General features: G+C 71.1%; 28 protein-coding genes (1 of these 28 running past the window's edge). 10 read left to right on the forward strand and 18 right to left on the reverse strand.

Features of this window, described 5'->3' with window-relative positions; genetic code table 11:
• Positions 1-127 precede the first annotated feature (127 nt).
• Genes ON26_RS23630 through ON26_RS23640 form a run of 3 tightly spaced genes read left to right on the forward strand, consistent with a single transcriptional unit; the run spans position 128 to position 3438 of the window.
• A complete protein-coding gene (locus tag ON26_RS23630) occupies positions 128-628 on the forward strand; it encodes a MaoC family dehydratase (protein WP_040798696.1) in 501 nt (166 codons plus the stop codon).
• On the forward strand, positions 629-1456 hold the full coding sequence (locus ON26_RS23635; RefSeq protein WP_040798698.1) for an HpcH/HpaI aldolase/citrate lyase family protein: 828 nt from the start codon (positions 629-631) through the stop codon (positions 1454-1456).
• Between the two features lie 26 nt (positions 1457-1482).
• Entirely contained in the window at positions 1483-3438 is a 1956-nt protein-coding gene (locus ON26_RS23640; protein WP_040798699.1) for an acetoacetate--CoA ligase, read from the forward strand.
• A 302-nt stretch (positions 3439-3740) separates the two neighbouring features.
• Here the strand turns inward: ON26_RS23640 and ON26_RS23645 are convergent, their stop codons facing one another.
• The gene (locus ON26_RS23645) at positions 3741-4475 is read right to left on the reverse strand and encodes a DJ-1/PfpI family protein (protein ID WP_040798700.1); all 735 of its coding nucleotides are present in this window, start codon (positions 4473-4475) and stop codon (positions 3741-3743) included.
• 125 nt (positions 4476-4600) lie between these two features.
• On the opposite strand from ON26_RS23645, the gene ON26_RS23650 reads away from it, so the two are divergent.
• From ON26_RS23650 to ON26_RS23665, 4 genes are all read left to right on the forward strand, one after another.
• Complete coding sequence (locus ON26_RS23650; protein ID WP_051027471.1) at positions 4601-5884, forward strand: TetR/AcrR family transcriptional regulator; 1284 nt, start codon at positions 4601-4603, stop codon at positions 5882-5884.
• A 142-nt stretch (positions 5885-6026) separates the two neighbouring features.
• Complete coding sequence (locus ON26_RS23655) at positions 6027-7277, forward strand: TetR/AcrR family transcriptional regulator (protein WP_040798701.1); 1251 nt, start codon at positions 6027-6029, stop codon at positions 7275-7277.
• Positions 7278-7425: 148 nt separating this feature from the next.
• A complete protein-coding gene (locus ON26_RS23660; RefSeq protein WP_040798703.1) occupies positions 7426-7833 on the forward strand; it encodes a YciI family protein in 408 nt (135 codons plus the stop codon).
• Positions 7834-7847: 14 nt separating this feature from the next.
• Positions 7848-9041: an RNA polymerase sigma factor gene (locus ON26_RS23665; protein WP_040798916.1), complete on the forward strand. Its 1194-nt coding sequence runs from the start codon at positions 7848-7850 to the stop codon at positions 9039-9041.
• Positions 9042-9080: 39 nt separating this feature from the next.
• Here ON26_RS23665 and ON26_RS23670 read toward each other — a convergent pair whose 3' ends face one another.
• The 11 genes from ON26_RS23670 to ON26_RS23720 all read right to left on the reverse strand — a co-directional run bounded on the left by ON26_RS23670 (position 9081) and on the right by ON26_RS23720 (position 19178).
• Positions 9081-9773, reverse strand: a complete 693-nt coding sequence (locus ON26_RS23670) for a hypothetical protein (protein ID WP_083884315.1) — start codon at positions 9771-9773, stop codon at positions 9081-9083.
• 18 nt (positions 9774-9791) lie between these two features.
• Positions 9792-10967 carry an MCE family protein gene (locus tag ON26_RS23675; protein ID WP_040798704.1) on the reverse strand — a complete coding sequence of 392 codons (1176 nt, stop codon included), beginning with the start codon at positions 10965-10967 and terminating at the stop codon, positions 9792-9794.
• Positions 10964-12079, reverse strand: a complete 1116-nt coding sequence (locus ON26_RS23680) for an MCE family protein (protein ID WP_040798705.1) — start codon at positions 12077-12079, stop codon at positions 10964-10966. The genes ON26_RS23675 and ON26_RS23680 overlap by 4 nt, the downstream gene beginning before the upstream one ends.
• Positions 12076-13194, reverse strand: coding sequence for an MCE family protein (locus ON26_RS23685; protein ID WP_051027444.1), 1119 nt, complete (start codon positions 13192-13194; stop codon positions 12076-12078). The genes ON26_RS23680 and ON26_RS23685 overlap by 4 nt, the downstream gene beginning before the upstream one ends.
• The gene (locus ON26_RS23690; protein ID WP_040798925.1) at positions 13194-14201 is read right to left on the reverse strand and encodes an MCE family protein; all 1008 of its coding nucleotides are present in this window, start codon (positions 14199-14201) and stop codon (positions 13194-13196) included. Before ON26_RS23690 ends, ON26_RS23685 begins: the two co-directional genes overlap by 1 nt.
• Positions 14201-15223: an MCE family protein gene (locus ON26_RS23695; RefSeq protein WP_040798927.1), complete on the reverse strand. Its 1023-nt coding sequence runs from the start codon at positions 15221-15223 to the stop codon at positions 14201-14203. Before ON26_RS23695 ends, ON26_RS23690 begins: the two co-directional genes overlap by 1 nt.
• A 2-nt stretch (positions 15224-15225) precedes the next feature.
• Positions 15226-16728 (reverse strand): MCE family protein, encoded by a 1503-nt coding sequence (locus ON26_RS23700; RefSeq protein ID WP_040798707.1) that lies wholly within the window; start codon positions 16726-16728, stop codon positions 15226-15228.
• Between the two features lie 8 nt (positions 16729-16736).
• Positions 16737-17600, reverse strand: a complete 864-nt coding sequence (locus ON26_RS23705) for an ABC transporter permease (protein WP_040798708.1) — start codon at positions 17598-17600, stop codon at positions 16737-16739.
• 1 nt (position 17601) lies between these two features.
• A complete protein-coding gene (locus ON26_RS23710; protein WP_040798710.1) occupies positions 17602-18456 on the reverse strand; it encodes an MlaE family ABC transporter permease in 855 nt (284 codons plus the stop codon).
• Positions 18457-18768: 312 nt separating this feature from the next.
• A complete protein-coding gene (locus tag ON26_RS23715; RefSeq protein ID WP_040798712.1) occupies positions 18769-18957 on the reverse strand; it encodes a hypothetical protein in 189 nt (62 codons plus the stop codon).
• On the reverse strand, positions 18954-19178 hold the full coding sequence (locus ON26_RS23720; protein ID WP_040798714.1) for a hypothetical protein: 225 nt from the start codon (positions 19176-19178) through the stop codon (positions 18954-18956). The genes ON26_RS23715 and ON26_RS23720 overlap by 4 nt, the downstream gene beginning before the upstream one ends.
• A 324-nt stretch (positions 19179-19502) precedes the next feature.
• On the opposite strand from ON26_RS23720, the gene ON26_RS23725 reads away from it, so the two are divergent.
• Together ON26_RS23725 and ON26_RS23730 are read left to right on the forward strand one after the other, a co-directional pair.
• Positions 19503-20411 (forward strand): oxygenase MpaB family protein, encoded by a 909-nt coding sequence (locus tag ON26_RS23725; protein ID WP_040798716.1) that lies wholly within the window; start codon positions 19503-19505, stop codon positions 20409-20411.
• Positions 20412-20416: 5 nt separating this feature from the next.
• Positions 20417-20866, forward strand: a complete 450-nt coding sequence (locus ON26_RS23730; protein WP_040798930.1) for an SRPBCC family protein — start codon at positions 20417-20419, stop codon at positions 20864-20866.
• Positions 20867-20933: 67 nt separating this feature from the next.
• Here the strand turns inward: ON26_RS23730 and ON26_RS23735 are convergent, their stop codons facing one another.
• Positions 20934-22094 carry a lytic transglycosylase domain-containing protein gene (locus tag ON26_RS23735; RefSeq protein ID WP_245546012.1) on the reverse strand — a complete coding sequence of 387 codons (1161 nt, stop codon included), beginning with the start codon at positions 22092-22094 and terminating at the stop codon, positions 20934-20936.
• A 503-nt stretch (positions 22095-22597) separates the two neighbouring features.
• Between ON26_RS23735 and ON26_RS23740 the strand changes: the two genes are divergently transcribed.
• Entirely contained in the window at positions 22598-23521 is a 924-nt protein-coding gene (locus ON26_RS23740; RefSeq protein WP_083884316.1) for a phosphoribosylanthranilate isomerase, read from the forward strand.
• Positions 23522-23574: 53 nt separating this feature from the next.
• Here ON26_RS23740 and ON26_RS23745 read toward each other — a convergent pair whose 3' ends face one another.
• From ON26_RS23745 to ON26_RS23760, 5 genes are all read right to left on the reverse strand, one after another.
• On the reverse strand, positions 23575-23832 hold the full coding sequence (locus ON26_RS23745; RefSeq protein ID WP_040798718.1) for a hypothetical protein: 258 nt from the start codon (positions 23830-23832) through the stop codon (positions 23575-23577).
• On the reverse strand, positions 23829-23951 hold the full coding sequence (locus ON26_RS34950; protein ID WP_281032411.1) for a hypothetical protein: 123 nt from the start codon (positions 23949-23951) through the stop codon (positions 23829-23831). Before ON26_RS34950 ends, ON26_RS23745 begins: the two co-directional genes overlap by 4 nt.
• Before the next feature lie 77 nt (positions 23952-24028).
• Positions 24029-24241 carry an MbtH family protein gene (locus ON26_RS23750; RefSeq protein ID WP_040798719.1) on the reverse strand — a complete coding sequence of 71 codons (213 nt, stop codon included), beginning with the start codon at positions 24239-24241 and terminating at the stop codon, positions 24029-24031.
• A gap of 17 nt (positions 24242-24258) precedes the next feature.
• Positions 24259-50154 (reverse strand): non-ribosomal peptide synthetase, encoded by a 25896-nt coding sequence (locus ON26_RS34740; protein ID WP_040798720.1) that lies wholly within the window; start codon positions 50152-50154, stop codon positions 24259-24261.
• Positions 50154-57671, reverse strand: partial view of a non-ribosomal peptide synthase/polyketide synthase gene (locus ON26_RS23760; protein ID WP_245546014.1) — the final stretch only. It continues 10791 nt past the right edge of the window; 7518 of the gene's 18309 nt are visible here — the last part of the coding sequence; its start codon lies beyond the right edge, outside the window; it ends in the stop codon at positions 50154-50156. Before ON26_RS23760 ends, ON26_RS34740 begins: the two co-directional genes overlap by 1 nt.

Genomic DNA, 57671 nt, shown 5'->3' on the forward strand with positions numbered 1-57671 from the left:
AGGGCCCCCGTCACAGGACCGGAAGACACAACCTGTGAGCGGTCAGGGCCCGGAGGAGGCAGCGCAGCATCACCACGCAGGGCCCCCGTCACAGGAGCGGAAGACACAACCTCGACCCGAGCCTTCGGTGCCGTCGGAACTGCGGCGGGTCGTCCAGCGGGGCCTGTGGTTCGAGGAGTTCGAGACCGATGTGATCTACGAGCACCGGCCCGGCCGCACCATCACCGAGGCCGACAACGTCCTGTTCACCACGCTCACCATGAACACCCAGGCACTGCACTTGGACGCCGCGTTCAGTGATGCGCTGCCGCCGTTCAACAAGCGCCTGGTGAACTCCATGTTCACCCTCTCGACGATGGTCGGCCTTTCGGTCGCCCAGCTGACCCAGGGAACCATCGTGGGCAATCTCGGGTTCTCCGAAATCGCCTTTCCCAAGCCGCTTTTCCACGGCGACACCATGTACGCCGAAACCGTGGTCATCGGCAAGCGCGCGTCCGAGTCGCGACCGGGCGAGGGTGTGGTCACCTTCGCGCACACCGCGCGCAATCAACACGGCGAGGTGGTCGCGACGGCCACCCGTAAGACCATGGTCCGGTTCCGCCCGGACCGGTCGGGAACGGAGCAGTAGATGTCGGGTACGGGTAGCCCATGGGAGATGCCGGGGCCGGCGTGGCTGTTCTGCCCCGCCGATCGTCCGGAACGGTTCGCGAAGGCGGCCGCCGCGGCCGATGTGGTGATCCTCGACCTCGAAGACGGGGTGGCGCCCGCCGACAAGGCCGCCGCCCGTGCGGCCCTCGTTTCCACGCCGCTCGATCCCGAGCGCACCGTGATCCGGGTGAACGCGGCGGGCACCGAGGACCACGCTCTCGATCTGCTCGCCCTGGCCGACACCCGTTATCGCAGGCTCATGCTGCCCAAGGCGGAATCCGCCGAGCAGATCACCGACCTCGCCGATTTCGAGGTCATCGCGCTGGTCGAGTCGCCGTCGGGGGCACTCGCGGTGAACCGGGCGGTGCGGGCCCGCAACGCCATCGGCGTCATGTGGGGCGCGGAGGATCTCGTCGCCGGGCTCGGCGGCACGAGCAGCAGGCACCCGGACGGCACCTATCGCGATGTGGCCAGGCACGTCCGCTCCACCACCCTGCTTGCCGCCAAGGCTTACGGCAAGCTGGCGCTGGACTCGGTCTACCTGAACATCCGCGATCTCGACGGACTGCGCGCCGAGTCCGAGGACGCGGTGGCCTCCGGCTTCGACATCAAGGTCGCCATCCACCCGAGCCAGGTCGAGGTGATCCGGTCCGCCTACGCGCCCTCGGAGGAGGAGATCTCCTGGGCGAAGCGGGTTCTCGCCGAAGTGCCGAATCATCGCGGCGTGTTCGCCTTCGAGGGCCGGATGGTCGACGGCCCGGTCCTGCTGCACGCCGAACAACTGCTGCGCCGCGCCGGCCGCGACTGATCATCCAGGCACAGAGGAGTACCGCCATGCAACCCCAGTGGACGCCGGCCGAGAGCGATATCGCCGAGGCCAGAATCACCGATTTCGCCCGGTTCGCCGCCGAGAACGGCAGTTTCGAGGCGCCGGAAGGTCCCGAGGCGGCCGGTTATCACCGGCTGTGGGAATGGTCGGTGAGCGATCTGCCCGGATTCTGGCGCGCGGTCTGGGAGTACTTCGATCTCGGGGAGATCGCGGGCGAGGTGCTGGCCGACGACCGGATGCCCGGGGCGGACTGGTTCCCCGGCACCCGCCTGAACTACGTCGACCAGGTGCTGCGCCAGGCCCGCACCGACCGTCCGGCGATCCTGGCGGTCTCCGAGGACGAGCCGCCCCGCGAGATCTCCTGGGCAGAACTGCTCGGGCAGACCGCCGCGATGGCGCACACGCTGCGGGAACTCGGCGTCCAGCCGGGCGACCGTGTCATCGGCTACCTGCCCAACATCCCCGAAGCCGTGATCGCCTTTCTCGCGACGGCGAGCATCGGCGCCGTGTGGAGCGCCTGTGGCCAGGACTACTCGCCCAAGGCGGCCCTCGACCGGCTGGGCCAACTCGAGCCCACGGTCCTGATCACCGCCGACGGCTATCGCTTCGGCGGCAAGGCCCACGACAAGAGCGCCGATATCGCCGCCTTGCGTGCGGGCCTGCCGAGCCTGCGCTCGACCATCGTGGTGCACCGGCTCGGCGCGTCCGTGCCGGAGACGACCGCATGGACGGAGGCAGTCGCCGACTCCGGGCGCACGCCGGATCTGCAGACCGAGCAGGTCGCCTTCGACCATCCGCTGTGGATCGTGTTCTCCTCCGGCACCACCGGCCTGCCCAAGGGCATCGTCCACGGTCACGGCGGCGTCCTCCTCGAACACCTCAAAGCTGTTGCCCTGCAATCGGATATCGGTCCCGAGGACACCTTCTTCTGGTACACGAGCCCGAGCTGGATGATGTGGAACTTCCAGGTCGCCGGGCTGCTGACCGGCTCGACCATCGTCTGTTACGACGGCAGCCCCACCTATCCCGCCCCGGACGGCCTGTGGCGGCTGGCCGCCGAGACCGGTGCCACCGTGCTGGGCACCAGCCCCGGTTATGTCCTGGCCTGCATCAAGGCGGGCGCGCGCCCGGCCGCCGAGCACGACCTGTCGGCGCTGCGCCTGGTCGGCATCACCGGTTCGGCACTGCCGCCCTCCTCGGCCCTGTGGCTGAGCGACAATGTCGGTGTGCCGGTCGCCTCCATCAGCGGAGGTACCGACGTGGTGTCGGCCTTCCTGGGCTGGGCCCGCACCGTCCCGGTCTGGCCGGGCGAGTTGTCGGTGCCCTATCTGGGCGTCGCCCTGGACGCCTACGACGCGTCGGGTAACTCGGTGCGCGGTGAGGTCGGCGAACTGGTCGTCACCGCGCCCATGCCGTCCATGCCGGTCTCGTTCTGGCGCGACGAGGACGGAAAGCGTTACCACGACGCATATTTCGACATGTTCCCCGGCGTCTGGCGGCACGGCGACTGGATCACGCGCACCGCGCACGGCAGCATCGTGGTGCACGGCCGCTCGGATTCCACGCTCAACCGCCACGGCATCCGGATGGGCAGCGCCGACATCTACCAGGCGGTGGAGAGTCTGCCCGAGATCGCCGAGGCACTGGTGATCGGCGTGGAACAGCCCGACGGCGGTTACTGGATGCCGCTGTTCGTCCTGCTCGCCCCCGGCGCGGAACTGACCGCGGAACTCGTCGACCGTATCGGGCAGACCATCCGCACCGAAGTCTCGCCCCGGCACGTCCCCGACGAGATCCTGCTAGCCCCCGGCATCCCACACACCCGAACCGGCAAGAAGCTGGAGGTACCGATCAAGAAGCTGCTCCAGGGCGCGGACGCCACCCGCGTCGTCGAACGCAGCGCCGTCGACGCCCCCGACCTGCTGGACTGGTACGCGGCCGTTCGCCCAGCCGGCACGTAGCGCCGGCCTCGACGCGTCCTTGCAGTCCGCGGCCCAGCGCGCAGACGAGCGGACGGACCGAGCGCCACGGGAACGGCCCGACCGACCCTGCCCAGCGTCCTCCATCGAGCCGAGACGGCTGGAGCCCGCCCGGACAGGCACGATGCCGATCGGCCGCGCGATCAGCCGCCGGCGCGGGACAGCGCGCCGTCCGGAGCGTGCAGCGCATCGCCGACTGGCTCAGGCGTGACGGCGGGGATCCAGCGCGTACCGATCTACCGCGGGTACCGCGCCGGACGATCAGCGGGAGCGGCGCACCACGGTCAGCGACGGGCGCGGCGCAGCACGTTGCGCCAGATCGCGCGCTGGGCTCCGGTGACGGTGCGAACCAGCTCACTCGCGGTGAACGAACGCATCAGCAGCGCTTGATCGCCCAGCGCGGCCCGGCGCACCGCCCCGTCCGCCTTGCTCGGGTGGCCGGTGTCGAACGGCGGGTGCGGGTCGTACTCGATGCCGAGCTGGATGGCCTGCGCCCGTGCCGGGCCGTGGATCTCCCCGACCAGCCACAGCGCCATGTCGAGTCCCGCCGAGACGCCTGCCGCTGTGACGATCCTGGTGTCCGAACGTACGACGCGCTGCTCGCGCTGCGGCCGCGCGCCCATCGCGCCGAGCGCGGATTGCGCGACCCAGTGCGTGGTCGCGGGCTTGTCGTCGAGCAGCCCCGCGCCCGCGAGGATCAGCGATCCGGTGCACACCGATGTGGTCCATTCGGCCCGGCTGTGCGCGGCCCGCAGCCAGTCCAGCACTCGCCGGTCGCCGGCGAGGGCGGTCGCGGCGGGACCGCCGGGTACCACGATGATGTGCGGCGCGGGTGTCTCCTCGAAGGTGTGCGTCACACCGAGCGCCAGCACGCCGCTGTCGGTGAGCACCGGCCCGACCGCGTGGCCGACGAGCCGCACCTGTACGTCGGGCAGGAAACGCAACACCTCGTAGGGACCGATCGCGTCCAATGCGGTCATCCCTGGATACAGCACGATCGCCACCTGTCGAGCGCTCATCGGCACAACTCCTTTGTCGGACCATCCATTCGAACGGTAGCAACGGCGACCGGCGGGAGGACCCGAGTGCCGCGGCATCGACCTGGGCAAATCCCGGTCGGGACGGCATCGTTACGATGTTCTTCATGAGTGTCGACAACCGCCGCACGGCGCGACCAGCGGTCGACGGCGACTCGGCACCACGTCCGATCCGGCGCAGGCCGAAGAACCGCCGGGCGCAGATCGCCGCCGCGTCGGCCGCAGCCTTCGGCGCGCTGGGCTATCACGGCGTGAGCATGGAGGACATCGCGTCGGGTCTCGGTATCAGCTCGGCCGCGCTGTACCGACATTTCCCCAGCAAGTACGCCCTGTTCCGGGAGGAACTACTGCGGGTCGGCGCGGCGATGACCGACTCGATCCGGCTGCCGGACGAGGCGCGGGACTGGTCTGCCGAGCGCAGGCTGCGCCATGTCGTGCGGGCGGTGGCCCGGGCGGTCATCGACAACCGCGCGACAGTCACCCTGGTGCGCTGGGAAGTTCGCTACCTCGAAGAGCCCGACCAGCAGATCCTGAACGAGCAGCAGTCCACCGTGCTCGACGCCCTGGGCACCGAATTGCGTTCGCTGCGGCCGGATCTCGTCGAAGACGATGTGCGCGTCCTGCGGGCCGCCATGCTCAGCGTGCTCACCAGCATCGCCGACCACCACGCGACACTGCCCGCGAAAGCGCTGATCCAGCTGCTCGATTCGGTCTGCTGGACGCTGGCGCAGGCCGATCTGCCCGCCGCCGCGCCGGACCCGGAACCCCCTGCGGCCGTGGATATCCCGGATTCCTTCAAGCACGAGTTGCTGCTGCGCAAGGCCGTGGAACTGTTCCACGAGCGCGGTTACCCGAATGTCAGCGTCGAGGAGATCGCCACTGCCGCAGGTCTTTCCGCCGCGTCAGCGGTCTACCGCTTCTATCGCGGCAAGTCCGATCTGCTCGCGGCCGCCTTCCGGCGCGCCGCCGATCGAGTCTCGGCGGCGATCGGCCCGGCGGTCGCGTCGGCCCCGAGCCCGGAAGCCGCCATGAGCGTGCTGATCGAGCGTTTCGTCTCCGGCTCGTTCGCCGAGCGCGCGCTGACGTTCGTCTACTACACCGAATTCCAGCACGTGCCCGCAGAGGAACGCGCCGTGCTGCGCAATATCCAGCGACTGAACGTCGACGAGTGGAGCAAGCTCGTGCGCGACGTGCGCCCGGACCTCTCTGCCGCCGAAACCCGATTCCTCGTGCATGCCGCTTTCGCGCTCGTGGTCGACCTGGGCCGCTCCTTCGGCGAGGACCCGATCGCCTCCCAGCTACGGGTGCGTCTGCTGATGGAACTCACGCTGTTCGGCCGTCCGGTCAGCGCCGGGCAACCCGCTCCGCGAGCGGCGCGGCAAACGCCGTAATGTTAACGGATATTCCGATCCTGATATTTGAAATCGCGCAGAGGAGCAGCATTGTTACGGATCCTTTGTGACCTTTGATTCAGTTTGATTCAGGTAGCGCGAGAGAGCACGACCAAGCATCCGTTTGGGATAACATCGCCGAATGGACGCGCACAAGCGCCGCACTTCCGGCGGCACGGCAAGTCGCGGTCAGGCTGCCGAGCGTGTGGTCCGCAAACGTCCCCGAGACCGTCGCGCGCAGATCGCCGCCGCCTCCGCCGAGGCCTTCGGACTGCTCGGCTATCACGGTGTGAGCATGGAGGACATCGCCTCACGCCTCGACATCAGCTCCACCGCCCTCTACCGGCACTACCCGAGCAAGTACGCGCTGTTCCGGGAAGAGGCCTTGCGGCTGAGCGCGCTGTGCGAGGAAGCCGTCACACTGCCCCCGGCGCTGCGCGCCGCACCCGCCCGTGACCGCATCGAGCACGTCATCGGCGCCCTGATCGACCGTGCGATCGCCAACCGCAGGGGTTCCGCGCTGCTGCGCTGGCAGAGCCGTTACCTCGAGCCCGAGGACTATCACGCGATGATGAAGCAACTGGCCGACGGCCAGGACGTGTTGTGCGATCTGCTCGCGCAGCACCGTCCCGAACTCGACCAGGACGATCGCATCGTCCTGTCCGCCTCGGCGCTCAGCGCGATCGGCTCCATCTCCGATCACCAGGTCTCCATCCCGGTGCGGGCACTGACCGGACTGTTGCGCGTGTCCGCCTACGCCGTACTCGACAGCGAACTGCCGCCCGCCGGGAGCGCCGCCGAGACCGCCCGGCCCGCGGAGATCCCGCTCACCTTCAAACACGAACTGCTGCTCAAGAAGTCGGTGGAGCTGTTCCACCAGCGCGGCTATCCCAATGTCAGCGTCGAGGACATCGCCAATGCGGCGGGCCTGCCCGCGTCGTCGGCCGTCTACCGCTTCTATCGCAGCAAGGGAGATATTCTCGCCGCCGCCTTCCGGCGCGCCGCCGACCGCGTCTCCGCGGCCATCGGGCCGGCCATCGCCTCCACCGACGGCCCGCGCGAAGCCCTCACCAGACTCGTGGAACTCTATGTGGACGGCTCCTTCGCCGAGCGTGAGCTGACCTTCGTCTACTACGCCGAGATCAGCAATGTCCCCCGGGAGGACCGCACCCTCCTGCGCAATATCCAGCGCCTGAACGTCGAGGAATGGGCCAAACTGCTCGTCCGGACCCGCCCCGAGCTCTCCCCGGCCGAGGCGCGCGTTCTCGTGCACGCCGCCCTCGCCCAGGTCGTGGACCTGGGCCAATGGCTCGGACCGGACAATCAGATCTGCGACCGGGCCCGGGTCATCCACCTCATGCACGCCATCCTCTTCGGCCCCGCCGCCCCGTGACCGGCGATCGCCGGCTCCGCACCGCTCCGCAATCGGCCCTGGAAAAATAATCGGAGAAAACTGGGCGGGAATGTCGAGACCGGCGTGCCCGCTCCGTCCCAGGGGTGAGCGACCGACCGGGGTCGCCGGAACCGAAGGGAAGATTGTCATGGCGAAGTACCTGCTGCTCAAGCACTACCGGGGGGCGCCCGCGGCGGTCAACAACGTTCCGATGGATCGGTGGACGCCGGAGGAGATCCAGGCACACATGCAGTACATGCACGACTTCGCGGCGAAACTGGAGGCCAGTGGCGAATTCGTCGACGGCCAGGCGCTGGCGCCGGAAGGCGCGTGGGTGCGCTCCGACGGTGCCGGCAAGCCGCCGGTGACCGACGGTCCGTTCGCCGAGACCAAGGATCTGATCGCCGGATGGATGATCATCGACGTGGATTCCTACGACCGTGCCGTCGAACTCGCCGGCGAGCTCTCGGCGGCGCCCGGTGCGGGCGGCGAGCCGATCCACGAGTGGCTCGAGGTCCGGCCGTTCCTGACCGCCCCTCCCACCGTCACCGAGTGACCACCGTCGGCGCGGTGGACGAGACCCGGCTGCGGGAGCTGATTCCCGGCGTCCTGGCGGCGCTCGTCCACCGCGGCGCGGATTTCGCCTCCGCCGAGGATGCCGTGCAGGAGGCCCTGATCCGCGCCGTCGAAACCTGGCCGGGGCAGCCGCCCTCGGATCCGAAGGGCTGGCTGATCACGACGGCATGGCGCCGCTTCGTCGACCTCAGCCGTTCCGAGGCCGCCCGGCGCCGTCGGGAGATCCTGCTGACCGAAGAGCCCGTACCCGGTCCGGCCGCGGATGTGGACGAGACGCTGCAGCTCTATTTCCTCTGCGCGCACCCGAGCCTGCGCCCGGCCTCCGCGGTCGCCCTCACGCTTCGCGCCGTCGGCGGGCTCACCACCAGCCAGATCGCACAGGCCTACCTGGTGCCCGAAGCGACCATGGCCCAGCGGATCAGCCGCGCCAAGCGCACGGTGAGCGAGGTCCGCCTGGACCGCCCCGGCGACCTGCGCACGGTTCTTCGAACGCTGTATCTGGTCTTCAACGAGGGCTACAGCGGTGATGTCGACCTCGCGGCCGAGGCCATCCGGCTGGCCAGGCAATTACACACGGGCACAGGAGATCCGGAAGTCGCCGGCCTGCTCGCCCTCTTCCTGCTCCACCACGCCCGACGCCCGGCCCGCACCCGCGCCGACGGCAGCCTCGTGCCCCTGGCCGAACAGGACCGCGGCCGGTGGCGACACGACCTGATCGCCGAGGGCGTCGCGATACTCCAGACCGCGCTGGCCCGCGACCGGCTCGGCGAATACCAGGCGCAGGCGGCGATCGCCGCGCTGCACGCCGATGCCCCGACCGCCGAGGAGACCGACTGGGTGCAGATCGTCGAGTGGTACGACGAACTCGTCGCGCTCACCGACAGCCCGGTGGTTCGGCTCAACCGGGCTGTCGCCGTGGGAGAGGCGGACGGCCCGCGTGCCGGGCTGGCCGCGCTCGCCGAACTCGACCCGACGCTCCCCCGCTACTCCGCCGCGGCCGCGTACCTGCACGAACGCTCGGGTGACCGCCGCGCAGCCGCCCGGCTCTACGTGGAGGCCGCCGCCCAGGCGCACAACCTCGCCGAACGCAACCACCTCACACTCCGGGCCGCGACCCTCCACCAGCGGCTCGCCGAAGGGCTCCGGGAAGCGGACCAGCGTTCGGAGAGCGGCGGTCGCCGGTCATGACCAGCCCGTCGGCCGGGTCCGGTTCCGTACGCGGAACGGCTACTGCTGCGGCGCGGGCAGGGGGGAGTCCACCTGGTTGACCAGCCAGCGGCCGTCGGTCTTCTCCATGCGCAGGATCATCGACAGCTGGCCCGGCGAGGCCTGGCCCTGGGTACCGACGCTGGTGATGGTCTGGCCGATCATGATGACGGCCTCGGCGGAGGTCTCGTCACCGGTCTTGATGGCGCATTCCACGTGCTGCACCTTGGAGACCACCTGGCCCTCGGTGAGAACTTCCCTCAGTTCGCGGCTGGTGTCGTCGAACTGTTCGTGCCAGTCGCCGGTGGCGCCGTCGAGAACGCCGGCGAAGTAGGCATCGAGATTCTTCGCGTCGTAGTCGGCCAGGCGCGGAGCGTAGTCGCAGGCGGCCTGGCGGGCTTCCTCGTGCGCGGCCAGCAGCGCTTCGTTCTGGCTGTTCTGGACGAAGAAGTAGCCGGCGGCGCCGACGGCGGCGCCGAGCGCGATCGCGCCTATGGAGCCCGCGGCAACGAGCTTGCCGCGGCTCGCGGCCGGTCGCGGCTCCGCGCCGTCCGCCGCTGCCGCGACGGCGCTCGCCGCAGTGGTCTTCGCGGCCTTTGTCCTACCCGCGTCATCCGCCGTTTCGGCGGGCTTCTTCTCGATCCGCACGGTTTCGGCCGCCTTCTCGGACGAATTTTCGTTGTCCGAGCCCGGATCGACGTCGTTGTCACTCATGGCGTGGGAATTCCTTGTCTACCGAGGTACAGGTTGGGACAGCTCGTCGCCGGTCACGCCGGGCGGCGGGCCGGAGCCGTTGTCGGGCACGTTCGGCCGCGGGGCGTTGGCGGAGCCGCGGATCTGCAGGGCCGGATCCTCGGTCACGCAGTAGTTGTAGAGGCGGATCCTGGTGTCGGTGGTCTCGACGACCGGAATCTTCGGAACCGTGGGGTAATCGCAGGTCGGGCGAGGCCACGGGTCCACGAGGGTATGGTATGCGCCGTCGTGGGCGGGCAGACCGATCGCGGCCGAGCCCACGCGCAGGGCGGGGAACAGGGCTTCGATGGCGGGCTGGCGCAGTTTCGCGGCCCGGGTGATGGCCACGAAGTTGGTGGTGAGGTTGGTGATCGGGTCTTCGGTGTCGGTGATGAAACCGCCGAGGGTGGCCAGCTGATCGGGCGCCAGATCCAAGAAGCGGCGCAGTTCCTGGTCGGCGGCGGTGAGCTGTTCGAACAGCGCGCCCGCGCCGGTGGTGAGGGTGGTCAGGTCCGGCTGGGCGTGCGAGGTCGTGTCGGCGATGATCTGCAGGTTCTCGATCAGCTGCCTGGTCTGCGGGAGCAGGCTGTCGAGGCCGGCCATGGCCCGGCTGATACCGGAGATCATGTTGCGCAACCGGTCCGGGCCGCCGGCCAGCGCCTTGTCCAGCTCGTTGATGATCACATTGAGGCGATCGGGATTCATGCCGCCGATCAGGTCGCTCATATTGTTCAGCACCGAGGGCACGGTCACCGGGGTGCGGGTGTGCTCGCGGTCGATCCGATCGCCGTCCTTCAGATACGGGCCACCCTCGGCGTCCGGACGGAAGTCCAGGTACTGCTCGCCCGCGGCGGACAGCCTGCCCACGGCGACGATGCCGCCGACAGGAACCTTGGTGCCGGAGTCGATCTCGGCCTCGGCGAGCACGCCGACCTCACCGGCACGCACATCCTTCACGATGCCGATGCGGCTGCCACGGAAGGTCACGTCGTTGCCCGCCTGCAGACCGCCGGAGTTGTCGAGTTCGACGGTCACCACATAGGAGCGGGCGAACGGGTTGACCCGCAGCACGGCCGCGCCGAGATAGACCGACCCGGCGACGAGCACCAGGATCAGGCCGATATTGGCCACCGCCACCCGGCGGCGCACCAAGTAGTTCCACAGCGGGATGTTCATCGGCCGCCCTCCTGCTGCCGCGGCGGGCTGTTGAGCCTGCCGATGACCTTCTCGAGCACCTGCGCCAGACTGCCGATGAACAACGGCACGTCGTTCAGCTCGGGTGGACGGCTGCCCGACGGGTCGGTCAGCGCGCCGATGCTCAGATACGACACGGTGGCCGCGACGGCCAGCGCCTCACCGCGGAACGAGGCCGCGACCGAGGGGTAGACCTCCTCGTAGCGCTGCAGGAGCTGACCGAGGTCGTCGCCCATCTGGGTGAATCCGCCCATCAGCGCCTTGATGCTGTCGAACAGGCCGACGAAGTCGGGGCCGGTGGTCTCGGTGAAGTCGCCGAGCGCGGCCATGGTCACCGAGACCTTGCCCATCAACGCCGAGATGTCCCGGTTGTTCTCAGCGAGCAGGCCGAGCAGCGCCGGGAAGGTGTCGGCGGCGCGGCCGAGTTGTTCCTTGCGGGAGGCCAATTCGCCGGTCAGGACATTGACGCCGTGCAGGACGCTGTCGATGTCGGCGGTGCGCTGGTTGAGCGCGCCGATGGCGGCGCCGAGTTCGTTGAGCAGATGCGCCAGTTGCGGTGCGCGACCGGCGAACATCGAATTCATCTCGGAGGTGATCTTGGCGGCCTGGTTGAGACCGCCGCCGTTGAGCAACATCGAGATGGAAACCATCAGCTGCTCCACCGAGGCGCCCGCCGAGGTGTGCTCGACGCCGATGGTGTCGCCGGGGCGCAGCAGTTCGGCGTTCGGGTCGGCCTCGGGCAGGGTCATCGCGATGAAGATGTCGCCGAGCGGGGTGGCCTGGCGCAGTTCGGCGGTGGTGCCGCGAGGCAGGTCGATGCCCTCACGGATCTCGAGTTCCACTTCGGCGAGGAAGTTGGTGGTGCTGATCGCCGAGACCACGCCGATATCGGTGCCGCCGATGCGCACGTGGGCGCGTTCGGGCAGGTTCAGCGCGTCGGTGAAGACCGCGTTGATCTTGTAGCCGGGACCGCCGATGCCGGGCTTGGGCAGCGGCACGTTGTCCACGGTGACCGCGCAGCCGGTCGCGCCGGTGAACACGGCCAGGCTCAGCGCGACGGCGGCGAGGCGGGAGGTGAAGGCGCGGGCGCTCATGAGGTCAGTCCGAGCAGTGCGGCGGTGAGGCCGAAATCGGGCCCCATGTCCTGGATCTTGCCGGTGCGGCAGCCGTCGGCGCGCATCTGCACCCGCTCGCAGAAGGTCGACAGCCATTCGCCGTCGAAGACCGACTTGTCGAGCAGGCCGTGCAGGCGGATCGCGCGATGCTCCACGCTGGTCGCATTGGCCAGGTTCTCGAAGAACAGCGGCGTCACGTCGATCATCTCGGTGAGGCCGCGGGCGTTGGCGCGCATCTGCTCGGTGATGGTCACGAACCGGGTGAGCGCGCCGGCCAACTGGTCCTGGTTCTGCCCGACCACCGCGGAGGTGTTGGCGACGAAGTCGTTGAGCTGGGTGAGCACCGCGTGCAGACCGGGCGACTGAGCGCCGAGCAGATCCACCAGCTCGGTGAGCTTGCCGCTGAACTCCCGCACCGTCGCGTCGTTGGACGCGATGACGTGGGTGATCTCGTTGAGCTTGATGATGGTGTTGGAGATCTGGTCCTTGTTGGCGAAACTCACCTCGAAGGCGCCGGCCAGCTCGTCGAGCGTCTGGCGCAGCCGGTCGCCGTTGCCGTCGAGCAGCGGGAAGAGCACACGGCTGGCCATCGGCCCGTTCTCGGCGTCACCCTTCAGCGCCGCGCCGAGCTGGTCGAAGTTCTCCAGAATCCGGTCGAGTTCGACCGGGACGCGGGTGCGCTGCAGCGGGATGTGGTCGCCGTCCTGGAGCACGGGACCCTCGCCGGTGTAGGCGGGGGCCAGCTCGACGTGGCGATTGGTGATCAGCTGCGGGGAGATCAGTGCCGCCATGGCGTCGGCGGGGACCTTCACGTCCCGGTCGATCGACATGGTGACCTGGACGTAGCTGCCCTTGGGGGTCACCGTGTCGACGCGGCCGACGGGGACGCCGAGCACGGCGACCTCGTTGCCCTCGTACATGCCCGCGACGTTCTCGAAATCGGCGCTGATGCGCAGCTGTTCACCGAGATACTGCTGCGGCAGCCCGGCGAGGGAATCGGGGAGCAGTGAGCACCCCGAGGCCACCCCGGCCGCCAGGCACAGCACGGCCGTCTTCACCGCTGCCGTGACACCGAACCTGTTGCAAATCTTCATTATTGGCACCCCGGAATCGCCTGGACCGCGCACAGCCAGTTGTCGGGCAGGATCCACGGCGCGAGCACGTCGCCGTAGGGACCGTTGCCGAGCACATTGTTGAACTGGCGCATGGCCACGGGCATGGTCTCGTAGAGCCGGTCGAGGTTTTCCTTGTTCTTCTCGAGGCCCTCGGTCATGGTGTTGAGATCGTGGATCAGCGGCCCGAGCTGCCCGTTGTTCTCGATGCCCATCTCCTGCAGCAGGGCGGAGAGAGCGGCGACATTGTCGAGCAGCTGGGCGAGCATCTGCTGGCGCACCGCCACGGCATTGCCGATCGCCTCGCCGCGGGTGAGCAACAGCAGCACCGCGTTCTGGTTGTCGGCGACCAGGGTCGACACGGTGTCCATGCTCTTCAGCAGCTGATCGACCTCGTCGCGACGATCGTTGATCACTTTCGCCAGCGAGCCGATGCTGTCGAGCGCGGCCACCGTCAGCTGCGGCGAATCGCCCATCTGCTGGTCGAGGGCATCGAGGGCCTGGCGCAGCTTGTCCGGGTCGATGCGCTCGATGCGCTCGAAAGACGAGCCGTACTGGGTGTCCTGGATGACCTTGCCCAGGTTGTAGGGGACGGTGGTGTTCTCCAGCGGGATGGTGTCGCCGGGCAGGCCGCTGCCGTCGCCGGGAACCAGCTCGATGTGCAGGCGGCCGAGAATGGTCGACATCTTGATCGAAGCCCTGGCGTCGGGGCCCAGCTTCAGATCGCCGCGCACCCGCATGTCGATGACGACCTTGTCACCGGCCAGCTTCACCGAACGCACGGTGCCGACCTCGATGCCGGAGACGTCGACGGTCGCGCCCTGCCGCATGCCCGCGGCCTGGGCGAACTCCGCGTGGATCGTCTTGTCGGACACCCCGATCTGCTTGACCAGGCTGGAGCCCACCAGCAGGAGCACCACGAACATCGCGGCCGCGACTCCCTGCCAGAGAAAACGGTTGCCCGCCAGAAGCTTACGAATCCGCGCCATCAGCGGCACACCTCCGAATGCGAGTTGCCGCCGACCTGCGAGAACAGGCCGGGGGGCAGCAGCACGCCCCAGAGCGAGACATCCAGGCTGCAGAAGTAGGCGTTGCCGTAGCTGCCGTAACTGGAGAACCGGGCCAGCGAGTTGAGCAGGCCGGGCAGCTGGATCGCCGCGCGGTCCAGCGCGGCGCCGTTGAGCAGCAGCAGCGCCACACCGGTGGTCGCCTCGTCCTGCGCGGCGGCCATGTCCGGCTTGACCTGGGCGAGCAGACCCACCAGGGAGTCGGTGGAGGTCGCCACCTGGTCGACCGAGGATTTCAACAGCTCGCCCTCGGCGTAGAGGGCGTCCACCAGGGCGGTGGACTGGGTGATCAGCGATTCCAGTTCACCGCTGCGGTTGGCCAGGCCGGCCAGCACCGAGCTGAGGTTGGCGATGACCTGCCCGAGGATCTCGTCGCGCTGACCGAAGGTTGCCGCCAGGTCGGCGGCCTGGACGATCAACGTGGACAGCGAGACGTTGTCGCCCTGCAAGGCCTGGATCAGCGTCTCCGACAGGGAATTGATCTGATCCGGCTGCAGCACCGAGAACAGCGGCTCGAAACCCGACAGCAGCGCCGAGACGTCGAAGGACGGTTCGGTGCGATCCACCGGGATGTTCTCGCCGGGGGCGAGGGGATCGCCCTCGCCCTCGCCCGGCACCAGGGCGATGTAGCGCTGACCGATCAGGTTCTGATACCGCACAAGCGCTTTCGTGCTGGTGGTCAGGCGCTGCTTGTCCTGGATGCTGAAGTCCACCCGCGCCAGGTACCCCTCGTCGAAGTCGATCTTGTCGACCCGGCCCACGCGGACTCCGGCCATGCGGACGTCGTCACCGATCCGCACACCCATCACATCGGTGAAGGTGGCCGAGTAGGAATGGGTGGTTCCCGGCACCGACCGTTGCAGGGTCGACCAGATGGTGTAGGTCAGCAGGATCGCCACGATGGCGAAGAAGCTGAACCCCGCCAATGCTTTTCCGGATTTCACGTTCACGCACCCCCGTCCGTGTCGACCGTCTCGTACATGGTCACCGAGCCGCCGGCCAGCACCGGCGTGAGCAGCAGCAGCTGCGCCGCCGTCGGCCTGCCGCCGACCACCGCCGCGACCGCCGCGTAGCCGCGGCCCGAGGCGATCGGGCGCATGGTGGACGCGGGCGTGGTGGCCGTCGGGTCCTGGGCCGGATCCTCGGCGTCGGCGGCGGGCGCGGTCAGGCCGGGAATCGTCGGCAGGCCCGGAATCGCGGGCAGACCGGGAATGCTCGGCACGCCGGGGGTGGCGGAGAGCCCGGGAATACCGGGCAGCCCCGGAATCGTCGCGCCCTCGTCGGATCCCGGCAGGCCGGGCACGACCACGGTCGGCGCGGGACCGGCGGCATCGAGCCAGCCCGGACGCATCTGTTCGGGATACACCTGCTCGGGCGCCTCGGTGGGCACCGTCGGACCACCGCAGCGCGGACCGGCCAGATCGCCGTAGCGCGGGCAGTCCTCGGCGGTGTACTGCTGGAACGGGGTGAAGCTCACGTCCATCTTCCAGACCATCTGCTTCTTCGGGCCCCAGGTGAACACCGAGGCCAGCGCGGCCAGGGACTGGTTGAGGTTGCGCGCGGTGTACGGGATGGCGTCGGGATCCTCGGCCAGGCCGCCGAACAGGTCGCCGAGACCGGGCACCAGATCCTTGGCGGCGTTCGGATTGCGGGCGAACAGGCTGTTGACCGAGTCCACCGCGCCCGAGGCATTCGCCAGCAGGGCGACCAGGTTGTTCCTGCGCTCGGTCAGTGTCTGCGCGGCGGTGACCGATTCGGTGAGCACCCCGACGAGTTCGGGCGCCGACTGGCTCAGCGCGGTGGTGGCCGCGCCCAGGTCACCGAGCAGCTCGCCGACGCCGGGAATGTGCCTGACCTCGGTGATCCAGCGGTCCAGCCGCTCGACCGTGGAACCGGGCACGCGCGAGGCGGGATCGAGCGCGGCGGCCAGCGTGGCCAGCACCCGGCCCAGCTTGGCCGGCTGGATGTTGTCGAGCACATCGCGCAGCACGGTCAGCGTGGTCTGCAGCTGCATGGTTTCGGAGCTGGTGTCCTCGGCGATGGAGGCGCCCTCGGTGAGGTAGGCGCCGGAGCGGCCGTTGTCCACCAGTTCGATCGCGGACACGCCGAAGATGTTGTTCGGGATGACGCGCGCGGTGACATTCGCCGGGATGGTCTGCGCGGCGGCCGGTTCCAGATGGATGTCGACGCGCTGACGCTGGCCCTTGGCCACCATCTCGACGGCGTCCACCCGGCCCACGACCATGCCGCGGAACTTCACGTCGGCCCGCTGCGGCAGGCCGTCGCCGGTACTGGTCAGGTCGGCGCTGACCGCCACCTTGTCCTCGAAGTAGCCGGTGTAGCGCAGCGCGAGCGCGCCGAGTACCAGAGTGAAGGCAACGAGCATGGCCACACCGGCCAGGGTGAGCTGGCGCGCGGTAGCGCCGCGGCCGCTGGGATCGAGTAACACCTTTTCCCCTATCCCGAGATCCGGAAGCCTGGGTCGATACCCCAGATAGCCAGTGTCAGGAACAGATTCGCGAAGACCATCACGACGATGACCATCTTGATCGCCTTGCCCGCCGCGACCCCGACGCCTTCGGGGCCGCCGGAGGCGACATAGCCGTAGTAGCACTGGATGAAGGTCGCCAGCAGCACGAAGACCACGACTTTGAGCAGCGAGAAGTACACATCGGTGCCGATGAGGAACTGGAAGAAGTAGTGGTCGTAGGTGCCCGCCGAGGTGCCGCCCAGGAACAGCACCGACAGCTTGGTCGCCAGATACGCGGTGGCCAGGCCGATGGTGTAGAGCGGGATGATGGTGAGCGTGGAGGCGATCATCCTGGTGCTGATCAGATACGGCAGCGGGCGGATCGCGATGGACTCCAGCGCGTCGATCTCCTCGGAGATGCGCATCGAGCCGAGCTGAGCGGTGAACCGGCAGCCGGCCTGGATGGCGAAGGCCAGCGTCGCCAGGATCGGGGCCAGCTCGCGCGTGGTCGCGAAGCCGGAGATGGCGCCGGTCAGCGGGCCCATGGTGAGCAGGTTCAGCGCGTTGAACGACTCCATGCCGACGGTGATCCCGCCGAACGCGCAGAGGATGACGACCACGCCGATGGTGCCGCCGCCGACGACCAGCGAGCCGTTGCCCCAGCCGATATCGGCGGTCAGCCGCAGGACTTCCTTGCGATAGTGCTCGAGCACGAACGGAATCGCGCCGAGCGTCTGGAAGAACGTGATCGCCTGGTGCCCGAGCCGCTGATTCGCCCGGTACGGCGCGGCCAGCGCGTTGCTCGCGATCCGCACCGGCTTCAGCGCGGGCGGGGTGTACTTCGTCCCCACCTCAGACCACCTTCGTCGGGAAGAGCGTGTTGTACAGCTGGGTCAGAATGATGTTGGTGGCGAACAGCATCAGCGCCGAGGTCACCACCGCGGAGTTCACCGCGTTGGCGACGCCGCCCGGACCGCCCTTGGCGTGCAGGCCGATGTCGCAGGCGATGATCGCGGTCAGCACACCGAAGATCGCCGCCTTGACCAGCGCCACGATCAGGTCGTCGGCCACCGCGAAGGAGGCGAACGAGCCGATGAACGAGCCCGGCGTCCCGGACTGGGCGTAGACATTGAACATATAGGCCGTCGCGAAGCCGACGAACACCACGAACCCGCACAGCAGCATGCTCACCAGCACCGCGGCCAGCAGCCGCGGCGCGACCAGCCTGCGCACCGGATCCACGCCCATCACTCGCATGGCGTCGATCTCCTCACGGATGGTGCGCGAGCCCAGATCGGCGCAGATGGCCGAGCCGACCGCACCCGCGATCATCAGCGAGGTGACCAGCGGGGCGCCCTGGCGGATGATGCCAAGGCCCGCGACCGCGCCGATGAAGGTGGTGGCGCCGACCTGGTTGACCAGCGCGCCGATCTGGATCGAGACCACCACCGCGATCGGGATCGCCACGAAGACCGTCGGCGCGGCAGAGACGTTGGACATGAACGCGCACTGCTTGATGAACTCCCGGTACGGGAACCGCCGGGCGACCATCGAGCGGAACAGCTCGATCACCGCGGCCCGGCCCAGGCTGACCTGCCGGCCGAGCGTTTCCAGGGACTGCTGCGGATGCCGCTTCCACAGTCCCTTCAGATCCTCGACGGCACGTTCGAGATCCGTGCTCGCCGATGGGCTTTCGGTGGTTGTCACGCTGCCCGAGTTCCTTTCTGGGCTTTTCGCCGCTTGTCTCGCCGACCGCGGGCGGCCTTCCCTACGAGTGCGCGGAGCGTGTGCAGTCTCCCATGACGGAGATGCGCATCACAAGCCGTAAGTGAATAGCCATTCTCCGGAATGCGCCGACCGGTTCGTAGGCCTCGCAAACCTCGATCGGTGACAACTCGAACAGAGTCACCGCATTTCAGGGCTGCGCGAGCACCAAGCGGTCATGCCATTTCCGTATGGATCTTTATCGGAGTAAGTTCATGTAAATTAGGCCGCCGTTCCGGAGGTGGGGGAAACAGCTCAGGCCGGGTTGCTCAGATACTGCTGCAAGAAGTACAGCCCCGCCCCGAGCGCCGCGACACCCGCGACCGCGGTCGCCAGCACGGCGACCCACAATCCGAAGCGCAGTACGGGATTGACCCTGATACCCCCGCCCAGGATCCTGATGCCGGAGACCAGGATGTCGATGAGCCAGACCAGGATCATCATGTCATCGTCACATTCGCGAAGATGAGCACCGGCCAGCAGACGATGGAGCCGAGGAACGAGACGATCACGTCGATGCCGTGCATCTCGCGTAGGTGCGAGGTGTGCGTCAGGGTCCAGACGACGCCGACCAAGCCGTACGGGATCGCGAGGATGATCAGCGTCCCGAGGAACTCCGACACCTTCATCTCATAACTGAATATTCGATCCAGTTTCTTCAACACTGAAGTGCTTCCTTTCCTTCGCTCCGGCCGGAAGCATCACCCGCTCGCGCGGCCGGCCGAGGCGCCCGCGCCGTATGTTACTCATGATTCACAGTGTTACGGAAGGACTTCGACGGAACCAGCCTTCGGCGTACCACCATTTCCCGTGGTCAGCACGGTCAGGGCGGCCCCGAAAGAAGTTACCAAATATTCTTGCCCACCCTGTTCCGTCCACGAAGAATGGTCAGTAACATAGCATCGTGGAGCGGGGTGCAGTGCCGCATCACCCGACGAGTCGGGCCACGGCGCACCCCGGATCGCGTGGACGAGGAGGGAAGGACTCCCATGACCGCCGTAGCCAGGGACGATTACCGGCACGAACCCGCACCGCTGACCAAGGAACAAACCCGCATTCACATTCCGACCGAGCACCGGCCGCCGAGCAAGAAGCCGCTCAAACTGTCCGACGCACTGGACTTCTGGGCATTCGCCGGCGCAGCCGCCAACGTCGCGATGCAGATGGCACGCCCCGGCGTCGGCTACGGCGTGGTCGAAAGCAAGGTCGAGTCGGGTTCGCTGATGAAGCACCCGTGGAAGCGCGCACGCACCACCGCGACCTACCTCCAGGTCGCCATCCTCGGCACCGACGAGGAGCGGCAGGCCTACCGGGAAGCGGTGAACGCCGTGCACCGGCACGTGCGCTCGGAGCCGGGCGCGCCCGTCAAATACAACGCCTTCGATCGCGACCTGCAACTGTGGGTAGCCGCCTGCCTCTACATCGGCTACGAGGACACTTACCAGATGCTGTCGGGCAAGATGAGCGACGAGCAGGCCGAACAGTTCTACTCGACCGCCTCGACGCTGGGCACCACCCTGCAGGTGACCGAGGAGATGTGGCCCGCCACCCGCGCCGACTTCGACGTCTACTGGAACAAGGCCTGCGAGCAGGCCGTTCTCGACGAGTACGTGCTCGCCTACATCAACGATCTGCTCGATCTGAAGATGATCGCCTGGCCGTTGCGCGTATTGTTCGGCGGCCTGCTGCGTTTCCTCACCATCGGTTTCCTCGCGCCCTATTTCCGCGAGCAGATGCGGCTGGAATGGAGTTCGACCGACCAGCGCCGCTTCGAGCACCTTTTCATGTTCGTCGGCTTCGTCAACCGCTTCATCCCCCGCTTCATCCGGCACGCCGGAAGTTACGCACTGATGGGTGACCTGAAACTCCGCAGGCGGCGGCGCAAGTATCTAGTGTGAACCGCATGCGCGTCGTGGACATGCACCGAACGATCGCAGCGCCGATCGGCGAGGTATTCGACTGGATGACCGATGCGACGAATTATCACCGGGTTCCGGCGGTTCGTCGCGTCACCCTCGTCCGCCCCGGCGACACCCACGGCCACGGCGTCGGCGCCATCCGGATCGTCAACGCGCTGCTGTTCCATATGACCGAGGAGATCCTCGAGTTCGACCGGCCCACGTACATGCGCTACTACATTCCGCGCTCGGCGCCGCCGCTGCGCCACGACGAGGGCTACATGCGGTTCGAGGAGGTGCCCGGGGGCACCCATGTGCGCTGGTACTCCCGTTTCGAGGTGAAGTCCCCGTTCGCCTCGGACCTGTGCACCCTGATCATGGTGCCTGTGATCGCGAGCGGCTTCCGCTTCACCCTCGACACCTGCGAGAAGGAACTGCGCCAGACCAGGTACTGACCGCTTGCGCGCCGGAACCTCGAAGCCCTCGTCTTCCGGCGAGGGCTTCGCGATCGCGGTCGGGGGATCAGGTCGGCGGGGCGGGCAGCGGAATCGAAATGCCCAGCGGCAGTTCGATGCTCGGACCGCTCGGAGCGGGTGCCGGCGCCGCCGGGGCGGGCTGCAATTGCGCGCCGCCACCCGACGGCGCGGCAGGCGCGGCCTGCAACGGCGCGCCTGCCCGCGGGGCGGGTGGCGACTTCGGAGACGCGGGCACGGGTGCGGGCAGCGCCTTCGGCGCGTGCGGGGTGCCCGGGGTGTCGCACAGCAGTCCGCACGACACCGCGCCGATGCCGGGCAGATTCACCAGGACCGGCGGCGACGGGTCGGGAACGGCGGTGGGCGCCATCGGCTGCAGGCGCAGCGGGCGCGCCCCCGGTGCGGAGGCCAGCACATCGACGCCGCTGCCGCCCGGGCGCGACGGCGAGGTGACGGTCGACGGCGGGACGAGACCGGGGGCGACCGTGACCGGCCGGGGCGCGCCGCCGCTGCGGTAGGCCGCCGACCAGCTCAGCACGTCGGCGGCATAGGACGACGAGTTGTTGTAGCGCAGGACAGCGCGCACCTCTTGCTGGGGATCGGCGAGATTCATCCCGCCCGAACACAAGTACTTGCCCGCGGCCAGCGCGGAGTCGAAGACGTTCTGCGGGTCGGAGACCCCGTCGCCGTTGCCGTCGGCGGCGTACTGCGACCACGTCGAGGGCAGGAACTGCATCGGGCCGAGCGCCCGCACATATCCGCCGCCGGCGGCCGCGATGATCTCGTTGCCCGGCAGCGTCCCGTCCAGGGCCGGCCCCAGGATGGGAGAAACCGCCGTCCCCGCCGCGTCGGTGCGCCCGTTGTCCGCATGCGCGGATTCGATGCGCCCGATCCCGGCGAGCAGATGCCACCGCAGACCGCAGCCGGGCATCGAGGACTCCAGCGCCAGTTCGGCATTGCGATACGCCGCCAGCACGATCTCCGGAATGCCGAGCAACCCCCCGGTATTCGGCAGCGAGATCTCCCGCAGCGTCACCTGACCGGCGCCCAGTGCGCCATCGGCAGGCGCGGTGACGCTGCGCAGCGAGCGCGGGCTGCCCGCGGCGACGGAGAGCAGCCCCACGGTGCTGCCCGCTCCCGGTTCGGGCAGGGCGGACAGATCGGGCTTCGCCCCGGCCGAGTCCGCCCCGAGCGCCTCGGAGCCCGACATGAGCAGTCCCGCCGTCAACAACGCCGACGCGGTGAGTGGAGCAGATCTTCGCATACGACCCCCGGCCTGTCGTGCCCACGCGAAAGACACCCGCGCAGGCGGGCACCACAGCCGGGACAACGACGTCCACCGGCTTCGGGATGCGCTCGACATCCTCCAGCCGCAGTAACTATCTGAGAACAGTAGTTAACATACCGTAGAGACGGCGATCACAAAAGCTGTGAATCCAGCGGAATAGTCAATCACTTATCGGCAGCTGCCGAGACCCGGTCGGCGATGCCGCTGCCAGCCGGAACCCGGGTGAGGTGATCCAGGACCGCCGCGCGCAGGGAGGCTATCAGTGCGGTCACATCCAGTGCAGATCGCATCGCCGACCCCCCGCGCTCAGCTCGCTCACCCACGATCGAGCAGCCGCCGCCGACCCCCGGTGCGCACCCTCGACCGGACGATGCTCCTCCGACTCGAGCGCACATCAGCATCAACCTCGACCGGCCCCTGCGGCAATGACGAGACGTAAGCGTCGGTGTACTTCGCGCGCACGCGTGACGCGGCGAAGCCAGCCGGTCACGGCGCCTGCCTGCGCGACCTTGTGGGGAATCGGCTACCTCGTCCGCCGGCGCCGGCGAGATTCCAGCTCAGGACGAGCGCGAGCCGAGCCCGTATCCGCGGCAGCAGCGGCGCCGGTAGCCCACGATCGCGGTGGTCGGTCGGTTACGGTCGACACCGTGTCGATACGCGCGAAGATCTGCGGAATCCGAACCGGAGCAGACCTGCGAATTGCGGTGGATGCCGGGGCGGAAGCCGTCGGATTCATCAGTGGCGTCACGCATTTCAGCGAAGACGCGTTGCCCCCGGATCGTGCGGCGGAACTGTCGAAACGCACACCGCCCTTCGTGACCAGGGTTCTCGTCACTCACCTCGAGGATGCCTCGTCGATCATCGAACTGGCCGATCACATCGGAGTCGACGCCATCCAAGTGCACGGATTGGTCACCGAGGAGACCGTCCGGCGGGTGCGTGCGATGGCCGGTGGGCGAAAGGTGTTGCGGGCGGTGCATGTGACCGGGCCGGAAGCAATCGATCGCGCACTGCGTGCGGCCGCTGATTGTGATGGCCTCGTTCTCGATTCGCGCACCGACGATCGCCTGGGCGGCACCGGCAGGACCCACGACTGGTCGATCAGCGCGGAAATCGTGCGCGCGCTGGACGGCTCCGGTTGTCCGGTCGTTCTCGCGGGCGGGCTCGCCCCGGCCGATGTCGCCGAAGCCATCACGGCGGTCGGGCCGCACGCCGTCGACGTCAACAGCGGGGTCGAGGCAGCCGGTGGTGAGAAGGATGCGGCGGCGTGCGCGGCGTTCGTCGCGATGGCTCATCGGGCTACCGGCCGCCTGTCGGCGGATCCGGCCGAGACGGAGCGTCCGGGCTGACGGCTGACGCGTGGCCGGTCGAAATCGGACTGGGAGACCGGCCCCTCTGACTGTCAGGAGGCGGTGAAGACCTCGTCGAGGCTCGTGGCGGTGAACAGTCGCTGCGACCAGGTCAGCAACTGTGCCGGATCGGGTGGGTCCAGATCGTCTTCGCCGGTCTCGCCCACAAGGAAGATGTACGTCACCAGTGCCTGCAGGTCAGCCAGACCGCCGGGCGTGCCCAGCAGATTCTGCGGGTCGGGCAGCCAGGGTGTCAGGCCTGCGCCGAGGTGGGGATTGCCTGCCGTGATCTTGTGCAGGACGAACGTCAACCGCGCCGGGGGTGTGCGGGGCGGGACCGGAGGGTGGGCAGGCCGACGGTGGTCAGGTCGTCGAGGATCAGGCGCAGGTGCGGTAGATGATCGGCCAGTGTGGACCGTACGACGCGCATCCCCCCGACACGAAAACCGCTGGGGCGCAGTTTCGTGTCGGGTACCGCATGTCGCGCATCGCCGAACGACCGGAGGGCTATGTGCCCTGGGTGGCGGCGACGAGGGAGTTGGGTCGCAAGTCGAGCCAATGGTTTTCGACGTAGTCGAGGCAGGATTCGCGGGAGGCGGCGCCGTGGGCGATCTGCCAGCCGGTGGGGACGGCGGCGAAGATCGGCCACAGCGAGTGCTGGCCTTCGTCGTTGATCAGGACGTAGAACTCGGCGGTGTCGTCGTCGAAGGGGTTGCTCATGGGGGCGCCTTTCGGAGTCAGGATCGGTGGGCTTCGGCCCAGGCGGTGGTCAGGACGTGGCCGATGCGGGCGAGGGCGCGGTCGGAGGTCATGCGCCAGTGGGTGGCGGATACGGCGTGGTTGTGGACGGTGCCGTCTACGGCTTCGGCCCAGGTCGCCGCGCCGGTGGCGCCGGTGGGGTCGTCGTGGGCGGCGGTGAAGTAGAGGAGGTTGCCCTTGTAGCGGCGGGGGCGGTAGCGGGTGAGCAGGTCGAGGGAGCGGGCGCCTTCGGCCAGCAGGCGCGTGAGGCGGTCGGGACCGAAGGAGGCAAACGGTTCGGGGAGGTCCGCGATCAGGGCGGCCAGGCGTCGGGAGTCCCAGTCCGACGGGTCGAAGTCGGCGCCGAGGACGGCCTCGAGTTCGGCGGTGGGTTCTCCCAGCAGGCCGCCGACCAGGTCGGCTACCGGGACGGTGGAGACGGCGATCGGCCCCACGATCCGGGGGCTGTCCATCATGGCGAGGGTGGCGACGTACTGGCCCTCGTCCTGGAGCTGGATGGCGATGGCGTGGGCCAGGGCGCCGCCGAGTGACCAGCCGAGGAGGTGGTAGGGGCCCTCGGGCTGGACGGCACGGATCTCGCGCACGTAGCGGCGGGCCAAGTCGTCGATCGAATCCGGCAGGGGTTCGGCCGAATTCAGTACCGGCGACTGGAGGCCGTAGATGTCGCGGTCGGCGTCGATATGGGCGGCCAGACCCGCGAACGACCAGGCGACGCCGCCTGCGGGGTGGACGCAGAACAGGGGTTCGCCGGTGCCACCGGTGCGCAGCGGGAGCAGCACGTCGAAGGCGGCGTCCTCGTCGAGCCGGCCGCGGCCCGCGCGTGCTCGTTCGAGCTGGGCGACCAGGCCGGCAGGCGTCGGGGCCGAGAACAGCCACAGCACGGGGATGCGCTCCCCCAGCACTTCGGCCAAGCGGGTCGCCAGGCGGGTGGCGAGCAGGGAGTTGCCGCCTCGTTCGAAGAAGTTGTCGTCCAGGCCGATTCGGTCCGCGCGCAGCAGTTCGGCGAACGTCGCGCAGACAGCGCTCTCCAGTTCTGTCGCCGGCGCGCGGTATTCGCGTTCACGGAGTTGCGGGCGCGGCAGGGCGGCGCGGTCGAGTTTGCCGTTGGCGTTGCGCGGCAGGGCGTCCATGGGCAGCAGGGCGGCGGGCACCATGTAGCTGGGCAAGGACCGGGCCAGCGCCGCGCGCAGCTCCTCGGGGTCCAGCGTCGGCACCTTATCGACGGCACCCGCGGTGACCTCGGCGCCCTCCCGATCGCCTGCCCGCGAGGGATCGAGCAGGGTGTAGTAGCCGACCAGTATCGCGTCGGCCGCGCCGGAGTCGTGGGCGAGGACTGCGGCCTCGCCGACGGCCGGGTGGGCGCGCATGGCGTGCTCGATCTCGGCGAGTTCGATGCGGTAGCCGCGCACCTTGACCTGGAAGTCGCGGCGCTGGACGAAGACCAGCTGACCGTCGGCGGTCCAGCGGACCATGTCGCCGGTGCGGTAGAGGCGGCTGCCGGGCTCGCCGAAGGGATCGGCGACGAAGCGGTCGGCGGTGAGATCGGGCCTGCCGTGGTAGCCGCGGGCCAGCTGCGCGCCGCCGAGGTAGAGCTCGCCGACGACGCCGGTCGGGACCGGGTGCAGACGGTCGTCGAGGACGTAGACGCGGGTGCCAGCCTCGGGGGTGCCGATCGGGGCGACCGCGCCGGGATCACCGGCGCCGGTGCGGTATCTGGTGACCGAGACCGCGGCCTCGGTGGGGCCGTAGAGGTTGTCCAGGCGGGCGGCGGTCAGGGCGGCGGCGCGGTGCACCGTCTCGGCGGGCAGGGGCTCGCCGATCACCAGCAGCCTGCGCAGCGCGGCGGGGAGCGGGCCCTCGCTGACCTCGGTGAGCATGGCCAGCTGTGAGGGCACCAGGGTGAGGGTGGTGACCTCGGTGCGGGCGATCAGGTCCAGCAGGCCCTGCGGGTCGCGGTGCGCGCCTTCGGGGGCGAGCACCAGGGCGGCGCCGGTGCGCGGTGCCAACCAGAACTCCCAGACCGAGAGGTCGAAGGCGGCGGAGGTGTGCAGCAGGACGGCGTCGTCGGTGGTCAGGCCGTATTCGGACTGCATCCACTCGAGCTGGTGGGTGACCGCGGCCTGCGGGACCACCACGCCCTTGGGTGTGCCGGTGGAGCCGGAGGTGAAGATGATGTAGGCGGCGTCCTCGGGGCGAGCCGGGCGGGTCGATTCATACGGACGCACCGGGTGCGGGCTGATCTCGGCGCCGATGACCGCGGCGGTGTCGATGTCGAGCACGATCTCGTGCGCGCGCACGCTCTCGGGCAGCATCGGGTTGCTCGCGGAGATCAGCACCAGCGCCGGGTCCGCGGCCGCCAGGACCGCGGAGGTGCGCTCGAGCGGGTGCGCCGGGTCCAGCGGGACGTAGGCGGCGCCCGCGGTGAGCACCGCGTACATGGCGGTCAGGAGTTCGGTGCTGCGCGGAATGGCCAGCGCCACCACGGTTTCCGGGCCGATACCGCGAGCGATGAGCACTCGTGCGAGGCGGTTGACGCCTGCGGCGAACCGGGCGTAGGTCAGGGTACGGTCGCCGTCCACGACGGCGATCGCGTCGGGGGTGCGGGCGGCTTGCGCGTGGAATCCGGCGGCCAGCGTGCCGGACGCGCAGAACCGGTCGGGCTGGTTCCAGCCGTGCACGATGCGTTCGGTTTCGGCGGCGTCGAGCAGCGGGAGATCGCCGACCGGGGTGTCCGGGGCGGCGAGGACCGCGGTGAGCAGGCGCCGCAGGCGGCCGGCGATATTGGCGACGGTCGATTCGTCGAACAGGGCGGTCGCGTAGGTGATGGCGGCATCCATGCCCGCGGGTGTGCCGTCGGGGGTGTGCCGGTCGGTCACCACCAGGTGCAGGTCGAACTGGGAGACCTCGGTGTCGAAATCGACCGCTGTGGCCGTGATTCCGTCGAGGTCGACGTCGGCTTCGGCCTGGTTGTGGAAGGAGAAGCCGACCTGGAACAGCGGGTGGCGGGCGGTGGAGCGTTCCGGGTTGACGACCTCGACGAGGCGCTCGAAGGGGATGTCGGCGTGCGCGAAGGCGGCCAGGTCGGCCGCACGCACCCGGGCGAGCAGGTCGGTGAAGCTCGCCGCGGGTTCGACACGGGCGCGCAGCACCAGGGTGTTGACGAACATGCCGACCACGTCGTCGAGTTCGGCCGCGCCGCGACCGGCCACCGGGGTGCCCACGGCGATGTCGTCGGTGCCGGAGAGCCTGGCCAGCAGGACCGCGAAGGCGGCGTGCACGACCATGAACGGGGTCGCGCCGTGGGCGCGGGCCAGTTCGGTGAGAGCGGCGTGGGTGGCGGCGTCGACGGTGAAGTCGACGTGCCTGCCCCGGGTGGACGCGACGGCCGGGCGCGGCCGGTCGGTGGGCAGCGGGAGCTGGGCGGGCAGGTCGGTGAGGGTGTCGAGCCAGAACCGCAGCTGGCGGGAGACCAGCGAGTCCGGGTCGTCCTCGGCGCCGAGCAGGGCGCGCTGCCAGAGGCTGAAATCGGCGTACTGCACGGGCAGCGGGGTCCATGCGGGAGCGTGACCGCGACGGCGCGCGGCGTAGGCGACCATCACGTCGCGGGCCAGCGGAGCGAGTGAGGATCCGTCGGCGGCGATGTGGTGCATCACGACGACCAGGACGTGCTCGTCGGCCTGGGACCGGTGCTGCGCTCCGGCCGCCGCGGCACGGTCGCCGACCGGTGCGGCTTCGGTGTCCGCGTGGGTCTCGTCGGCGGGATCGGTGCCGGTGAACGGGCGGAACAGCCGGGCGCGCAGCGGCGGGGCGTCGGTGACGTCGAAGCCGGCGCCGACGAAATCGAGGACGGCGGTGGGCAGGTCGTCGACGGCGACCGGGATGGGGACGAGCACCGGGATGCCGGCCCGGTCGACCGGCAGGACGACCTGGACCGGTTCGCCGTCGCGTTCGGGGTAGACGGTGCGCAGGACTTCGTGCCTGGCCACCACATCGGCGACGGCGGCGCCCAGCGCGGCCACATCGAGTTCGCCGGTGAGGCGGACCGCCAGCGGGATGTTGTAGGCGGTGGACTGGTGGTCGAGGCGGTTGAGGAACCACATGCGCTGCTGGGCGAGCGAGAGCGGGACGGCTTCGTCCGCCGCGCGGGTGCGGGCGGTCAGCCGGGGCCGGGCGGTCTCTCCCGCCTCGGCGAGGGCGGCGGCCAGGTCGGCGACGGTGCTGTGTTCGAAGACGGTGCGGACGCCGACGGAGACGGACAGGGCCGTACCGAGGCGGGCGGCGACCTGGGTGGCGGTGAGCGAGTTGCCGCCGCGGGCGAAGAAGTCGTCGTCGAGACCGACTTCCCCGGCGGGCAGGCCGAGCACCTCGGCGAACACCGCCGCGACCGCGACCTGGGCCGCGGTTTCCGGAGCGCGGAAGGCGGCGGCCTGGAACACCGGTTCGGGCAGGGCGTCGCGGTCGAGTTTGCCGACGGGGGTGAGCGGCATGCGGTCGAGGACGACGACGGCGGCGGGCACCATGTAGGCGGTCAGCGAGCGGGCGGCGTGCGCGGTGAGCTCGGCCGGGTCGAGGTGGCGGCCGGGCTCGGCGACCACATAGGAGACCAGCGAGACCGTGCCGTCGGGGCCGGTGTGGCCGAGGGTGACGGCTTCGCGAACGCTTTCGTGCGCGGAGAGCACGGCGTCGATCTCGCCGAGTTCGATGCGCAAGCCACGGACCTTCACCTGGTGGTCGGTGCGGCCGAGGTACTGCAGCGCGCCTCCGGCGGTCCAGCGCGCCAGATCTCCTGTGCGATAGAGCCTTTCGCCGGAGGTCCCGTACGGGTCGGCGACGAATCGCTCGGCCGTGAGGCCGGGGCGGGCGTGGTAGCCGCGGGCCAGGCCCGCGCCGCGCAGATAGAGCTCACCGGCCACGCCCGCGGGCACCGGGCGCAGACCTGCGTCCAGGACGACGGCCGACATATTGGCCAGCGGCACACCGAGTTCCACCGGGTGGCCGGGCAGCAGCGCGGGGCTGACGGTGGCGACGATGGTGGTCTCGGTGGGGCCGTAGCCGTTGTGCACGGCGCGGCCGGGCGCCCAGGTGTCCACCGCGTCCTGGCCGAAGCCCTCGCCGCCGATGATCAGGTGGCCGAAGGCGGGCAGACGGGCGGGGTCGAGAGTCCGCAGCACCGACGGGGTGATGAAGGCGTGGGTGACCTCGTTGGCAGCCATGAACTCGGTGAGTTCGTCGCCGCCGAACACCTCGGGCGGGGTGAGGAACAGCGTGCCGCCTTCGACGAGCGCGAGCAGGAGTTCCAGCATGGCGGCGTCGAAGCTCGGGGAGGCGACGCCGAGCACCCGGGCGTTCGCGGTGACGGCGTAGCGGTCGCGTTGGGTGCGGGCGACGCCGGCGATGCCCGCGTGGGTGACCAGCGCGCCCTTGGGCAGACCGGTGGAACCGGAGGTGTAGATCATCCAGGCCGGGTTGGCGATGCGCACCGGGCGCACGAGTTCGCCGGTGGCGATCGGAGCCGGACTGGTGTGGCGCAGCCGGGTCGCCGTCGCGGGGGCGTCCAGCACCACCCATTCGGTGTCACCGGGCAGGGCGGCGCGGGCGGAGCCGACGGTGAGGCCGAGGACCGCGCCGGAGTCGGCGAGCATGTGGGCGATGCGGTCGGGCGGGTAGGTGGGGTCGACCGGGACGAAGGCGGCGCCGGTCCTGGCCACCGCCCACAGCGCGAGCTGGAAGCGGGCCGAGCGCGGGATGGCGAGGGCGACGATGTCCTCGGCGCCGATGCCGTGGCCGATGAGCATCCTGGCCAGGCGCGCGGACTGCTCGTCCAGTTCGCGGTAGGTCAGACGGGTTTCGCCGTCGACGACCGCGAGGCCGTCGGGGTTCGCCGCGACCGCGCCGGCCAGCATGTCGGCCAGGGTGCACGGCGGGGTCGTCGGGCCGTAGCGGTCGAGCAGGTCGGCGCGTTCGCCCGGTGCGAGCAGTTCGGCGGCGCCGACCGGCTGGTCCGGATGACCGGTGAGCGCGCCGAGCAGGCGGCCGAAGCGGCGCAGCAGGCCGGCGGCGGTGGACTCGTCGAACAGGTCGGCGGCGTACTCGATTTCGACGGGCAGGTGACCGTCGGCGTCGGGTTCGTCGGCCAGGGTGAACTGGAGGTCGAAGCGGGCGACGGTTTCGTCGAAGTCGACCGGGGCGAGTTCGAGGCCGGGCACGGTGACGGCGCCGGACTCCATGTTCTGGTAGTTCAGCACCACCGTGAACAGCGGATGGCGGGCCGGGCTCGCGGTGACGCCCAGTTCCTCCACCACTCGTTCGAACGGCACGGTGGCGTGCGAGAACGCTTGCAGATCGGCGGTTCTGGTGGCCTCGATCAGGCTGTCGAAGCTCTGTGCCGGGGCGAGGTGGGTGCGCAGGGTCAGGGTGTTGACGAACATGCCGACGAGGTCGTCGAGGGCGGCCTCGCCACGACCGGCGACGGGGGTGCCGACGGCGATGTCGCCGGAGCCGGACAGCCGGGCCAGCAGCACCGCGAGCGCGGCGTGCACGACCATGAACGGGGTCGCGTCGTGGCGGCGGGCCAGGTCGGCGATCCTGGCCCCCAAGTCGCCGCCGAGCCTGCCACGCACGGTCGCGCCGCGCTTGGCGGCCACCGGCGGGCGGGGCCGGTCGGTGGGCAGCGCCAGTTCCTCGGGCAGGCCGCGCAATGTCTCGCGCCAGAAGGCGAGTTCGCGGTCGGCGACCGCGTCCACCGCCGCGGCCTGCCACAGGGCGTAGTCGGCGTACTGGGCGGACAGTTCCGGCCAGGCCGGCTCGGCACCCGCGACGCTCGCGAAGTAGGCGGCCATGAGGTCGCGCAGGAGCGGGCGCAGGGAGAAGCCGTCGGTGGCGAGGTGGTGCAGGACGGCGACGAGCACCCGGCTGTCCACGCTCTCGCGCAGCAGCACGGCGCGCACCGGGACCTCTGTGGTGACATCGAAGCCGGCGCCGAGGAATTCGGCGACGCGGGCCTGGAGACGATCCGGCTCGACGTCCTCGACGGTCAGGCGGACGGGGTGCTCGCTCGCGGGCAGGATCACCTGGCGGCCGGCGCCGTCCGGGCCTTGCGGGTAGTAGGTGCGCAGCGATTCGTGGCGGGCGACGACGGCGGCGAAGGCCGCGGCGAGCCGGTCCTCGTCGATCTCGCCGGTCAGGCGCATCGCGACCGGGATGTTGTGTGCCGGGGAGTCCGGATCGAGGCGGTTGAGGAACCACATGCCGCGCTGGACCGGGGCGAGCGGCAGCACCTCCGGGCGGGGACCCGCGACCAGCGGGACCACCGCCGGGCCGGTGTCGCCGTCGGCGGTGAGCGCGGCGGCCAGGCCTGCCACGGTCGGCTGCTCGAACAGCAGGCGGACCGGTACCCGCCTGCCGAGGCGCTCGCCGATGCGGGCCAGGACCCGGGTGGCGCTGAGCGAGTTGCCGCCCAGGTCGAAGAAGCTGTCGTCGACGCCCGCGCCGGTCACGCCGAGCACCTCGGAGAAGGCCTGGGCGACGAGGCGTTCGGCCGCGGTGACCGGGGCACGGTAGTCGCCGGAGTCGAAGACCGGTTCGGGCAGGGCGGAGCGGTCCAGCTTGCCGGAGGTGTTGAGCGGGAACTCCTCGACCGTCAGCAGGGCCGAGGGGATCATGTACGCGGGCAGCGCGGCGTGGGCGGCGGCGCGGGCTCGCTCGACCAGCCGCGCGGGGTCGGCCGCGCCCGCGCGCACCGTCGCGGCGTTATCACCGGGCACGGCGAGGCCTGCGGTCTCGGCACTGGCGCCTGCCCGCACGGCAGCGTCGGGTGCGGCGTCCATCCCGGCCGCGTGGTTTCCGCCGGGCAGCAGGTACCCGACCAGATGGTCGCCGATCACGCGGGCCGCGGCCTGAGCGACGCCGGGGACCGCGGCCAGCACGGCTTCGATCTCGCCGAGTTCGATGCGCTGGCCGCGGAACTTCACCTGGAAGTCGGTGCGGCCCAGGTAGACCAGTTCGGCGGTGTCGCCGTGGGTCTCCCAGCGCACCAGGTCGCCGGTGCGGTACATGCGCTCGCCGGAACTCCCGAAGGGGTTGGCGACGAAGCGGTCGGCGGTGAGGGCGGGGCGGCCGTGGTAGCCGCGGGCCAGCTGGATGCCCGCCAGGTACAGCTCGCCCGCCACGCCGGGGAGGGTGGGGCGCAGGCGCGAGTCCAGCACGTAGACGCGGCTGTTCCACTCGGGGTTGCCGATCGGCATGACCACGCGCTCGGTCTCGCCGGTGACCTCGCGGTAGGTGATGCTCACCGCCGCCTCGGTCGGGCCGTACAGGTTGTGCAGGGCGGCGGAGCTGATCGCGCCGAACGCGCGGACGGTCTCGGCGGCCAGCGCCTCGCCGATCACGAACACCATCCGCAACTGCCCGAGCGCGGCGGTATCGCCCGACTCGGCCACGTGACCGGCGAAGACGCCGAGCATGGTCGGCACGAAGTCGGTGACGGTCACGCCGTAGGCGCCCATCACCTCGGCGAGGTAGGCGGGGTCGCGGTGGCCCTCGGGGGTGGCCAGGACCACGGTGGCGCCGACGCGCAGCGGCAGGAAGTAGCCCCACAGCGAGACGTCGAAGGTGGTGGCCGTCTTCTGCAGGTACACATCGTCGGCGTCGAGCCGGTACTGCGACTGCATCCAGGTGACCTGGTTGACGATCGCGGCGTGGGAGATGCTGACGCCCTTGGGCTTTCCGGTGGAGCCGGAGGTGAAGACGACGTAGGCGGGGTGCTCCGGGGTGAGCGGCGCCGGGCGTTCATGGGCGGCGATCGGCTCGTCGGAGTACGCGGACGGGTCGATGCCGTCGACGGCGACGATCGGGCCCGCGTAGTCGAAGGCCACCGCGTCGCGGTCGGCGGTCAGCAGGGCGGCCGGGGCGGCGGTCTCGAGGATGTGGGCGATGCGCAGCGGCGGGTGGTCGGGGTCGATCGGCACGTACGCGCCGCCCGCCTTGAGCACCGCGTACATGGCGACGACCAGATCGACGGAGCGCCGGATTCCCAGGGCCACCAGACTTTCCGGGCCGACGCCGAGGGCGATCAGGTGGCGGGCCAGCTGGTTGCCACGGCGGTCGAGTTCACCGTAGCTCAGCACGATGGCGGGTGAATCGTCGTCGGGAACGTAGACCAGCGCCGGGTCGTCCGGGGTGGCGGCGGCCTGGGCCTCGAACTCGTCGAGCAGCAGTTCGGCCAGCGGCGCGGTGTGCGCGGAGTCGTTCCACTCGGTGACCACGCGGCGCAACTCCCCCGGGCCGAACAGGTCGATGTCGCCGACCGGGACGTCGCGGTCGGTCGCCACCGCGGCCAGCAGCCGCAGGTAGCGCTCGGCCATGGTGCGCACGGTCGGCTCGTCGAACAGGTCGGTGGCGTAGGTGAAGCGCAGTGATCGCTCGGCGACGGTCAGTTGCAGGTCGAAGCGGGAGACCTCGTGGTCGATGCGGTATTCGGCGACGGTGACGCCGGACAGTTCGACGGAGATCGGCGCCAGGTTCTGGAAGAACAGCGCCACCTGGAACAGCGGGTGCCTGGCTTCCGAGCGCGGCGGGTCGAGCACCTCGACGAGGCGCTCGAAAGGGACCTCGGCGTGGGCGAAGGCGTCGAGGTCGCCCTCGCGGACCCGGCGCAGCACGGTGTCGAAGGTGTCGGCGCCGGTGATCTCGGTGCGCAGCACCAGGGTGTTGACGAACATGCCGACCAGGTCGTCGAGGCTCCGATGGCCGCGACCGGCGATGGGGGCGCCGATCGCGATGTCGCCGGTGCCGGACAGCCGGGCCAGCAGCACGGCCAGCGCGGCGTGCACGACCATGAACGGGGTTGCCTCGTAGCGAGCGGCCACCGTCGCGATGGCGGTGTCGATGTCCTCGGGCAGTGGCACGACCACGCTCGCGGCGCGCTGGGAGGCCAGGGCCGGGCGCGGGCGGTCGGTGGGCAGGTCGAGCTGGGCGGGCAGACCGCGCAGGCGTTCGCGCCAGAAGCCGAGCTGGGCGGCGGCGAGAGAGTCCGGATCGGATTCGGCGCCGAGCAGATCGCGTTGCCACAGCGCGTAATCGGCGTACTGGACGGTGAGTTCGGGCCACGCCGGATCGGCGCCGGTCACGCGGGCGGTGTAGGCGGCGGCGAGGTCGCGGGCCAGCGGGCCCATCGAGTAGCCGTCGGCGGCGATGTGGTGTACCACCAGCGCGAGCAGGTGCTCGCGCTCGGAGAGGCGGGCCAGGCCGACGCGCAGCGGGACCTCGGCGGTCACGTCGAACGGCGTGGTCACGAAGGCGGTGAGCGCGGCCGCCGGGTCGGAGCCGTCGAGTTCGGCGATCTCCGGGGTGTGGCCGGGGGCGAGGATCAGCTGGTGACCGACGCCGTCGCGGTCGGGGTAGACGGTGCGCAGGGTCTCGTGCCGGTCGACGATATCGGCGACGGCCGCGGCGAGCGCATCCCGGTCGAGATCGCCGGCGAAGCGGATGGCGACCGGGATGTTGCCTGCCGTCTCCTCGGGGTCGAAGCGGTTGAGGAACCACATGCGCTGCTGGGCGGGCGAGAGCGGCAGCGGGTCCGGGCGCGGGCCTGCCAGCAGTTCCGGTCGCGGCGCGGACGCGGTGAATCCGGCTGCGCGCGCGGCCAATCCGGCGACGGTCGGGGCGTCGAAGAGCAGGCGGACGGGCAGGTCGGTGGACAGTTCCGCGCCGAGGCGGGCCACAGCCCTGGTGGCACTGAGGGAGTTGCCGCCCAGGGCGAAGAAATCGTCGTCCGCGCCGAGCCGGTCGAGGCCGAGCACTTCGGCGAAGACGGCGGCGACGGTGCGCTCGGCGTCGGTGTCGGGAGCGCGGTAGGTCGCGGCTTCGAACACCGGCTCCGGCAGCGCCTTTCGATCGAGCTTGCCGGAGGAGTTCAGCGGGAATTCCTCGAGCGTCACGAAGGCCGCGGGGACCATGTAGGCGGGCAGGCGGTCGGACAGGGCGGCGCGCACCGAGTCCGTGCGCGCCGCGACAGCCCGGCCCGCATCGGCGACGGGCGTCGCCGCAGCGGCGACCTCACGCGGTGTCGTCGTCCCGGTCGACGCGGCGTTGCGCCGCTCCGCGGTGACCAGATAGGCGACCAGCATGTCGTCGCCCGCGGCGGAGGGGCGCACGACGACGGCGGCGCGGTCGATGCCGGGCAGCGCGGTCAGGGCGGACTCGATCTCCCCGAGCTCGATGCGCAGGCCACGCAGTTTCACCTGGAAGTCGGTGCGGCCCAGGTAGTCGAGTTCGCCTTCGGGAGTCCAGCGGACCAGGTCGCCGGTGCGGTACATGCGGGTGCCCGCTGGTCCGTACGGGTCGGCGACGAAGCGGTCGGCGGTCAGGTCGGGGCGGGCGACGTAGCCCAGGGCCAGCTGGTCGCCTGCCAGATAGAGCTCGCCGGGGACGCCGACGGGCACGGGACGCAGGCGGGCGTCGAGGACGAGCAGGCGGGTGTTGAAGACCGGGCGGCCGATCGGGACGGTGTCGACGTCGGCGTCGGTGACCTCGTGGAAGGTGACGTCGACGGCGGCCTCGGTGGGGCCGTAGAGGTTGTGCACACGGGTCCCCAGGACCGTGCGGGCGCGCTGGGCGGTGGGGGCGGGCAACGCCTCGCCGGAGGCGAACACCCGGCGCAGGCCGCGGCAGTCGCGTGCTTTCGGCTCGGCGAGGAAGACCGCGAGCAGGGACGGCACGAAGTGCGCGGTGGTGACGGACTCGGCGGCGATCAGCGCGGCCAGGTAGGCGGGGTCGCGGTGGCCGTTGTGGCGGGCCAGGACCAGGCGGGCGCCGACCTGCAGCGGCCAGAAGAACTCCCACACCGACACGTCGAAGGTGGCGGGGGTCTTCTGCAGGACGGTGTCGTCCGGGCGCAGGCCGTAGCGGTCCTGCATCCACACCAGCCGGTTGACGATCGCGGCGTGCGAGACCGCGACGCCCTTCGGCCTGCCGGTCGAACCGGAGGTGAAGATGACGTAGGCCGGGTGCTCCGGGCGCAGCGGCGCGGTGCGGTCCGCGTCGGTGACCGGGCCGTCGCCGAATCCGCTCAGGTCCAGCCGGTCGAGACGCACCTGGGGCGCGGACCCGGCGGGCAGGTCCTCCCCCGCTGTCAGCACGCAGATCGGTTGCGCGGTCCGCAGCACGTACTCGGTGCGCTCGGCCGGGTGCTCCGGATCGAGCGGGACGTACGCGCCACCGGCCAGGGTGACCGCGTACATGGCGGTGACCAGGTCGGCCGAGCGGCGCATGCCCAGCGCGACATACGCGCCCGGACCCACGCCCCGGGCGACCAGCCAACGCGCGAGTCGCCTCGCACGCCCGGCGAGTTCGCCGTAGGTCAGCTCCGCGCGCGCGGACTGCGAACGGGCGGATTCCGGATGCGCGGAGTCGGTGTCGGCGTGCCCGGGCTCGGCGAGCGGGGAGGCGCCGGGGCGCAGGGCATGGTGCTCGATGTCGTCGCCGGTGCGGTCCCGGTCACCGAGGACAGAGCTCTCGAAGGTGAGGGCGATGGCGGACGGGGTGCGGGCGACCTGGCGATCGAACAGCGAGGCGAGGGTGTCGTCGGGAGCGGCGATCGGATGGGTGGTGTCGTTCCAGTGCGACAGGACCAGGGCACGTTCGGCCGGGTCGAGCAGTTCGATGTCGCCGACCGGGCGGGTCGGGTCGGCGACGGCGGATTCGAGCAGGCGGACCAGACGGTCGCCGAAGGAGAGCACGGTCGCCCGGTCGAACAGGTCGGTGGCGTAGCGCAGGACCGCGCGGACGGCCGTGGCGCCGCCCTGCTCGGCGCCGTGTTCGGCGAGCTCGAGGGCCAGGTCGAACTGGGCGATGCCGTTGTCCAGCGGGTACGGCGCGACCTCGAGGCCGGGCAGGCGCAGCACGGTGTCGTCGCGGTGCTCGTAGGTGAGCAGGGTCTGGACGATCGGCGAATGCGCCTGGGAGCGCACCGGGTTCAGTTCCTCGACGACGCGCTCGAAGGGCAGGTCGGCGTTGGCGAAGGCGCGCACGTCGATCTCGCGGACCCGGGTCAGCAGATCGGCGAAGGACCGGTCGGCGGGGACGGGGGTGCGCAGGACGACGGTGTTGACGAACATGCCGACGAGGTCGTCGAGGGCCGGTTCGGCACGGCCCGCGACGGGGGTGCCGATGGCGATGTCGTCGGTGCCTGCCAGGCGGGCGAGCAGGGCGGCGTAGGCGGCGTGCACCACCATGAACGACGAGACGCCGTGCGTGCGGGCAACTTCGGCGATGGCGGCGGTCAGTTCGGCGGAGAAGGCGAACTCGACCGTCGCGCCGCGACCGGAGGCCACCGGCGGGCGGGGGCGGTCGGCGGGCAGTTCGAGGACCGGGGCGAGGCCGGCGAGTTCGGCGCGCCAGTGCGCGCTCTGGCGCGCGAGCAGCGAGTCCGGGTCGGCGGGGTCGCCGAGCACGGCGTGCTGCCAGAGCGCGAAGTCGGCGTACTGCACCGGCAGCGGCTGCCACTGCGGGGACGCGCCCGAGGTGCGGGCGGCGTAGGCGGTCATCAGATCGCGGGCCATCGGGGCGATCGAAACGCCGTCGGCGGCGATGTGGTGGACGACCACGACGAGCACGTGCTCACCCGGGGCCACGCGCAGCAGCCGGGCACGGATCGGCAGGGTGGTACGCAGATCGAAACCGGCGGAGAGGAATTCGAGAACTGCCTGCCGCGGTTCGGCGGCGTCGACCGGGGTGAGGTCCGGGTGCGGGGCCCGCTCCTGGATCACCTGGTGCGGGCCCTCGGCATCGGCGGGGAACAGCGTCCTCAGCGATTCGTGCCGGTCGACCACGTCGGCGAAGGCGGATTCCAGTGCGGCGGTGTCGAGGTCACCGGTGAGCCGGATGGTGAGCGGGATGTTGTAGACCGGCGAGTCCGGGTCGAGGCGGTTGAGCAGCCAGATCCGGGTCTGGGCGTGCGAAAGCGGAATACGGGCCGGGCGTGGGGCGGCGGCCAGGGCGGGGCGCGCCGCGGCCGGGCCGGTGTCGGCGATCCGGGCGGCGAGCGCGGCCACGGTGGGCGCCTCGAAGATCTCGCGGACGGTGAGCGCGATGTCCAGCGCGGCATTCGCGCGGGCGACCAGGCGCATGGCCAGCAGCGAGTTGCCGCCGAGGGCGAAGAAATCGTCGTCGGCGCCGACTCGAACACCGCCGCCGAGCAGGTCGGCGATCAGGCCCGCGAGCACGGTCTCGACCCCGGGGCGCGGGGCCCGGTAGGCGGTGGTGGCGGTGGTGAACTCGGCGGGCGGCAGGGCCTTGCGGTCGAGCTTGCCGACGGTGGTCAGCGGCAGCGCGTCCAGCACGACCAGGTGCGCGGGCACCATGTATCCGGGCAGGTGCTCGCGCACCTCGTCGAGCACGGCTTCGGCGCCGAGATCCGCGCCGCTGACGTAGCCGACGAGCGCGTCGCGGCCCGCCGCGTCGGTGGCGACCAGGACGGCGGCATTGGTCACCCCGGGCACGGCGGCCAGCGCGGCCTCGATCTCGCCGAGTTCGATGCGCTGGCCGCGCAGCTTGATCTGGAAGTCGTTGCGGCCCAGATAGACCAGATCGCCGTCGGCGTTCCAGCGGACCAGGTCGCCGGTGCGGTACATGAGCCGTCCCGGTACGCCGAACGGGTCGGCGACGAAGCGTTCGGCGGTCAGCCCGGTGCGGCCCTGGTATCCGCGCGCGAGCTGGTCACCGGCCAGATACAGCTCGCCGGGCACGCCGGTCGGCACCGGCCGCAGCCGGGCGTCGAGGACATAGACACGGGTGTTCCAGCACGGCCGGCCGATCGCCAGTTCGCGTGCCTCGGCCCCGTCGCCCCGGGGCAGGTCGGCGTCGGTGAACTCGTGGTAGACCGCCGAGATGGCGGCCTCGGTGGGGCCGTAGGCATTGTGCACTGTGCCGTCGAACACGCCGCGCAGGGCGGCGAGCAGGTCGGGGGTGAGCGCTTCGCCGCCGCAGTGCAGGTGCCGGAAGGAAGCCAAGGCGTCGCCCATGCCTTCGCCGATGAGCGCGGCCAGCACCGAGGGCACGTATTCGGCGATGGTGATCCGGTGTTCGCGCAGCAGGCCGGCGAAGTAGGCGAGGTCGAGATGCCCGCCGGGCGCGGCGATCACCAGCGGGGCGCCGACCGCGATCGGCAGGAAGCACTCCCAGACCGAGACGTCGAAGGTCAGCGGGGCGCGTTGCAGGATGCGGTCCGCGCCGGTCACCTCGTAGCGGTGTTCGAGCCAGCGCAGCTGGTTCATGATGGCGCGGTGGGTCACCGCGACGCCCTTGGGGCGGCCGGTGGAGCCGGAGGTGAACAGGATGTAGGCGAGGTTGTCCGGGCGCAGCTCGGCTCTGCGGTCGTCGTCGCCGACCGGGCGGGCCGGGTAGCCGGACAGGTCGAGGTCCGCGAGGACGACCGCGCGCACGCCGGGCAGCGGCGGCAGTTCCGCGCCGCCGACCACCAGCACCAGGGCGGGCCGGGCCTCCTCGACGATCCGGGTCAGGCGGTCGGCCGGATGCGCGGGGTCCAGCGGCAGGTAGGCGCCGCCGGCGCGCACGATCGCGAACATGGCCACGAGCATGTCCACCGAGCGCAGCGCGGCCAGGCCGACCACGGTCTCGGGGCCGACGCCCGCCTCGATGAGGTGGTGCGCCAATCGGTTCACGCGCTCGGCCAGCTCGCCGTAGGTGTACGACGCGCCTTCGAAGGTGACCGCGCGGCCGTGCGGGTCGGCGTCGGCGCGCACGGTCAGCAGATCGTCGAGGGTTTCCTCGGGCAGCTGCCGCCCGGTCGCATTGCGCTCCGACAGCAGCAGGCCCCGTTCGGCCACCGACATGAGTTCCACGTCGCCGACCGGGGTGCGGATGTCGCGAACCATCGCCCGCAGCATCCGCTCGAAGCCGGCGAGGAAGCCGGTGACGGTGCGCTCGTCGAACAGGTCGAGGGCGTAGTGCAGGTAGATGTCGATGCCCGCGGGCGCGCCGTCGGCGTCGTGGTGGTCGGTCAGGGTCCAGTCCATGTCCAGCTGGATGGGCGCGGGCCCGACCTCGAGTGCGCCGATCTCCAGCTCATGCAGGCGGACCTGCGGCTTCGCCTGGTTCTGCAGCGTGAGCGCGACCTGGTAGAGCGGCGAATGCGCTTGCGAGCGGACCGGATTGACCACGTCGACCAGCTGCTCGAAGGGCACGAGCGCGTGGTCGAAGGCGGCCAGGTCGGTGCGGCGGACCGACTCGACCAGATCGGCCAGGGTGGCTTCGGGGCGCACCCGGGTGCGCAGCACGAGGGTGTTGACGAACATGCCGACCAGCTCGTCGAGCGCCTGGTCGCCGCGGCCCGCGACGGGAGCGCCGATCACGACGTCGTCGGTGACGGCGAGGCGGCTGAGCAGGGCGGCCAGTGCCGTGTGCAACACCATGAACGGGGTCGCGCGGTGGGCGGCGGCCAGATCCTGGATGCCGCGGTGCAGGTCGGCATCGAGGCGGCCGGTGACGGCGCCGCCGCGGGTGCTCGCCACGGCGGGGCGGGGGCGGTCGGCGGGCAGGGTGATGACGTCGGGCAGGTCGTCGAGCTGTGTTGTCCAGTAGGCCAATTGACGCGACAGCACCGATCCGGCCTCGGTCGCCTCGCCCAGGGCGCGGCGCTGCCAGCAGGCGAAGTCCGCGTACTGGACCGGCAGTGGGGACCAGGCAGGCGGGTCGCCGGCGCGGCGGGCGAGGTAGGCGGTGGCCAGGTCGCGGGTCAGCGGGGCGAAGGACCAGCCGTCGGCGGCGATGTGGTGCACGACGAACAGCAGCACGTGCTCGGGTCCGTCGGCGTCGAGCACGCGCAGCAGGCGCACCCGGACGGGCGCCTCGGCGGTGACGTCGAACGGCGTGGTCGCCGCGTGGACGACCAGCTCGGGCAGCTCCCGCGCGCGCACGGGGCGGGTGATCAGATCGATCGAGTGCGTGCCGACCGGCAGCACCACCTGATGGGCCGCGCCGTCGTGTTCGGGGTAGACGGTGCGCAGGGTCTCGTGCCTGGCGACCACGTCGGCGATGGCGGCTTCCAGGGCCGCCACGTCCAGTTCGCCGCTCAGGCGCAGGGCGAACGGGATGTTGTAGGCGCCCCCGCCGCTGTCGGCGCGACCCTGGTCGAAGCGGTTGAGGAACCACATGCGCTGCTGGGCGATCGACAGCGGGACGGGCGCGGTACGCTCGCCCGCCACCAGCGGCGGGAGCGCGGCACCGACGGTGTCGGATTTTCCTGTGGCGGAGTCGATCACGCGGGCCAGCTCGGCGACGGTCGGCGCGTCGAAGACCGCGCGCACCGGCACCGGGACACCGGACGCGGCGGTGAGGCGGGCGGCGAGCTGGGTGGCGACGAGGGAGTTGCCGCCGAGGGCGAAGAAGTCGTCGCAGGCGCCGATCCCGGTGCGGCCCAGCAGTTCGGCGAACACACCGGCCACCAGGATTTCGGCGGCGGTCACGGGGGCGCGGAAGTCGGCGGTGACCGGCGCCGGAGCGGGCAGGGCCTTACGGTCGAGCTTGCCGGAGGCGTTGACCGGCAGGGCGTCGAGGGTGACGACGGTGGTCGGCACCATGTAGGCGGGCAGGCGGTCGGCGAGGGCGGCGCGCACCGTGTCCTGGGTGAGCGGGCCGGCGGCGGCGGTGGTCGTGACCAGGTAGGCGACCAGCTGGTCACCGGTGCCGTGGTCGTCACGGACGAGAACGGCGGCTTGGGCTACGCCCGGCAGATCCAGCAGGGCGGTCTCGATCTCGCCGAGTTCGATGCGCAGGCCACGGATCTTCACCTGGAAGTCGGTGCGGCCCAGGTATTCCAGTTCGCCCGCGCGATTCCAGCGGACCAGGTCGCCGGTCCGGTACATGCGGTCGGCGGGGGCGGCGGAGAAAGGATCGGCGACGAAGCGGTCGGCGGTGAGGTCGGTGCGGCCGAGATAGCCGCGGGCCAGCTGGGCGCCGGCCAGGTAGAGCTCGCCGGGAACTCCGACGGGCACCGGGCGCAGGCGGGCGTCGAGCACGTAGACGCGGGTGTTCCAGACCGGTCGGCCCATGGCGACGGTGTGGGTGTCGGCGTCGGTGACCTCGTGTGCGGTGACCTCGACGGCGGCCTCGGTGGGGCCGTAGAGGTTGTGCACATGCACGCCGGTGAGTTCGCGCAGCTTGCGTGCGGTCACGGCGGGCAGCGCCTCGCCGGAGCAGAACACATGGCGCAGGGTGGTGGGCGCGGGGTCGCCGGTCGGGAACGCCTCGGCGAGGAAGACCGCGAGCATGGAGGGCACGAAGTGGGTGACGGTGACGCGCTCGGCGGCGACGAGGTCGGCGAGATAGCGTGGGTCGCGGTGGCCGTCGGGGGCGGCCAGCACCATGCGGGCGCCGACCTGCAGCGGCCAGAAGAACTCCGGCACCGAGACGTCGAAGGTGACCGGGGTCTTCTGCAGCAGCACGTCGTCGGGGCTCAACGAGACGTAGGCGGACTGCATCCAGCACAGCCGGTTCACGATGGCGGCGTGGTCGACGGCCACGCCCTTGGGGCGGCCGGTCGAGCCGGAGGTGAAGATGACGTAGGCGGTGTGCCGCGGGCGCAGCGGGACCGGGCGGTCGGCATCGGTCACCGTGGCCGCGGAGTAGCCGCTCAGGTCGAGGAGATCGATGCGGACCTGCTCGATACGAGTCCCGCTCGCGAGGTCGAGATCCTCGCCGGAGGTCAGGACGGCGACAGGACGGGCGGTGTCGAGCACGTGGCCGATGCGCTCGGCGGGATGATCGGGGTCGAGCGGGACGTAGCCGCCGCCGGCGACGACGACGGCATACATCCCGGTCACCAGGTCGAGGGAGCGGCGCATACCCAGGGCGACAAGGGAATCCGGGCCGACGCCGCGATCGATCAGGTAGCGGGCCAGCCGATTCACACGGACGGAGAATTCGCCGTAGGTGAGGGTGACGCCGTCGAAGCTCAGCGCGGGGCGCTCGGGGGTGCGGACAGCCTGCCGCTGGAACAGCGAGACCAGGGTGTCGGTGGCGGCGAGGGGGTGCGCGGTGTCGTTCCAGTCGCGCAGCACCCGGGCGCGTTCGGTCTCGTCGAGCAGTTCCACCTCGCCCACGCGGGTGTGGGGGGCGGTGGCGGCGGCGGTGAGGACGCGGGTGAGGTAGGTGGCGGCTGCGGCGGCGGTGGCCGGGTCGAACAGGTCGGTGGCGTAGCGCAGGCTGCCGGTCAGGCCGCCGGTGGCGGCGCTGTCGTCGATGATCAGGTGCAGGTCGAACTTGGCGCCGTCGTCGGGGACGGGCACGGGGCGCACGGTGAGGCCGGGCAGGGTGAGCGCCTCGTGCGCCTGCTCCCCCGCCGCGTAGCTGAGCATGACCTGGAAGAGCGGGTGCGCACCGCCGCTGCGGTCGAAGACCAGTTCGTCGACGATGCGCTCGAAGGGCAGTTCGGTATGGGCGAAGGCGGCGAGGTCGGCCTCGCGCACCTCGGCGACCAGCTGCTCCAGCGGCACGGCGGGGTCGACGCCGGTGCGCAGGACCACGGTGTTGACGAACATGCCGACCAGGGCGTCGAGTTCGCTACGGCCGCGGCCACCGACCGGGGAGCCGATGGCGATGTCGGCGCCCGCGCCGAGGCGGGACAGGGTGGCGGCGAAGGCGGCGTGCAGGACCATGAACAGGGTGGCGCCGCAGCGGGCGGCCAAGGCGCGCAGGCCCGCGGTGGTCTCGGCGTCGACGGTGATGTCGACGGCGCCGCCGCGCAGGGTGGGCCGCGCCGGGCGCGGGCGGTCGGCAGGCAGCGTCAGCTGAGCGGGCAGGCCCGCCAGCGTCGCGCGCCAGAAGCCGAGCTGCTGGTGGGCGAGGTCGCCCGCGCGCTCGGTGGAGCCGAGCAGTTCGTGCTGCCAGAGGCTGTAATCGGCGTACTGGACGGGCAATTCGTCCCACGCGGGGGCCCGGCCGTGCAGGCGGGCCGTGTAGGCGCGGACCAGGTCGGCGACCAGCGGGGGCATGGACAGGGCGTCGGCGGCGATGTGGTGGACGACGAACACCAGCACGTGTTCGGGGGCCGCCCCGGGGGCGGCGGGTTCGATGCCGAGCAGCGCGACGCGGGCGGGCAGTTCGGTGGTGACGTCGAAGCCGGTGCGCACGAGGGTGGCGACGGCGGCGGTCAGGCCCGCGTCCTCGACCGTCAGGCGGGCGAGCGCGAAACCGATGGTCGCGATGGGCAGCACGGACTGGAACGGACCGTCCGCGTCCTGCGGGAAGACGGTGCGCAGGGTCTCGTGCCTGTCGAGCACGTCGAGCACGGCCCGCTCCAGCGCGGGCACGTCCAGCTCGCCGGTGAGGCGCAGGACGGCGGGCAGGTTGTAGACGCTGTCGGCGCCGTCCTGCACCTCGACGCGGTTGAGGAACCACAGCCGCTGCTGGGCGGGCGAGAGCGGGATCCGGGCCGGGCGCTCGCGGCGGGTCAGGGCGGGGACCGTGGGAGCGCCGGCCTGTGCGGCGAACGGGCGGACCGCGTCGGCGAAGGCCTCGACCGTGGGCGCCTCGAACAGGGTGCGCACCGGGACGCGCGCGCCGCCCAGCGCGGCGCCGACGCGGGCGGTGACCTGGGTGGCGTCGAGCGAGCTGCCGCCGTGGGCGAAGAAGTCGTCGTCGAGTCCGGCGCGTTCGGCGCCGAGCACCTCGGCGAAGACCTCGGCGACCAGGACCTGCACCGGGTCGGTGGGGGCGCGGAACGCGGCGGCGCGCAGGGTCGGCGCGGGCAGGGCGCGGCGGTCCAGCTTGCCGCTGGTGTTGAGCGGGAACTCCGCCAGCGCGACCAGCGCGGTCGGCACCATGTAGGCCGGCAGGCGGCGGGTCAGCGCGGCGCGCAGGGCGTCGGTGTCGAGGGCCGCGCCGGGCGCGGGGACCACATAGCCGATCAGGTGCTCGCCCTGCTCACCCGACCACAGCCGGGCGGCGGCCTGGGCGACGCCTGCCTCGGCCAGCAGCGCGGTCTCGATCTCGGCGAGTTCGATGCGCTGGCCGCGGAACTTCACCTGGAAGTCCACCCGGCCCAGATAGATCAGTTCGCCCTCGGGGCTCCAGCGCACCAGATCGCCGGTGCGGTACATCCGTTCGCCGGCGAAGCCGAACGGGTTGGCGACGAACCGGTCGGCGGTCAGGTCGACGCGGCCGTGATAGCCGCGGGCGAGCTGATCGCCGGCCAGGTACAGCTCGCCCGGCACGCCGATCGGCGCCGGATGCAGGCGCGAATCCAGCACGTAGACCTGGCTGTTCCATTCCGGTTCGCCGATCGGCACCAGCGGTCCGTCGGCGACGGTGACCTCGCGGGCGGTGATCGAGACGGCGGCCTCGGTGGGGCCGTAGAGATTGTGCAGGCCGGCCGGGCAGACCGCGTCGAAGGCGGCGATGGTCTCCGGCGGCAGCGCCTCGCCGATGACGAAGACGTCGCGCAGCGAATCCAGTTCGCCCGGTTCGGCGTGGTTGGCGAAGACCGCGAGCATGGACGGCACGAAATCGGTGAGGGTGACCCCTTCGGCGGCGACGGTCTCGGCGAGGTAGCGCGGGTCGCGGTGGCCGTCGGGGGCGGCGAGGAGCAGGGTCGCGCCCGCGCGCAGCGGCAGGAAGTAACCCCACAGCGATACGTCGAAGGTGGTCGCGGTCTTCTGCAGGTAGACGTCGCCCGCGCGCACGCCGTATTCGGCGTGCATCCAGACGAGCTGGTTGACGATGGCGTGGTGACTGATCGACACGCCCTTGGGGCGGCCGGTCGACCCGGAGGTGAACAGCACGTAGGCGGGGTTCTGCGGGTACAGCGGGCCGCGCTCGGCCTCGGTGATGCGGGTCTGCGCGTAGCCGGAGAGGTCCAGCTCGTCCAGGTTCAAGGTCGGGACGTGCGCGGGAACCGAATCGGGCACGGTGAAGCCCGCGGTCGTGGTGGTGAGGATGGTGTGCGGGGCGGCGGTATCGATGATGTGACCGATGCGCTCGGCCGGATGCCCCGGATCCACGGGCACGTACGCGCCGCCCGCGCGCAGCACCGCGTACATCGCGACGACCAGTTCCACGCAGCGCGGCATCGCCAGCACCACCAGCGTCTCCGGGCCGACGCCGGTCGCGATGAGCAACCGCGCGAGGCGGTTGGCGCGGGCGGAGAGCTCGGAGTAGGTGAGCGTTTCGCCGTCGCCGGAGCGCAGCGCGATCGCCTCGGGGGTGCGGCGCACCTGCATGTCGAAACCATCGTGCAGGAAGCGCTCGGCGACCTTGTGGCCGCTGGCGTTCCAGCTGGTCACCACGTAGTCCAGTTCGCCCGCGTCGAGCAGTTCGATGTCGCCGACCGGCTGCTGCGGGTCGGCCAGGGCGGCGCGCAGCAGGCGGGTGAACTTCGCGGCGAACTCGGCCGCGGTCGGGCCGTCGAAAAGGTCGGCGGCATAGGTGAGTTCGGCGCGGTAGCCCTGCGCGTCACCGAGCGGTTCCGAGAGCGTGAGTTGCAGGTCGAACTTGGCGAAACCGGGGTCGAAATCGATCTGTTCGGCGCGTAGGCCGGGCAGGTCGAGGGCGACCGGGCCGATGTTCTGCATGAACAGCGCCACCTGGAACAGCGGGTGCCTGCTCTGCGAGCGGGCCGGGTTGACGGCCTCGACCAGCTGCTCGAACGGGATGTCGCGGTGGGCGAAGGCGCGCAGGTCGCGCTCGCGAGCGTGGGCGATGAGTTCGGCGAAGGTGCGCCCGCCGTCGACTTCGGTGCGCAGCACCAGGGTGTTGACGAACATGCCGACCACATCGTCGAGCACGGCCTCGCCGCGGCCCGCGATCGGTGTGCCGATCGCGATGTCGGTGGTGCCCGACAGGCGGGCCAGCAGTGCGGCCAGCCCGGCGTGCACGACCATGAACGGAGTCGCGTTGTGGCGGGCGGCGATCCGGTCGACGGCGGCGCGCAGGTCGGCGTCGAGGGCGAAGGCGTGGGTCGCGCCACGATAGGACGACACCGCGGGCCTGGGCCGGTCGGCGGGCAGATCCAGCTGCGCGGGCAGGTCGGCGAGTTCGGCGCGCCAGAAGTCCAGCTGCGCGGACAGGGCCGAGCCGGGGTCGTTCTCCTCCCCGAGCACCTCGCGCTGCCAGAGGGCGTAATCGGCGTACTGGACCTCGAGCGGGCGCCAGCCGGGCTCGGAACCGGCGCGGCGGGCGGCGTAGGCGGTGATCAGGTCGCGGATCAGCACGCCCATCGAGACCCCGTCGGCGGCGATGTGGTGCACGACGAAGACCAGGGAGTGGTCCTCGGGTCCGCTGCGCAGCAGGCGCACCCGCAGCGGCACCTCCTCGGCCACGTCGAAACCGCGCACGGCGATGGCCTGCACCGTTTCCACCAGCGCGGATTCCGGCACGTCGGTGGGGGTCAGCGCGGGCACCGGATGCACCGGGCGGACGAGTTGCACCGGGCCGGTCGCGGTCTGCGGGTAGACGGTGCGCAGGATCTCGTGGCGCGCGAGGACATCCGACATCGCGGCGTCGAGTGCGGCGGGATCGAGCGCGCCACGCAGGCGCAGGGCGACGGGGATGTTGTCGACCGCGCCCGCCGCGGGGTCGCGGCCGGAGTCGGTGCCGAGGCGGTTGAGGAACCACATGCGGCGCTGGGCGGGCGAGAGCGGGACCTGTTCGGGGCGCGGCCGGGCGACCAGCGGCGGGCGGGCGGAGGCGTTCGCGTCGCGTGCGGTGTCGCCGAGGGCGGCCAGCGCGGACACCGACGGACGGTCGAAGAAGTCCCGGACGTCGACGGTCACCCCGAGCGCCTCGCCGAGGCGGGCGATGGCGCGGGTGGCCAGCAGCGAATTCCCGCCGAGAGTGAAGAAGTCGTCGTCCGCGCCGACGCGCTCCGCACCGAGCAGATCGGCGAAGATCCCGGCGACCAGGCGCTCGGCCTCGGTCGACGGCTCACGGAATTCGGCTGCGCCGGAGGTGAAGTCCGGTGCGGGCAGGACGCGGCGGTCGAGCTTGCCGTTGGCGTTGACCGGCAGCGCGTCGAGTACCTGCAGCAGCGAGGGCACCATGTACTCGGGCAGCGCCGCGCGCGCCAGGTCGAGCACCGCGCCGGTGTCGAGCATCGGCACGCCCGGCGCCGGGACCACATAGCCGACCAGGTGGTCCCCGCCCGCGTGCTGGGCCAGCACGACCGCGGCCTGAGCGACCGCCTCCGAGCGCAGCAGCGCGGCCTCGACCTCGCCGAGTTCGATGCGCAGGCCGCGCAGCTTGACCTGGAAGTCGGTGCGGCCCAGATACTCCAGTTCGAGCGGGCCGCCGTCGCTACCGCCTGCCCAGCGCACCAGGTCGCCGGTGCGGTACATGCGATCGCCGGGCGCGCCGTGCGGGTTGGCGACGAACCGGTCGGCGGTCAGTCCGGGCCGGGCGACGTAGCCGCGCGCCAGTTGCACGCCGGCCAGATACAACTCGCCGACCACGCCGGTCGGGACCGGGCGCAGGCCGTCGTCGAGCACCAGCAGTTCGTTGTCGTCGGCGACGGTGCCGATCGGGACCGTGACGGTGTCGGCGGCGGTCACCTCGTGGGCGGTCACGTCGACGGTGGCCTCGGTGGGGCCGTAGGTGTTCTGCAGGGTCGCCCCGCTCACATCGCGCAGCGCGGCCGCGGTCGCGGCGGGCAGCGCCTCGCCGGAGGAGACAACCATCCGCAGCGCGTCCAGCGACTCCCCGCTGCTCGCCAGCTCGGCGACGAAGACCGCGAGCATCGACGGCACGAAATGGGCGATGGTGATGGCCCGTTCGGCCAGCAAGCGCACCAGATAGGCCGGGTCGCGGTGCCCGTCGGGGCGGGCGATGACCAGCCGCGCGCCGACCTGCAACGGCCAGAAGAACTCCCACACCGACACGTCGAAGGTGAACGGCGTCTTCTGGATCACCCGGTCGGTGGCGAGCATGGGATGCAGGCGCTGCCGCCAGCGCAGGTTCGCGATCACCGACCGATGCGAGACCGCCACGCCCTTGGGGCGTCCGGTGGAGCCGGAGGTGAAGATGACGTAGGCGATATTGTCCGGCCCGGGGCCCGGTAGCGGTTCCGGGTGCCCCGGCGCGGCCGGGGGCGCGGCCTCGAACTCGTCGATGCGCAGCACCGGGGCGCTGTCGAGCCCGGCGGGTTCGTCGGCGGTGGTGGTGAGCACCAGCACCGGGGCGGCGGTCTCGAGCACATAGGCGATGCGTTCGGCCGGATGCTCCGGATCGATCGGCACATAGCCGCCGCCTGCCTTCAGCACCGCGTACATGCCGACCAGCAGCTCGATCGACCGGCGCACGGCCAGCCCGACCAGCGCCTCCCTGCCGACCCCGAGGGTCACCAGATGCCTGGCCAGCGCTTCGGCGCGGGCGTCGAATTCCGCATAGGTGAGGACGGTGTCCTCGAATTCCAGCGCGATCGCCTCGGGGGTGCGCTGCACCTGCGCGGCGAATTCGGTCACCAGCGTCTCGACCGGCGCGAAATTCACCGGCAGCAGCGGAGCCGCGGCCAGCAGGGCGTCGTCGAGCAGCGCGTCGAGGACCTCGCCGAGCGCGCCCTCCCCCGCCTCCACCAGATCGGGCAGGCGGCCGGAGACGACCACCGAGATCAGGGCGTCGGGACTGAGCGCACCGCCCATCGCGACGCCGAGCGCGCCGATCTCGGCCGCGAGCTCCGCGTACCCGACCGCGCCTTCCAGGGTCCGCAGCGCGACGCGCCCCGGTTCCAGATCGGCGACGGTCTCGATCAGGCTCGGCAGGTCCGCCAGTCCGTAGGCGCGGCGCAGCGCGGCGTGCCGTTCGGTGCCAGGGCCGTTGCCGAGGCTGTTGCCGTGTCCACGGGGGGTGAGCGATTCTGCTCGAGACATCAGCTGTTCCTTTCGGAGACGAGGGAGTTCGTCTCGGCGAGAAGGGTTTTCAGCGCGGCGGCCAGACCTGCGCCGCCGAGCGCCGTGAGGATGCCGGGGACCAGCCCGGCGAGGGCGACATTGATGAGCGCTTCGGGTGAGGCCGCGGCGCCCATCGCCTTCGCGACGCCGGCCAGTTTCGCCTGGAGTTCGGCATAGGTGACCCGATGCTCGCCGTGCGCGAAAGCGACGGCCGTCGGTGCGAACTCGGCGGCGGCGGCGATCAATCCGGGCAGGTCCGCCATGGTGGCGGTCGCCGCGCTCGTCGCTGCCGTCCCCGGCGCGGCCGGGACCGGGTTCGTGCCCGCCGAGCGCCGGGCGGCTGGCTGCCGTTCGGCCTCGGTCCTGATGTCGATCGCGCGGACGGCGATCGACGGGTCCGCCACGACAGCGGCCAGCACCGCTTGCAAGCGCCCGGCCCAGCCGCGGACGGTGTCTGCGTCGAAGATGTCGACGGCGTAGGTCAGGCGCAGCGACAGCCCGCTGCGCTCGCCCGCTTCGTCGAACTCCTCGATACCGGTCAATTGCAGATCGAACTTGGCCTCGACGGGCGCCGGGTCGACGACCTCGACTGCCAGCCCGGGTAGTTCCACCCGGCCGGGGCGCATGTTCTGGAAGGCGAACATCACCTGGAACAGCGGGGTGTAGGCGCTGGACCTGGTGCGGCCGATGGCCTCGACGACCTGGTCGAACGGCACATCGGCGTGCGAGAGGGCGGCCAGGTCGCGCTTGCCGACCGCGCGCAGCAGATCGGCGAAGGCGGCGCGGGTGTCGATCTCGGTGCGCAGGGTCACCGTGTTGACGAACATGCCGATGAGATCGTCGATCTCGCGCAGGCCGCGCCCGGCCACCGGTGCGCCGATGGTGATGTCGGTGCTGCCGGAGAGCTTGGCCAGCAGAACCGCCAGCGCGGTGTGCAGCACGGTGAACAGCGTGGTGCCGTGCTCGCGGGCGAGGCGATCCAGTGCGCGGGTCGTCTCGGCGTCGAGGGCGGTCACCACGGTGTCGCCGCGCATGTCGCGATGCGCCGGTCGCGGGCGGTCGGTGGGCAGTGGCAGCACTTCCGGGGCGCCGGCCAGTTCGTCGCGCCAGTAGGCGATCTGGCGGTCGTGGGCGGAGTCCGGGTCGCCCGGACGGCCGAGCAGTTCGTGCTGCCAGACGCTGTAGTCGGTGTAGCCGATGGGCAGGGGCTCCCAGCTCGGCGCCCGGCCTGCCGCGCGGTCGACGTAGGCGCGGACGAGATCGCGGGTGAGGGGCAGCACGGAATAGCCGTCGCCGCTGATGTGGTGGATGACCACGACGAGCACGTGCTCGGCGGCGGCGCTCTCCCGAGCCGTGGCGGCCGATCGCGCGGTGCAGCGGAACAGGGCCGAGCGGATCGGCGGTGCGGCGGCGACGTCGAACCCGCGGCCGACGAATTCGGCCAGGCGGTCGGTCAGTTCGGCGGGATCGACCGGGATCGGGGTCAGGTCGACGGTGACCGACTCCGGGAGCAGCACTTCCTGGATCGGGCCGTCGGGACTGTCGGGATAGCGGGTGCGCAGCGTCTCGTGGCGAACCACCAGGTCCGCGACGGCGGCGGTGAGGGCGGCGTGGTCGAGCTCGCCGGTCAGGCGGATGGCGGCCGGAATGTTGTAGGCCGCGGAATCCGGGGCGAGGCGGTTGACCACCCACATGCGCTGCTGGGCGGGGGCGAGCGGGACCGGGCCGGCGCCGGTGCGGCGCACCAGCGGCGGGCGGGCGCCCGCGCCGTCGAGATCGCCGAGCCTGCGGGCCAGGGCCGCGACGGTCGGGGCGTCGAACACCTCGGCCACCGGGACGCGGACCTCCAGGGCGGCACTCAGGCGCGCCGCCAGTTTCGTTGCCAGCAGGGAGTTTCCGCCGAGGGCGAAGAAGTCCGAGCCGGAGCCGACCTGCTCCGCCCGCACGCCGGTGAGCTCGGCGAAGGTCGCCGCCACCAGTCGCTCCAGCGCACCGGCCGGGTCTGCGGAGCGTGCCTCGGCGAACACCGGCTCGGGCAGTTTCGCCCGGTCGACCTTGCCGTTGGCATTGAGCGGCAGGCGCGGCAGGACCACGATCGCGGCCGGGACCATGTAACCGGGCAGCCTGGTCGCCAGCTCGTCACGCAGGCGGGCCGCGAGTTCGGTCGCCGTCGGCGCGACCGGCCGCACGTCGGCGGCCTCGGCGGGCAGTCCGGCACTGGTCGCCGTCCCCGGCGAGAGGGCCGTACCCGGGGCCGATTCGACTCCGGCGGACGCGGCCTCGGAGGATTCGGCTCCAGCGGAAACCGGCCCGGCAGCGGCGAATTCGGCTGCGGCGGTGGCGAGTTCGTCTGCGGCTGCGGCGACGTCGGGCATCGCGACGTAGGCGACGAGACGGTCGCCCGCGTTCTCCCCCGCCGGGCGCGCGAGAGCCACGGCCGCACGGACGCCGGGGAGGGTGAGCAGGGCGGATTCGACCTCGGCGAGTTCGATGCGGAAGCCGCCGATCTTGACCTGGAAATCGGCGCGCTCGAGGTATTCGAGGGTGCCGTCGGCGCGCCACCGGACGATGTCGCCGGTGCGGTACATCCGTGCGTCGGGGGTGTCGAGGTGCGCGCCGAAGGGGTCGGCGACGAAGCGGTCGGCGGTGAGGTCGACGCGGCCGTGGTAGCCGCGGGCGAGTTGGGTGCCCGCGAGGTAGAGCTCGCCCGCGACGCCGACGGGGACCGGCTGCAGGCGGCGGTCGAGGACGTAGACGCGGCTGTTCCAGGCGGGAGCGCCGATGGGGACGGTGTGGGCCGGGGCCTCCCGCACCTCGTGGGCGGTGATGGAGACGGCGGCCTCGGTGGGGCCGTAGAGGTTGTGCAGGATCGCGCCGGTGTGGGCGGCGCGGTGCAGGAACTCGGTGGCGGTGGCGGGTGGCAGGGCCTCGCCGATGGCCAGCACGTGGCGCAGCGCCGGGGGCAGGTCCGCCGCGGCGGCGAGCAGCATGGTGACCAGGGACGGGACCGCGAACAGGACGGTGACGCCGTATTCGTCCATGGTGGCGCGCAGCCGGTCCGGGTCGCGCTCGGCGCCGGGCGCGGTGACGATCAGGCTGCCGCCGGACAGCAGCGGGCCCCAGAACTCCCAGACCGACAGGTCGAAGGTGGCGGGGGTCTTCAGCAGGCTCACCGTGGCGGCGCCCAGCCCGTAATGCACACGCAGCCAGCGGATCTGGTTGACGACGGCGGCGTGCGGGACGGTCACGCCCTTGGGACGTCCGGTGGAGCCGGAGGTGAAGATGATGTAGGCCGGATGCTCCGGGCGCAGGGGGCGGAGGCGTTCCTCGTCGCGGATCGGAGCGGCCGAGGGCCACGTCCGCTCCGGAAGCGACGCCGGCTCCGGGACCCGCATCGACACCGGCTCCGGCACGAAAGCCCAGGCGGATGTCGGCTGCGGCTGCGCGAGAACGCGGTCGATGTCGATCACCGGGAGTTCGGTGGCGATCGGCATGCCGTCGGCCGAGGTGGTGAGCACGCAGATCGGGGCGGCGGTCTCGACGATGTAGGCGATGCGCTCGGCCGGGTGATCGGGGTCGATCGGCACGTACGCGCCGCCTGCCCGGACCACGGCGTGCATGGCCAGCACCAGTTCGATGGAGCGGCGCATGGCCAGGACGACGGTCGTTTCGGGGCCGACGCCCGCGCGGATCAGGATGCGAGCCAGGCGATTGGCGTCGGCGTCGAACTCGCCATGGGTGAGGGTGCGCGCACCCGCCGGGCGGGCTGCGTCCGGGGCGGCGACAGATGCTGCGTGGCCGTCGGCGGGCGCCACAGCCGGGGCGGTGCGCCCCGGCTCCACGACAGCGGGAGCTACCGCCGAGGTGGTGCGGTCGGGCTCGATGAGGGCGACAGCGTCCGGGGTGCGGGCGGCCTGGTCGGCGGCGAGGTCGGCGAGAGTGGCGGGCGGCAGCGGGCGGGTGGTGGCGTTCCAGTCGACGAGCATGCGGCGGCGCTGCTGGGCGCCGAGCAGGTCGATCTCGCCGACGGCGATGTCCGGGCGGGTGGCGACGGTGTCGAGGACAGTGCGCAGCTGGTCGGCGAAGCGGCGCACGGTGGTGGCTTCGAACAGGTCTTCGGCGTAACCGAGGACCAGACGGATGCCCTGCGGCGTGCCGTCGGTGCCGTAGGTGTCGAAGGCGAACAGGTGCAGGTCGAATTGCGCCACACCGCTGTCGAATTCGATCTCCGACACGGTGAGGCCGGGCAGTTCGAGGGTGCCGCGTTCGTGGTTCTGGAAGGAATAACCGACCTGGAACAGGGGGTGGCGGGCGGTGGAGCGCTCGGGGTTGAGCACCTCCACCAGGCGTTCGAAGGGGACGTCGGCGTGACCGAAGGCGGCGATGTCGGCGGCCTTGGCCTGATCGAGCAGGGCGGCGAAGGTGTGGCCGCCGTCGACGCGGGTGCGCAGGACCAGGGTGTTGACGAACATGCCGATCACGGCGTCGAGCTCGGCTTCGCCGCGGCCGGCGACGGGAGTGCCGACGGCGATGTCGTCACCGCCGGACAGTCGCGCGAGCAGCGTGGCGAAGGCGGCGTGCACGACCATGAACAGGGTGGCGCCCGTGTCGCGGCCGAGAGCCACCAGGCGGGTGTGCAGGTCGGCGTCGACGGCGAATTCGACGAGTCCGCCGCGCAGGCTCTGCTTGGCCGGGCGCGGGTGGTCGGTGGGCAGGGCGAGCTGATCGGGCAGGCCCGCCAGCGTGTCGGTCCAGTAGGCGAGCTGCTCGGCGGCGCGCGAGGCCGGGTCGTTCTCGTCGCCGAGCAGATCGCGTTGCCACAGCGCGTAATCCGCGTACTGGATCGGCAGCGGCTGCCAGGCCGGGGCCGTGCCGGCCACGCGCGCGGTGTAGGCGGTCATCAGGTCGCGGACGAACGGCACGGTGGACGAGCCGTCGGCGGCGATGTGGTGCAGCACGCCGACGAGCACGTGCTCGGTGGCCGCCGCACGCAGCAGCCACAGTCGCACGGGCACCTCGGCGGTGACGTCGAAGGGGATCTCGACGAGTTCGCGGATACGTTGCGCCAGTTCGGCTTCGGCGACCTCGCGCGGATCGGGGAGCAGGGCGACCTCGCCCGCGGGCAGGATCTGCTGGACCGGCTCGCCGTCGACCTCGGGATAGCGGGTGCGCAGCGATTCGTGCCTGGCCACGACATCGGCGACGGCGGCACGCAAGGCGGCCACATCGAGGTCACCGGTCAGGCGCAGGGCCATCGGGATGGTGTAGGCGGTGGAGGCGGCGTCGAAGCGGTTGAGGAACCACATGCGCTGCTGGGCGGGCGAGAGCGGCAGCCGATCCGGACGGACGCCGGCGACCAGCCGCGGGCGGGTGGAACCGCCTGCCTCGGCGACCACGGTGGCCAGCTCGGCCACGCGCGGCGACTCGAAGAGGGCGCGGACCGAGACCTGGCGGTCCAGGGCGGCGCCGATCCGGGCGGCGGCCTTGGCTGCGAGCAGGGAGCTGCCGCCGAGGGCGAAGAAATCGTCGTCCGCGCCGACCCGCTCGTCGGCGGACCTGGCGAGCACCTCGGCGTAGACGCCGGCGATGATCTCCTCGACCGGACCGGTCGGCTCGCGGTAGGCGGTGCCGGTGAACACGGGCGCGGGCAGCGCGGCGCGATCGAGTTTGCCGTTGACCGTCAACGGGATCCGATCGATCCGCACCAGCGCGGCGGGGACCATGTGCTCGGGCAACAGGCGAGCCAGCCGGTCGCGCAGCGCCGCGGTGTCGAGCGGTCCGGCCGCGGCCGGGTCCGTTGCCGGGGAAGTCGACGCGGCGCGCGCGGCGACCACATAACCGACGATGCGGTCCTCGGCCTGGTCGTTGCGCACGACGACGGCGGCCTCGGCCACCTCGGGCAGGTCGAGCAGGGCCGTTTCGATCTCGCCGAGTTCGATGCGGAAGCCGCGCAGGTTCACCTGCTGGTCGGCGCGGCCGAGGTATTCGAGATCGCCTTCGGCGGTCCAGCGGGCCAGGTCACCGGAGCGGTAGGCGAGCGCGCCGGGGGCGCCGTAGGGGTCGGCGACGAAGCGCGCCGCGGTCAGGCCGGGCCTGCCGAGATAGCCGCGCGCCAATTGGCCGCCGGAGACATAGATTTCGCCGGGAACGCCGACCGGGACCGGGCGCAGGCGGGCGTCGAGCACACGCACGGTGAGGCCGGGCAGGGCGCCGCCGATCACGCTCGCCGATCCGGAACCCGAGTCGAGCACGCGATGCGAGACGTGCACGGTGGTCTCGGTGATGCCGTACATGTTCACCATGCGCGGGCCGTGCCGGTAGCGACCCAGCCAGCCGCCCAGGCGCTGGGGTTCGAGCGCTTCGCCGCCGAAGATCACGTAGCGCAGGGCGTAATCCGCCGGTTCCCCGGCGGCGTCGGCGGCCGCGAGCTGATAGAAGGCCGAGGGTGTCTGGTCGAGAACGGTCACCCGCTCGTCGATCAACAGGCGGCGGAACTGTTCGGGCGAACGCGAGGTGAAGTAGTCGACCAGGACCACGCGACCACCGGTGAGCAGCGGCCCCCACAGTTCCCACACCGAGAAGTCGAAGGCATAGGAGTGGAACATCGTCCACACATCGGCCGGGCCGAAGCCGAACAGCTCGGCGCTGTTGTCGAGCAGGCGCAGCACATTGCGGTGCGGGATCACCACGCCCTTGGGGCGGCCGGTGGAGCCGGAGGTGTAGATGACGTAGGCCGGGTGGGCGGGCCGGAGCGGCGTACGGCGCTCGGCGTCGGCGAGCGGGGCCGAGCAGTGGTAGCGGGGATCGACGTCACGGGTGAGATCGACGACCGGGCCGTCGAACCAGTCGCGGATCCGCGGGCTGCCGGGGCCGGTCAGCGCGCACACCGGGTGCGCGTCGGCGAGCATGTACTCGATGCGGTCGGCCGGATAGTTCGGGTCGATCGGCAGGTAGCCGCCCCCGGCCTTGAGCACCGCCAGCAGCGCGACGACCAGGTCGGGGGTGCGGGCCATCGCGACCGCGACCAGGCTCTCCGGGCCGACGCCCGCCGCGACCAGCCTGCGGGCCAGCCGGTTGGACCTGGCGTCGAGTTCGCCGTAGGTGAGCGTCTCGCCGGCGCCGCGCACCGCGACGGCGGCCGGGTCACGGTGCGCGACGGCGGCGAAACGATCCGCCAGCGTCTCGGTGACCTCGCCCGCGCGATCGGGGCCGGTGCTCGACCACTCGTACAGGGCGCGGCGCTGTTCCTCGGCGGAGAGCAGCTGGATATCGCCGACCACCACGGTCGCGTCGGCGGCCACGCCGTCGAGCACCTGGGTGAAGCGGCGGGCCAGCACCGCGATCGAGGCGGCGTCGAAAAGGTCGGTGGCGTAGGTGATCTCGATGTCCATGCCGTCGGCGCGACCGTCGGCGTCGGTGTCTTCGCGGACGGTGAACTGCAGGTCGAACTCGGCGGCCACGGCCGGGAGCGGCAGCTCCGCGACCCGCAGGCCGGG

Origin of the sequence: Nocardia higoensis NBRC 100133, assembly GCF_000308595.1 — a bacterium.
GTDB classification, from domain to species: Bacteria; Actinomycetota; Actinomycetes; order Mycobacteriales; family Mycobacteriaceae; genus Nocardia; species Nocardia higoensis.

Excerpts from the sequence above, each read along its gene's own strand:
- ON26_RS23730 (WP_040798930.1), top strand. The coding sequence starts at position 20,417 with ATGCGCGTCGTGGACATGCACCGAACGATCGCAGCGCCGATCGGCGAG.
- ON26_RS23670 (WP_083884315.1), bottom strand. The coding sequence starts at position 9,773 with ATGAGTGACAACGACGTCGATCCGGGCTCGGACAACGAAAATTCGTCC.
- ON26_RS34740 (WP_040798720.1), bottom strand. The coding sequence starts at position 50,154 with ATGTCTCGAGCAGAATCGCTCACCCCCCGTGGACACGGCAACAGCCTC.
- ON26_RS23690 (WP_040798925.1), bottom strand. The coding sequence starts at position 14,201 with ATGGCGCGGATTCGTAAGCTTCTGGCGGGCAACCGTTTTCTCTGGCAG.
- ON26_RS23640 (WP_040798699.1), top strand. The coding sequence starts at position 1,483 with ATGCAACCCCAGTGGACGCCGGCCGAGAGCGATATCGCCGAGGCCAGA.
- ON26_RS23635 (WP_040798698.1), top strand. The coding sequence starts at position 629 with ATGTCGGGTACGGGTAGCCCATGGGAGATGCCGGGGCCGGCGTGGCTG.
- ON26_RS23650 (WP_051027471.1), top strand. The coding sequence starts at position 4,601 with ATGAGTGTCGACAACCGCCGCACGGCGCGACCAGCGGTCGACGGCGAC.
- ON26_RS23685 (WP_051027444.1), bottom strand. The coding sequence starts at position 13,194 with ATGAAGATTTGCAACAGGTTCGGTGTCACGGCAGCGGTGAAGACGGCC.
- ON26_RS23680 (WP_040798705.1), bottom strand. The coding sequence starts at position 12,079 with ATGAGCGCCCGCGCCTTCACCTCCCGCCTCGCCGCCGTCGCGCTGAGC.
- ON26_RS23715 (WP_040798712.1), bottom strand. The coding sequence starts at position 18,957 with ATGATGATCCTGGTCTGGCTCATCGACATCCTGGTCTCCGGCATCAGG.
- ON26_RS23645 (WP_040798700.1), bottom strand. The coding sequence starts at position 4,475 with ATGAGCGCTCGACAGGTGGCGATCGTGCTGTATCCAGGGATGACCGCA.
- ON26_RS23740 (WP_083884316.1), top strand. The coding sequence starts at position 22,598 with ATGACGAGACGTAAGCGTCGGTGTACTTCGCGCGCACGCGTGACGCGG.
- ON26_RS23660 (WP_040798703.1), top strand. The coding sequence starts at position 7,426 with ATGGCGAAGTACCTGCTGCTCAAGCACTACCGGGGGGCGCCCGCGGCG.
- ON26_RS34950 (WP_281032411.1), bottom strand. The coding sequence starts at position 23,951 with ATGCGCGTCGTACGGTCCACACTGGCCGATCATCTACCGCACCTGCGC.
- ON26_RS23725 (WP_040798716.1), top strand. The coding sequence starts at position 19,503 with ATGACCGCCGTAGCCAGGGACGATTACCGGCACGAACCCGCACCGCTG.
- ON26_RS23655 (WP_040798701.1), top strand. The coding sequence starts at position 6,027 with ATGGACGCGCACAAGCGCCGCACTTCCGGCGGCACGGCAAGTCGCGGT.
- ON26_RS23750 (WP_040798719.1), bottom strand. The coding sequence starts at position 24,241 with ATGAGCAACCCCTTCGACGACGACACCGCCGAGTTCTACGTCCTGATC.
- ON26_RS23675 (WP_040798704.1), bottom strand. The coding sequence starts at position 10,967 with ATGAACATCCCGCTGTGGAACTACTTGGTGCGCCGCCGGGTGGCGGTG.
- ON26_RS23735 (WP_245546012.1), bottom strand. The coding sequence starts at position 22,094 with ATGTCGGGCTCCGAGGCGCTCGGGGCGGACTCGGCCGGGGCGAAGCCC.